Here is a 57,671-nt window from a genome sequence, read left to right as displayed (position 1 = left end):
GGAAGGTCAATTAGAAGAGGTGCTGATGGACTGGAGAATAATAGAAGCGTTTGCCGATAAAATATGGATTTTGCGGCCTTATACTATTCATCCGCCACGCGCGGTGCTGGTATTTAGTCGGTGGCTACAGGGGCGTTTTGGCATTGCAGAATAAAGGCCGCCTCTTGAGGCTCAGAGGCGGCTTGGTCACTTTTATATAAGCGCTTAAGGCAAGAATTTAATATCGGTTGGCGTGCCAATCTGCAACGTTACACCGGTCGGTGTCAAAGCCCCACTATTGGCATCGCGATGCAACTCGACAATGTTATTGGAGAAAACGTTAGCGACAAAAAGATACTGCCCGGTTTTGTCGAAAGCAAAGGCGCGCGGTTCAATACCACCGGCAGAAAAGCGATTGCTCACCGTTAATTTCCCGGTGCTGGCATCGGCTTTATATACCACGATTTCATTGGTCCTGCGGCGGTTGCCGACATAAAGGAATTTACCGTCCGGGCTAAACATAATACCCGCACCGCCTTTGTCATTTGGATCGGTGCTTTCAGTCAGGTTAGTCACCTGAATTTCAGTGAGCTTGTCGTTTTGAACCGCATAGACGTGCACCTGAGCTGACATCTCAGTGCTGGCATAGGCAAACTTGCCGTCGGCAGAGAAGGTCATGTGGCGTGGACCCTCACCCGGTTTGAAATGCAGGTCATGCGAAGGCTCGGCGGTAAACGGTTCTTTTTTGTCGGCGTGATAGCTAAAGGCGTGAATGGTGTCTGCGCCCAAATCTGCCACAAACAGCATCTTACCGTCAGGAGTGATATTCACCGAGTGCGCATGGCCGCTGTCTTGCCTGTCGGCGACAACATGGGAGCCAGTATTGAATGGAACGTGCTGAATAGCTTTACCCAGCGAACCATCGCTATTAATAGGGAAAACACTAAATCCGGCATGATTCGGTGCTACAGAATAATTGGCGGCGAGCAGATATTTACCGTCATGGGTAATCGTCGCGTGGGTAGGCTGCTGGCCGAGGCTCTCGACCTGATTGATAATATGCAGCTTGCCATCTTTATCAACTTTCAACGCAGTAACAGAACCTGCATCATCTTCATTGGTGGTGTAAGCGAATTTGTAATCGTGGCTGTAAACAATCCATGATGGGTTGGAAATTTTAAGCACATCCAAAGGCAGCAGTGTGCCGTCTTTGTTTAAACGTACACTATAAATGCCCTGACTAGGGTAAATCGGTTTCTGCACCCCTTCGCCCTTGGTTTCACCCGTCCAACTCCCTATCAGCAGCGTTTGCTCGGGAAGATTCTTCGCTAGCGGAGCCATTGGAACACTTTCTGTGGCATAAGACATATTTGCACCTAGAAATAATGAGAATGTAGCAATTTTTAACGCCTGAACCAGTAAGGTACGTTTAAATTTTCTTTTTATCATAAAAACCTCAATAAATTGGCTGGTACAACTGCTGCTCTGACAACCCTTTCATTGACAGCAGTGCGATCTTTTCTGCCTAGAGTGGCACTGACAAAAATCCAGTCTAAAACAGAGCTAACTCCTTCGTTACTCTGTATAAGCCGTTAACAAAAATTTTACAAGCAAACAACCTGATACGTTAAAGGACTGGCTTACAATTGGCCAAAATCTGCTTAAAAAATGTAAAAGTTGTTCAATGACGCAAAACCCTCAAAAGTTTCTCATAATGTGTAAGTGTGAGTTTGCATAATTCAATTTGTTATATTACGTTTAACGATGTAAAAACGGTGCAATTTCAGCCGTCGATAAACTCACCACTATTAGCGCTCAAAAAACAGGGGTTTTTATGAAAAAGTTGTTATTAACCGCAGTGTTACTGGCTACCTCTTATTCCGCATTTTCGGCTGATATGATTTCTGCTCAAGAAGCCAAACATTTCAAGCTGGTATCAGCTGGAAACATTTCGGTAAGCAGCTCAGGCGGCCAGATTAGTTCTCCAAGTGATTTACATGCTGCGCTGTCCAAGCTGGCTGATGAGAAAGGCGCTAAGTATTACACGATCATTTCGGCAAGAGAGCATGGCAACAATTTCGAAGCTGTGGCTAAAACCTATAAATAATGCCAAGTCATTACTGAGCTTTCGCGCTCTGTAACACCGTCATTAGAAACCTATTCAGCCCGTGCGTTTTCTAACGCGCGGGCTTTTTATTCATTGAAAAGTATTAACGCCACAATATGTTAATACTCGTTAACATATCCCCTCTACAATCCTTGCTGTTGATCATCAAAACGTAACAAACAGAACTTTGCCTTGTTCGCCGTACTGATAATCAGACGATATTTTGCAATGTATTCAGGGGTAGTGATGAAAGAAGTACAGAGCTTAAGAGAAAATGTTGTTAATGAGCTGGTGCATTGGATAGAGGACAATCTTGAAGGCGATTTGAGTCTGGACAATATTTCAAAGCGCGTCGGTTATTCAAAATGGCATTTGCAAAGAGTATTCAAAAAATCAACCGGGACTGCTTTGGGAGAATATTGCCGTCGCCGCCGCTTGTCTAAAACGGCATTACTATTGCGCCTGACTAAAAAAGATATCTATGAAATTGCAATGCAATACGGTTTTGACTCTCAGCAAACTTTCACTCGCGCTTTTCGGCAAAATTTTAAACTGACACCCCACGCCTATAGAAGGGCGGAATATTTTGATATGTACGGCCTGTTACCGCCCTATTATTATACTGAACAAGAAAGTAGCGACTTAAGCATCATCAATCTTGAACCTTTGGCATTGACCGGTCATCCACATTTAACCCAATGCTCTGTCGAGAATGGGGAATGTTTTTCTCACGAGTTTCGCACAAAAACAATTACCAGCAGGCTGTCATCACTGGCAGTGGCACCCTCAAGATTCTATGGCCTGGTCGATTATACGCGCTTTAACGAGGTAGATTCTCATTACAAAGTGAGCTACACGGTGGCACTTGAGCGCGACATGAACCGCTCATTTGCTCTGGAGAGTGAAAAAATCAACATTGAGGCTGGTCGCTATGCTCGTTTTACTTTCAATGGCGATGTAAGTGGGTTCAGGGACTTCGTCTCTAAAATTTATCTCAAGGATTTGCCCGAGAAAAATTTATTGCGACGTAAGGGTTTTGATATCGAAATCCATACTCCTATCTTCGATAAAATCGATGTCGAGTATTTTAGCTGTCAATATTTAGTACCCATCGAATAAACCTTAAGCAATTTAAGATCCGCACTTCATAATTAAAACTTATATTATATAGCCCCATCATATATTTGGGGCATACTTCTCACTTCAAAATCAAACCTCTTGTAATCTATAGGAATTTATTAGCCTATTTATTAAACGCTGATTAAAAGACGGTCTATAATTAATTATTCGCATAATAATAGTGAACAGTGTGGATTATTTGATTTACGTTCATTAGCAGATTAAGATTGTAATTAAATATTTCTAAAGTGAACTTATTCGAATGACCGACTCGGTTAATAAATAATCACTTTTATCTAAAAATGCCTCAATTGAATTCAAAAGTTTCCTCATCTTACATTTAAAAACATTTAAAGGCGAAAAACCTGCACGCATTTTCATTCCGCTCATAACCTTCTTCACACTTAATGCTTTCCCCCCAAACTTTGTCATGTTAAATATTTATCCGCGGTGCTACTGAATATTTCAAAAAAATAAAAACATTATGATTGGAGACAGGGAAAAATGCGTAATTTGAAGCGGCCAGTAATCTTGGGCGGAGTAATATTATCGGTGATTTCGGCGAGCGCTCATGCTGAAATAACCGTTTTGGATAAAAACACTACAAGTAACTCGCTGTTGGCTCCTCTTTCTATTCAAATTGGCGGTAGTATTCGTCCAGAATTTGAGTGGGAAAATACCGAGAACAAAACTCACGGCGCATCTAGCGGCCATGACGGCGGTACTCGTTTCCGCTTCAGCGGTGACTACGCGTTAGACAGCCATACATCCATTATTGGTATGTATGAACTGGGCGTGAACATGTATCACGTACTGGGTATTGACTCTGGTTATACCAAAGGCACTGACGAGCTGAAAAAACGTAAGTTATATTACGGTTTCAAAGACGATCGCTACGGTACTTTCACCTTCGGTAAACAGTATGGCGTTTATTACGATATCGTCGGTTCAAAAAGTGACGTGTGGGACAACGATGGTCAGGCAGCCGGCGAAGGCGTAGGTCTTGCTGGTGACTTTGACGGCGGTAACCGCCCTTACAACACCTTTAAATACAAAAATACCTGGGGCAAGTTCACGGTTGAAGCGCATTACATGCTGCCGTATACCCAGACTGCTGCAACCAGCGACCTCGACTATCGTCGCCGCGGCGGACAAGGTATCGGTGTTGATTATGCAATAACTCCGACCCTGACCTGGAGTGGCGTCTACACCAATACTCAAGCCACCGTCAAGCAAAGCCAGAATGCCAGTGAAAGCAAGTTGTATCATCAGCAAACTACCGCGACCGCTTTAACCTGGCAGCCAGGCAGCTGGTATTTGGTAGGTACAGCCAACTACTATGCCAACTATATTCCTAGCCACAAAGATAACGTGAACCAGAGTGATTTCTTCGCAGGCAGCGGCTATGGCCTGGAAGCGTTTGCGGGTTACACATTTACCTTCAACAAGCCTTGGTTCAAGTCAATCCAGCCTTACGTTGCGGCGGATACGCTTAAGCTGAAAGGCGGCGAAGACTATGAGTCCAACCACATCTACCTGGGTACCGCGTTTGACTTCAATCATCGCATTTCCCTGTATGTTGAGCGCACTATTGCGACCTCACCAGGCGAAGATGACAAGACTTACGCTTCGTTCTACTACAACTTCTAATACCTTCCTCAGTATTTAAAGTCGTTAAGAATTTTAAAAACCGGTTCAGTGATGAGCCGGTTTTTTTATTATTGAATAAATATCGCCCAGCCTCACAAAACGAGAAGATAAGCCGGCTACATGATTGCGCCTGAGTGCATATCCACTATAAGTTACATTTTATAACGATATGTTACTAAGGATTAATAATAATGTTAAATAAATTCAAGCTATCTGTCATTGCGATAACCGCCGTTTTTTCCACTCCTGTTCTGGCCGATTTCCCGCAAGGCTATCCCGCTGATTATCAAAAAATAGTGGACGGGGCAAAAAAAGAAGGCAAGGTCGTGGTGTATTCCACCACTGATACCAAAGCGGCAGGCCCGCTGATTCAAGGCTTTGAGGCGACATACCCCGGCGTCAAAGTTGAATATAACGATATGAACAGCACCGAATTGTATAACCGCTATATCAGCGAACAGGCAGCCGGAGGCACCAGTGGTGACGTAGTGTGGAGTTCATCGATGGACACAGCTTTGAAGCTGGCTACCGATTACGCCGCGGAGTATGCCTCCCCCGAGCAAGGCCAATTGCCGAAATGGGCAGTATGGAAAAATAAAGCCTACGGCACCACCTATGAGCCGGTGGTATTTATCTATAACAAACGTCTTATCCCTGCCGCAGATGTCCCTGACTCGCATGAAGCACTGGCAAAACTCATTGCCAGCCAAACCGATAAATTCAAAAAGAAAGTCACTACCTACGATATCGAGAAATCCGGTCTTGGCTTTATGCTTTCAGTACAAGACTTCAAGGCCGATCCTGATTACTTCAAACGCCTGACTGATATCGCCAAAGGTGGCCTGACGGTGCAATCCTCCACCGGCACAATGATGGAAAGGGTCTCGTCGGGTGAAAACCTGATCGGTTTTAATATCCTTGGCTCCTACGCCGAAGCACGCGCCAAAACCGATCCGACACTGGGCATTTCGTATCCGAAAGATTATACGCTGGTGCTGTCACGGGTGAGTTTTATCACCAAAGACACCGCTAACAGCAACGCCGCCAAGCTGTGGCTCGACTATGTGCTGTCTGAAAAGGGCCAAAGCATTCTGGCAAATCAGGCCGATATTCCCTCTATCCGCAATGATATTGAAGGCAAAAATGATATTGACGGCATGACTAAAATGCTCGGCAACGCCCTGAAGCCGATTCCGGTAGACGAAACGCTGCTGGAATATCTGCAGCAGAAAAAGCGTCTGGACTATATCAAACAGTGGCGCGCCGCTGCGGCCAAATAGCCGTCGTTTAACTTCAATGCAATTCAGGGGATCCCGATGATCTGACTCTGGTCATTGATTCGGGTTAGTAAGAGTAGGCAAAGATGCTGCGGCGTCAAGAGCGAAGGGTTGAGTATGACTCGTTTTTCCCGGAAGTGGCAAAGCCTGCCGCGCGGCCTGGTGGTGGTGATCACAGCGCTGGCAATCTATGTACCGCTGGCGTTTATCGTGGTACAGAGTTTCCTTTCTGCGCCTTTTTTCTCACCTTCGAAAGAGTTTAGCCTGGAGTCGTTCGGCTTTATCTTTACCGATCCAGATTTCTATAAGGCATTAAAAAGCGGATTTATTCTGGCCTTTGGATTGGTGGTTATTGCCATCCCACTGGGCGGGATCCTGGCCTTTTTAATGGTCAGAACCGACCTTCCGGGACGTCGTTTTATTGAACCGCTCATTCTGGTCCCGATTTTCGTCTCGCCGATGGTATTAGGATTCGGTTACGTGGTGGCTGCCGGACCCGTCGGCTTTTTCTCGCTGTGGGCCGAGTCGTTGTTCGGGTTTGTGCCGTGGAATATCTACTCCATGTCGAGCATCGTGGTGATCGCCGGTTTGACTCACGTGCCGCACGCTTATCTTTATATTTCCTCAGCCTTGCGCAGCGTGGGTTCTGACGTTGAAGAAGCAGCAAGGATCGCGGGCGCTTCCCCACTTCAGGTAATGACGGCAGTCAGCCTGCCAATGGTGCGCCCGTCGATACTCTACGCCTGTGTACTGCTGTTCTTTCTTGGGCTAGAGGTGTTCGGGCTGATGCTGGTATTGGGCGATCCCGAAGGCAACCTGGTGCTTGCGACCTACCTTTATCAGCTGACCAACAAACTCGGCACCCCTTCGTATCACCTGATGGCCGCAGTAGCGGTGGTGCTTATCTGTATCACTATCCCACTGGTGATGCTGCAACGCCGCCTGATGCGCACCGCCAATCGTTTCGTAACCATGAAAGGTAAAGCCTCTCAGGCCCGTGCTTTACCGTTGGGCAAGTGGCGCTGGGTGGCTGGCGCGGTGGTGGTTCTGTGGCTAACCGTGACTATTGGTGTGCCTTTAGTCGGCGTAGTGCTGCGGGCGTTTATCTCCAACTGGGGCGTAGGCGTCTCGATTTGGGACGAAATGTCGCTCAACACTTTCCGCACAATCTGGCAGCAACCGAATCTGCTCAGAGCGATTGTCAACTCGATGGCGATAGGGGTGATCGGCGGCGCGCTGGCGGTGGTGTGCTATCTGTTCATCGGCATCGCGATGCACCGCAAACCCGACAGCGCAACGCGTTTCCTTGACTATAGCGTGCTGGTTCCTCGTGCCGTGCCGGGCTTATTGGCCGGTCTGGCCTTTTTATGGGTATTTCTGTTTCTGCCAATGTGGCTCGATCGTTCGCTCAAGGATGGACTGCTTTCTGCACTGCCGATGGCCGACTGGCTGCGTGAGCACTTCATCGTTTGGCTAAGGTCACTACGCAGCACTATTTTTAGCGTTTGGCTGGCCTATACCGTGGTATGGATGGCCTACGGCCTGCGACTTATCTCTTCAACCCTGCTGCAAGTCGCTCCTGAGCTGGAAGAGGCGGCACGCAGCACCGGTGCGTCTCGCGGCCAGATTACCCGCCATGTGACTATTCCCCTCTCCCGCTACGGCCTGATCGGCTCATGGCTGTTGATGTTCCTGATTTTCGAAAGAGAATATTCCACCGGGGTATATCTGCTGTCGCCGGGAACAGAAACCATCGGCTCGATGCTGGTTTCGCTGTGGGCGGCGGGCGCGATAGATATCGTCGCTGCGCTGTCGTTTATCAACATTCTTCTGGTGGTGGTCGGTCTGGGGATTGCCCTGCGCTTTGGAGTCAAATTACATGATTGAACTAACGGTAGATAACTTGCACTTAACCTATGGCGACAACCCGGTGCTAAAAGGGGTGTCGATGAATCTCAGGCGCGGCGAGGTCGTTTCCCTGCTGGGGCCTTCCGGCAGCGGAAAAACCACCCTGCTACGAGCGGTCGCCGGGTTGGAAAAGCCCACGCAGGGTAAAATAGTGATCGGCAAGAATACCGTTTATGACGGCACCTCGCGTTCGGAAATTCCTGCCGAGGAGCGCAATCTCGGTCTGGTGTTTCAATCCTATGCTTTATGGCCGCATAAAACGGTGTTCGAAAATGTCGCCTATCCGCTTAAATTGCGTAAAACCTCTTCCTCAGAAACAAAGCAGCGAGTGCAAGACGTGCTCGACCAACTGGGGCTGGGGCATCTGGGTAATCGCCATCCGCATCAGCTTTCTGGTGGCCAGCAACAGCGCGTGGCAATTGGTCGTGCGCTGGTTTATAACCCGCCAGTTATCCTGTTGGACGAACCGTTATCCAACCTCGATGCCAAGCTTCGTGAAGAGGCGCGTGTTTTTCTGCGCGAACTGATTATCAAGCTGGGTCTGTCGGCGCTGATGGTAACTCACGATCAAAACGAGGCAATGGCCATTTCCGACCGCATCCTGCTGCTTAATAACGGAAAAATTGAGCAACAAGGCACGCCGCAGGAAATGTATGGCTCCCCTGCCACACTATTTACCGCCGAGTTTATGGGCAGCAACAATCGGCTGCATGGCAAGGTGACCGAAGTCAGAGACGGTCGGGCGCGAATTGAAGGCAAAGACTGGGTACTTTGGGGGCAGGCAGGCCAAGGTGTACAGGCCGGATCAGAAGGCACGGCGGTGATCCGCGTCGAACGCGTGAAAATAGCTGACGAACCAGAAGAAAATCAGCTCGAGCTAGCCTTGCTTACCAGCATGTATCTCGGCGATCGCTGGGAGTATCTGTTCCGCACTCAGGCTGATGATTTTGTGATCCGCGCCTATGGAAACGATGTCAGAAATGCCGCGCTTTGCCGCCTGTCGTTTCCCGCCAAGGACGTGTGGGTGTTCCCGAAAGCTTAAAAAACAAAGGCATAATAAGCATTTTGCTAGCTTAATATGCCTTAACATGTCTGTTCAGCCCTTCATCACGATAAGATAACGTTAAAGCACTTCAAGAACATTTAGGCTTAAACCCAGCGCCAGATCACATTGTCATACAATGTGACAACTTGTTGAGCTGTGTCTTCTTTCTTCTATTTCAAAGCACTGCTATAACTTTCAATAGAATTTACTCCATCCCACCTTCGTCTCAAATTCAGGGAAATGGTTATGACTTTGCGCTGCATTATTCTCGATGATTATCAAAATGTCGCCCTGACCCAGGCCGGCTGGTCGATTCTAAAGCCAGCAGTGGAAATCACCGCGCTTCATAATCCAATTTTGCAGCAAGATCGCCTGGTCGAGTTGCTGGTCGACGCAGATATTTTAGTGATTATGCGCGAACGCACGCCAATCACCGCAGCATTGCTGAGCCGCCTGCCAAAGCTAAAATTGCTGGTGACTTCGGGAATGCGTAATGCTGCGGTGGATTTGCCAGCGGCGAAGGCGCAAGGCGTGACGGTGTGCGGCACCGGCAGCGGTTCAGATGCGCCAGTTGAGCTGACTTGGGCGCTGATTCTTGGTCTGGCGCGGCATCTTACTGTCGAAAATCGCTCAATTCGCAACAGTGGCCCGTGGCAGAGCACGCTGGGAATTGGGCTAAAGGGAAAAACACTCGGTCTGATCGGGCTGGGGAAAATTGGTCAGCGCATGGCGTTGATTGCTCAGGCTTTTGGGATGAAGGTTACCGCGTGGAGCCAGAATCTCACCGCCGAGCGCGCGGCAGAATTTAACGTCGAGTTGGCTGAGTCAAAACAGGCACTTTTGAACAACAGTGATTTTGTATCGCTGCATCTGGTGCTCAGCGATCGCAGTCGCGGCATTATCTCCGCACAGGATCTGGCGGCGATGAAATCCACAGCTTTCTTGATCAATACTTCACGTTCGGGGCTGGTGGATCAGGCCGCGTTAGTCGAGGCGCTAAACCATCGGCAGATTGCGGGGGCTGGTCTGGACGTGTTTGATCACGAGCCGCTGCCGGATAATCATCCTTATCGCCATCTGCCCAACGTATTGGCGACACCGCATTTGGGCTATGTAACCGACGACAATTACGGTATTTACTTTAATGAAGCGATTGAAGATATTCAGGCGTTTATCGCCGGCCAGCCGGTGCGGGAGCTTTAATTTATTTGCAGACGCCGGTTGCCCGTAACCCATTCAGTAAATCGAGTGCGCGCGCGGGCCGGGCAGAAAAACAGAATGTTTAGGGCGGAGATAACAGTTACTCGTTCCCTCTCCCCATTCATCAAAATTTTTTGAGCTCGATACAAATTTTATTCGCTTTTCATCACACTTTTTGTGGGTAAAAATTACTGTACAAGCAGTTAATCGCTAACCCATGAGACTCTGATGAATTCTGCGCATCCTGAACGAAAACTGGCTTCCCGACTGGCCTCGGTTACCCCTTCTGTGACACTGGTTATTTCCCAGCTGGCGCGCCGTCTGGCCGCAGAAGGTCGCGATATCATCAACATGAGCTCCGGTGAGCTGGATTTTGATACCCCACAACATATTCAGGACGGCGCCGTTGTTGCAATGCAGGCCGGTCAGACCCGTTATACCGATGTCGGTGGCACCGCAGAGCTTAAAGCTGCAATTATCAAAAAGTTTAAACGTGATAATCAGCTCGACTATTCTGCCAAACAAATTATTGCCAGCACCGGTGCGAAACAGATCATCTTCAACGCCTTTTTAGCGACGTTGGACGCAGGTGATGAGGTTATCCTCAACGCGCCTTATTGGGTGTCTTATCCAGATATGATTCGCCTGACCGGTGCAGAACCCGTTGCGGTAGTTCCAGCCGCCGACGAAGGCTTTAAACTCACCCCAGCCAGTCTTGCGGCAGCGTTGACCCCAAATACTCGTTGGCTATTGCTTAACTCGCCGGGCAATCCCAGCGGCGCGCTGTATTCGGCTGAAGAATTACAGGCGTTGGCCGCCGTACTGGCAGATTTCCCGCGCGTGCTGGTGATGTCCGATGACATTTACGAACACATTGTTTATGAAGGCCAGTTTGTTTCCTTCGGGACCGCGGTTCCAGCCATGGCTGACCGCACACTGACCATCAACGGCGTGTCCAAAACCTATGCCATGACCGGCTGGCGTCTTGGCTTTGCCGGTGGCCCCGAGTGGTTAATCAGCGCACTCGCAATGCTGCAATCTCAAAGCACCTCTTGCCCGAACGCCATCGCTCAAGCGGCAGCGATTGCTGCTTTGGAAGGCCCACAGAATTTACTGGCCGAATGGTGCGATCGTCTGCGCACTCGTCGCGACAGCGCTCTGGCTATCCTCCGCGAGTCGCCGGATCTTTGGGTCGAAACCCCGCCTTCGGCCTTCTACCTGTTTGTCGGCTGTGAAAAGCTGCTCGGGAAAACCACGCCCGCAGGCAAAACGCTGGGCAGTGACCTCGACGTCGCAGAATATTTCCTTGAACAAGCCGGCGTAGCCGTAGTTCCCGGCACCGCTTTTGGCATGGCGCCGTATTTTCGCCTGGCTTACAGCATTGCTGATGAAGACGTGGATCGCGCCTGTGAATTAATGGTTAAAGCCTGTGGGGAGCTGGTTTGATCCTCGAACTTGTCGAACCCGATCTGCAACTGGCCGCTGATTTATTCGACCAATTACAGAAGATGAGCTTTGATGGCGTCGGCATAACTCGCGACACCTACGGCGCAGGCGAGCAGCGGGCGCACGATCTGCTGACGCAGACCGCCGAAGCTCTAGGATTGCAAGTCAGCCGCGATGCTGCCCTTAACCTTTATATGACCCTGCCGGGCCGTAATACTTTTGCCCCGCAGGTGATCACCGGTTCGCACCTCGATTCAGTGCCGCGCGGCGGCAACTATGACGGCGCTGCGGGTGTATTGGCGGGCATTGCGGTTTTGGCAGGATGGGTCAAGGCGGGCTATCAACCAGAAATCAGTGTCACAGTCATGGCCGTTCGCGCCGAAGAAAGTGCCTGGTTTCCGCTTTCGTATTTAGGCAGTAAAGCAGCCTTTGGCCTGTTGAATGACGATTCGCTTGAGGTAAGGCGTTTCGATAACCAGCAAACGCTGAAACAACATCTCGCCGCATTGGGCGGTGACTGCAAAGGTTTGATTTCAGGCGCGCCGCATCTCTCGGCCGCAAATGTAAACTGTTTTATCGAATTGCACATTGAACAAGGCCCGATCCTTGAAAATGCAGGACAACCGTTAGGAATCGTCAGCGGTATTTGCGGTAGCCTGCGCTATCGTCAGGCCAGCGTCAGCGGGCATTATGCTCATTCGGGCGCTACGCCGCGCCTGCATCGGCAAGACGCCGTGCTGGCGGCTGCAGAATTGGTCACCGGGCTTTATCAGGACTGGATTGAATTAGAAGCACAAGGCCACCAGCTCACCGTCACTAACGGACAGCTGGCAACCGATGCATTACAGGCTGACTTTAGCAAAGTCAGCGGTGAAGTGAAATTCTGTGTCGATTTCCGTTCGCGCAGCCTGGAAACGCTGGAACTGATCGACCAACGTCTTTCACACCGCATAACCACCATTGCCGCCTGTCACGGCGTGACTTTTACTCTCGGCGCACAAACGCGCAGCGCGCCGGGCGTGATGGATGAAGCATTGCTCTCCCTGCTGCAAAGCGCAGCCGACGAGCAAAATATTCCAGCCATGTCGCTGCAAAGCGGCGCTGGACATGATGCCGCGCTGTTCGCTGCACAGGGCGTGCCGAGCGCGATGCTGTTTGTCCGTAACGCCAACGGCAGTCACAATCCGCACGAAAGCATGGATCTAGACGATTTTGCCGCCGCCACGCGCGTACTTGGCGAAGCGCTAAAAATTCGCAGCGCCGGTGGCGGGCAATGAATGCCGGATCACTTGCCGCCGTTCTTCAAAACAACCGATTACAGCTGACTCAATCGACGAACGATACTTTCACGCACGTTGTCGATATGTTTTGCCGCTGCGGCGCGGGCTGCTTCTCCATCACCGCTGCGCAAGGCGGCGATAATTTCCAGATGCTCATGATGACCGCTAACAAAACGCTCAGGCACCTGACGAAGGTTAAACATCCGCGTTTTAAGGCGCAGACTTTCAATATATTGCATGAGCAACAGATTACCGCTGTACTGTGCCACGGCGGTATGCAGGCGGCTATCGACCTCCCAATCCTCTTGCGGACTCGGCGTTTCGTCGGCCAGCAGTTTGCGAATTCCTGCCTCGACAGCATCTAGCTCAGCCAGCGGAACACGACCGGCTGCCAGACTGGCGGCTTCCGACTCCAGCGTGCGCCGAACGTGTAACGTTTCTACCAGCTCGCGAATTGAAAACTCTTTAACCACTGGCGTACGGCCGCCGGTGCGAATAATAAACCCTTCATTTTCTAATCGGTTAAGAGCATCGCGTACCGGCGTACGTGAAATATTCAGCAGCTCGGCCAGCCGTCTTTCCTGCAGCACAGTGTTGACCGGCAGTTCCCGGTTAATCAGCATATTCAGCAGCACTTCATAGGCTTTACTGCTGAGATTCTGCTCGCGCTCACCAATCAAATCAGACGTACTTTTGATGGAGTCCATGGTGTTATTTCACATTAACAAGACTGATAAAAAAGGCAGACACGGGTGCCTGCCCTACGTTAATTCACGCCCGTTTGCGCCCTGTCACCAGAGCGCTGAACCAGACTGTGTCACGCCATGGGTGATGACACAGTTTACTGAGGTAACGTGCGTACCGGATCTTTCGGTGCCGGATCGAAGCCCACGATTGGGGTCACGAGTTTAGCATAAGTGCCATCGGCCTTCATATCCGCCAGCGCCTTGTTCACTGCCGCCACCAGATTTGGTTTTCCTTTTTTGAAGGCGAAACCTTTCTGAATAACGCTAACGTAGTCAGGTGTTTGCGTCAGTGGCAGGTGCATGTCTTTAATCAGATAGGCGTTACCAATCGAGTCATTGATGACCCCATCGATGTTACCGTTCGCCAGGTCCTGAACCGCCGCAGTCACGTCGATATAATTTTTCAACGTTGCGCCGTGATCCACCGCCAACTGGGCATAGGTTGAAGAAACTTGTGCACCAATGCGTTTACCTTTCAGATCTTTAGCCGATTTGATGTCAGATTTCAGAGGAATAATGATACGACCGCCCGATTCAATCCAACCATCCGAAAACACGATTGCTTTCTGACGCGCGGGGGTGATATCCATCGCGGCGCTGCTCATATCAAACTGATTGGCCTGCAAACCGACCAGAATCGAGTCCCACTTGGTGATAACCGGGGTGTATTCAAGATGCAGACGGCGCGCCACTTCTTTCATTACGCGGATCTCAAGGCCATCGAGCTGACCATTGGCGCTGCGCATGCTGAACGGGGGATCGGTACCTTCAGTGGCTACAGAAAGTTTGCCCGGAGTTAATAGCTCGAGCTGACCCGCGGTATCAGCTGCAGAAGCGAAGAAAGGCGTGGTCATCGCAGCGAGAACGGTGGCAATGCTTAGAAAATGCTTAATTTTCATGATGTCACTCTCAAGTAAGTTGGAGAAAATAAACCCTGTGTGTCGATAAAGCGTCTTCAAAACTCACGTTAAAAACCGCGCTTATGCCGCGCGTTCACTGGCCAGTAACGCCAACAGCTCGGCCATTACCGTCGCACCGAGCAAAGAGGTAATTTGCCCTGGTCCGTCGTACATCGGGCTGATTTCAGTTACGTCACAGCCCACCATGTTGATGCCCTTCAATGCGCGCAGCAGCTGCAAGGCTTCGCGCGAACTTGGCCCACCCGCCTCGGGAGTTTGCACACCCGGCGCGAATGCAGGATCGACGAAATCCATATCGAAGGTAATAAATGTTGGGCGACCGGCAGTGCGTTCGGCGATGCGCTGCGCCATCTCTTTTATACCCAAGTCAAACATCTGATCGGTGGTAAACACTTCGTAACCCAGGTCTATCGACTGAGTGATATCTGAGGTACGGAACAACGAGCCGCGCAGCCCGACCTGAATAGAATGCGAAGGGTCGACAATGTTTTCCTCAACCGCACGACGGAAAGGCGTGCCTGCGCTGTAACGTTTATCGGCAAAGTATTTGTCCCAGGTATCGCTGTGCGAATCGAATTGCACCAGGGCAACGGGTCCGTGAACTTTGGCCACCGCGCGCAGCTCGGCCAGAGTAATCGAGTGATCACCGCCAATACCGCACGGCACGACGCCAGCGCTTGAAAGGGCATAAACCGCCTGCTCGATACGTTCCAGACACTCTTCTTCATAGCCCGGAACGACCGCCGCATCACCGGCATCGGCACAGCGCAAAGTGTCGAATACGTTGATATCATTACGGTATGGGTTGATTGGGCGCAGCATAATCGACATCGCCCTGACCGCATTTGGCCCAAAGCGTGCGCCGGTACGAAACGGCGCACCCGAATCGGATGGCAGACCAATAATCGCCGCATCGAGCTGGCTGAGATCGGTGGCCATCGGCAGGCGCATAAAGGTTGGCACGCCGCAAAAACGTGGAGTTTCCAGTGAATCAGTGGGTAAAACGCTCATTTAAAACCTCGTAATAATCAGCTAAAGCGGGCCTGACGACGTTCGAGCCAGTCAGAAAGCTCGGTCAACAGCGTGGTCAGCACCAGATAAATCAGCGCCGCGGCGATGTAGAACTGGAACGGGCGGAACGTCGCGGAAATAATGGTCTGGGCATACAGCGTGATATCAACCACGGTGATGGTTGACAGCAGCGAAGTGTTTTTCAGCGTCGAAATCGCCTCGTTGGTCAGCGGAGGCAGCACGATACGAAACACCTGCGGCAGCACGATACGGCGCATGATCTCGCCCTTGCTCATGCCTAGCGCCGAGGCTGATTCCACCTGGCTGCGCGGAATAGCTTTCAGGCCGGAGCGGATAATTTCGGCCACATAGGCCCCGCTGTTCATGGCCAGCGCCAGCACGCCCGCCACAAACGGCGACAGGTGAATGCCAATTTGCGGGAAACCGAAATACACCACGAACACCTGAATCAGCGCCGGCGTACCGCGAATAAACCAGATGTAAAAACGGCCCATGCCGCGAAACAGTTTGACCTTCGAGGTCTTGGCGCTTACCGCCATAAAGCCGAATACCCAGCTCAGTACGATGGTGCAAATGGTGATGAGCAAAACGGTCCACGAAGCCTCGAGGAATCCCATGCCATAGGTGTTGATGTCGTCCCAAAGTTGGTTCATGGCTGGATCCCCTGCTTACCTTTATTAGTAATATGTGAAACATCTTCATGCAAAATACGGCTTAAGAACTGACGTAAACGCGGGCTTTCCGGATTGTGTAGCACCTGATTGGGCGGACCGTCTTCGGCCATCACACCCTGATCGAAAAACACCACGCGAGAAGAAACATCGCGGGCGAAAGCAATCTCATGAGTCACCAGCAGCATGGTCATGCCATCATCGGCCAGCGAAGCCATTAGCGACAGCACTTCCCCTACCAGTTCCGGGTCCAGCGCCGAAGTCACTTCATCAAACAACATCAGCTGTGGCTGCATTGCCAACGCGCGGGCAATCGCCACGCGCTGCTGCTGTCCGCCGGAAAGTTTCGCCGGATACTGAAAACGTTTTTCGTACAGCCCAACGCGGCTAAGCAGGCTTTCGGCCAGTTCAATCGCCTGTTTGCGCGGCATTTTTTTTACCCGCAGAGGTGCTTCGATAACGTTTTCCAGCACCGTCATGTGCGGCCACAGGTTATAGCTTTGGAACACCATGCCGATGCGGGCGCGCAGCAGTCGCAGCTGATCGTCCGTTGGCTGGGCGCGCGCGCCGTCGCGAAAATCAAACGCGAACTCGTCGAAATTCATAAAACCGCTTTGCGGCATTTCCATCACGTTAAGGCAGCGCAGGAAGGTACTTTTACCAGAACCACTGGCGCCGATAATCGACACCACTTCGCCTTTATGCACGTCGAGCGCAACATTTTTCAGCACGTGTAGATCGCCGTAGCTCTTGTTCAGCTCTTTAACCGTTAATAAAGGGGTAGATACTTCGCTCATTTGGCCTCCTCCGGCACGCTTTTCGCATTGTCGTATGAGACGCTCAAACCAATATCTGCCGGCTGACGAGATGCGCCATTAATCGGGGTGATGTCCTGCGGGCAGGCTGACAGCACGACATAGATATCCGCTTCGGCGCGCAGTTGTAATACGTCGCCCGCAACAGAACGCGGGGGTACGCGGTCTAGTTCACCGGCTTCGGTAATCGGCACATTCATAAAAAGATTCAACGAGGCGGGGGTAAACGGCAGTTTGATTGCCTTTTCTGCCAGCGCTTCATGGAAGTTATCGGTACAGCTGCGGTGATACTCACTACAGCCCAGCTCGCGATAAATGGCTGCATTGCACGGGCACAGCAAAGTATCGTGACGGCCGGGGGTGGTATCGCCGACCAGAGTAAACATCGCGCGGCGGTAAATACTCACTACCGGCATGCCCAACTGATAAAAAAGATTGCTGTTAATTGAACGAGTGTGCTCCATGGAGGAGTACTCAAAAGGGTCAGACTGCATCACAGCCCAAGCGTCAACAACTTGATTTCCCTGGAGATTGGTAATACTCAGCACCTGACCTTTCTGTAATGCTACAGCGGTCCCGCGCGTTGCATCCAATACAAAGTCAGACAGAGATGAGTCGTTTTTGGCGGTCATACAATTCCTCTCGCTATACAAAAAAACTGCTGCTATTTTCTTGGCATTCCTAATTGGAATTCCTTTGGTATACACAAGAAATGCAATTAAAATGCCAAGCGCACTTTATCCACTAAAAAAAGAGTGAAAAAATGAACAAATTTTGTCTGATCCCGCAGCCAATCCACCAAAGCGGCTTACAACAACTCAGGGATAACGGCATTGAGCCGCTGGTTGGCGAAGAAGCTTGTGCCAATGCGCCAGTGGATCAGGTCGTCGCGGCTATCTATCGCAGTGGTCAATTTCCGCGCACCAGAATGGTGCAGTTGCCTGCTTTGCGCGCAATCGCCGTACACGGTGTCGGCATCGACGGTATCGATTTGGAAGGTGCCAATGAATTAGGTGTTGCGGTATTTAACACGCCGGGAGCCAATAACCGGTCGGTAGCAGAGCACGCGCTGGGACTGATGTTTGCTTTAACCAAACGCCTTCCCGAATCGGATCAGGCTGTGCGTCGGGGTGAGTTTTCATTCCGTTTCAAGGGGGGGTTACGTGAACTGTCTGGCGCCACGCTCGGCATAGTCGGCTATGGCGCTATCGGCCAAATGACCGCGCAAATGACCCAGGCGATGGGCATGCGCGTGCAGGTGTTAACCCGCCGCAGCGCCGAAGAACTCGCTGATTTGGGGCTTGAAAAAGCGTCAAGTCTGGAGAGTCTGCTGACCAGCAGTGACATCGTTTCTTTACATGCGCCTTCGCTGCCTGAGACACAGCATCTGATTGGCGCAGAGCAGCTGAAAATAATGAAACCATCGGCGTACCTGATTAACACCAGCCGAGGTGCGCTGGTGGATGAAGTCGCGCTGATTGCCGCATTGCAGCAGGGGGAAATCGCCGGAGCTGGACTCGACGTATTTGCCGTTGAACCTTTGCCCGCCTCCAGCCCGCTGACCCAACTGCCAAACGTGGTGCTGACCCCGCACGCCGCCGCCTCGGCCGAGCAGGCGTTGATACGCATGGCGAGCGCGGCGGTAACCGGCGTGCTTGAGGTTTTAAACGACCGCTGCCCGCCTTCGATGATTAACCCACAAATTTGGGAGCTGCGCCGTCGTTGAGCCTACTGTCAGCCAATGACTTGCGCCATCGGTGCCAGGGTCAGGCCATTGCTTTCCAGCAGCGAGCGCAGCTGGCGCGCCATTGCAACGGCTCCCGGAGTATCACCGTGCACACAAATACTGTCGATGCGGGTCGGCAGTTTTTTACCGTCCAGAGTGAGGATCGCCCCACTCTCCAGCATCTGCATGACCCGCGTGGCGGCCTGCTGCGCGTCGTGGATCACTGCGCCCGGCAGCTTGCGTGATACCAGCGTGCCAGTTTCCGTATAGGCGCGATCGGCATAAATCTCGCGTACCATTCTTAGCCCCAGTTTTTCGGCGGCTTTTTCTGTCTCCATGCCAGGCATCACGACCATAATCAAATCTGCATCAACCAGTTGGATAGCTCGCGCCACCGCCATCGCCAGCTCAGGATCTTCCGCCGCCATATTGCCCATCGCGCCGTGAGTTTTTACATGCTGTAGCGGGAAGCCCATGCTTTCAGCCAACGCCTTTAATGCACCAATTTGATAAATAATCTGTCGTTGAATTTGTGCGGGCGTTTCCCCAAGGATCTGACGACGGCCAAACCCTTGAATATCGAGAAAACTTGGATGCGCCCCCGCCCCGACACCGTTGGCTTTGGCGGCAGTCAGCGTATTGAACATCACATCCGGATCGCCGGCGTGAAAGCCGCAGGCAATATTTGCCGAGGTCACAATGCTGAGCATCTCCTCGTCTTCGCCCATTTTCCAGTCTCCAAAACTCTCGCCCATGTCGCTGTTCAGATCGATCAACATCTTCTTTCTCCCGATGAGTAAATGATTGGCACTGTTTTTGCGTGCTGTTGTAGGTCATTGGAATAAGCACGCGCTTGCATTGGTTAATGCAAAACCACTGCCAGATGTTCACGGCGTATTGACAGCACACCAGTGGTATGCCAAAAGTATTCCGATATTTGTTTAAGTTAAAAGCATCTTTAAATTAAAAGCAATGAACTGTTTTTTTATCGTCGTTCTTCACGTTGAACTCCCTGCGCGGGAATGCGATTTTTTTTCCAGAGGAAATATCAGTGACTGAAAATTCTGCCCCGTGGCGGATCCTGCCGATTGCCGATCAGGCAGTTTACGTCGATTTCGGTGAAGTAATTGATGAAGCGATCAACAGTCGAGTGACCGCCCTGGCCGCACGCGTGCGCAAGGCAGCAGTGCCCGGCGTAACCTCGTTGGTGCCAACCTATCGCGCGCTGACCGTGGGCTATGACTCGACTCAAACCCGACAGGCTAAACTGGTTGAAACCTTGACCGAGCTGCTTTCACAGCCAGATGCCGGTGCTGAACGAGTGAAAATCTGGACCATTCCCGTCAATTATGGCGGTGATCAGGGGGTTGATCTGGCATGGTTGGCGCAGAGCCATGGATTACGCGAGCAAGAAGTGATAGATCGCCACATCGCGGCCTCGTATCGTGTTTATATGATTGGGTTTATGCCGGGTTTTGCCTACCTCGGCGGCCTCGACCCACAGCTGCATACCTCGCGCCGTGAGTCTCCCCGACTGAAAGTTCCGGCAGGCAGCATCAGCATTGGCGGTATGCAAACTGCCGTCGGATCGGTGGAAGCTCCCAGCGGCTGGCATCTGATAGGCCGCACACCGGTGCGCAGCTTTGCGCCCGAACGCGGCCAGCCTTTTTTGTTCAGCGCTGGGGATCGAGTAAAATTCACCCCGATTGGCGAAGCGGAATATCACGATTTAGCGGCCAAGGCCGACTTTTTACCCGAGTGGAGTTGGCAATGATCGACGGTTTTGAAGTGTTATCTCCCGGCCTGTTCACCACCCTGCAAGATGCCGGAAGATTTGGTTTTGAAGACTACGGAGTGCCGCCGTCGGGCGCGATGGATGAAATGAGTTTTGCCATTGCCAACGCGCTGGTGGGTAATCAGGCTGATACCGGTGCGCTGGAATTTACCCTGACGGGCGCCACATTACGCCTGACCGGCAGCGAACCTTGCATTTTTGCAGTCACCGGCGATATGGCGCTGACCATCGACGGCGTCGAGGCCGAGCCTTACCATCGGCTAACGTTATTGCCGGGCCACACTTTACGCATTGCCCGCACGCTCAGCGGCGCGCGAGGTTATCTGGCGGTCGCCGGAGGCTTCAAAGTCAAGCCAGTAATGGGCAGTGTTTCTACGCTGATGCGCGCGGGTTTGGGCGGATTTAGCGGCAGGCAGCTGCAAAAAGGCGACTGGTTGCCGCTTAATCCTTCACTGCATCGAGTGAAAAAAAGTCATTGGATGCCCACTCCACACGGCGCTCATTTTACGAACAAAGCACGCGGCGTTCCCGAGCAACGGCTGATGCCACAGCGCGAACGACGCCCGATCCGAGTGATCCTGGGACCACAGGACGATCACTTTGATCAGACCGCGATAAGCCAGTTTTTGAGTACCGCTTATCGAGTCAGCGAACAAAGCGACCGCATGGGTTACCGGTTGAATGGTAATCCAATCTCCCACACCAAGGGTTTCAACATTGTTTCCGACGGTATTTCACGCGGCAGTATTCAGATTCCTGGCAGCGGCGAGCCGATTATTGCCATGAACGATCGGCAAACTACCGGGGGCTATCCCAAAATCGCCACCGTGATCCGCGCCGATCTGGCTCGTCTCGGTCAGGCCAAACCCGGCGATATGATCCGTTTCGAGACTGTCAGCGTCGAGAAAGCGGAATCGTTATGGGCTGGCCGACAGACGCAGCTTGATAACTGGCTCAACAAAGTGCGACGAAACGCTCAGCCGGCTTAAAAGAATGGGATAAAGGTAGGCATTAATCTCTCCCCTGCCTGAGGGGAGAGCTTGGGCGGCAAAACGTGGGATTATTTAATTTCGCTGGCTTTGGTCTCGTTAGCTTTGATTTCGCCCATCGCTTTCAGCGTTTTCGACATCTCACGACGCTCTTTGGACAGGTCAGCGTTTTTGATGATGTAGTCATCGACGCGATCTTCGTAGTCGCCACGCATGTTGGCAATAATACCCTGTACGTCATCAATGCTCATTCCCTGCTTGATATAATCGCTCAGGTTATCGAGCAGTAATACACGTTTCTGGTTATCGCGGATTTTTTTTTCGTTATCGACTATTTCACGCTGAAGTTTGTTTTTACGACGGAAAATTCGTACAAACTCCAGAACATCCTGGAAACTTGGCTTAATAGTATTATCCATTTTTACACCTTCGATTAAGTTACACAGATTCATTTACTCGCTGCCCGCAATAGCGAACAGACTATCAGGATTCGGAGTGCGCGACCATAACCGGCTCTTGCTTATCCATCGCTAGCGTGATCAGATCACCTAAAGATTTAAGCTGATCGGTAACTTGCATGCTGAGCCAAACATAACCATAAATTTGCGCTTCATTGTTCTTGCCACGATTCATGGACTGCATCAACTCCTGCAACTCTTGGGCAGATTCCGCCAATTGATTGCTGATTTTCAGCTCGTCGCCAATAGAACCATTGCGCATTAAAAGGCTGAGTTTTTCCAGGCAATCCAGAATCGATCGCTGAGTATGGCGCAGTGTGCGGGCATTGAGCATGATGAAATGGCTTTCTCGCGAACTCCAGTAGGCATCGGCCAACAGTTCGAGAGTACAAAGCAGATTGCGGCACAGCGTTTGGGTCGCGTCGAAAACTTCACGCGGAATATGTGACTCTTTACTGGAAGCCGCGTGCAGTGCGCGCATTTTTATCATCTGCGACATTGCCAGTTTAAGCTTATTCTGCAATCTCGGTCGCTCGAGCATATTTGGCGACAGCCAGGCACTGTGCAGCTTGTTCAGCGACATCAGGTAATCCGACATCTGCATGCGCCAGTGAATAAATGCCCGCTGCGGGTAAATACTGGAAAACAGCAGTGCCAGTAATGAACCAATCAACACGTCGCCACTTCGCCATAGCGCAGTTTCCATATCACCCGGACCGGCACCAATGATTACCGCCAGCGTAACGCCGAGCAACAGTCCGGCGTAGGCGCGTCGACCCAAGGCCAGATAACCGCTGGCAAACACCGTTAACCCACACCAGGCCAGCATGACAGGCAAGGAATAAAGCTCAAGCCATAGCGCGATCATTCCGGCGATAGACCCGCCAATGGTGCCAATAATCCTTTCGGAAACGCGTTGCACAACGTTTCCCCAAAAAGAAATCGGCCCCATCACCACCACCAACGTGATCAACGGCCAAGTTGCCTCGGGAAGATGAGTCAAACGAACAAACATAAAGGTGAGAACAAACGCCAGCCCCATTCGCAGCCCGTGCGTAACGCGATAGTTGCTGTAAATGAGATTATCTAGCGAAGATATTTTCTTGTCTAAACGCACAACCGGTACCGCCTGATTCAACCCGGATAATAGTATTCTTATATGTTATCCGACTTACCACAGCCGATCACCTCGCTTTTATCAAATAAACCAAAGCTTTTTAGACATAAAAAATATAAAAAATCTGATTAATCAAAAGATTGTCATTGCAATGATCGATAAGTTACCATTTTGAATAAGATGCTAATAATACAAGTACAGAATGTGAAAATATTGAGAAGGCGTTCATATACCCGCTATCGCGGGTTTATGATTTTGGCCGAGTTGAATCAACTCTTAATTTGATGGTTTGCAGTCTGAATAGACATACCCTTCTTTGGCATTTCTGATGACATAACTACCGTCAATTTTTGCAAACATCATTCCATCAAGTGTCTTGGCCGTAAAAATCTGCCCACCATCTGGCGTTGTCGAGGTTTTGAGTGTCGGACTGATCTTTTGACCTTTGTCTTCTGGAGAAGCACTAAAGGTGTTGCCGTTATCGACTAAAACTGCATTTTTACTGACCTGCTCTGAATGAACATTGCCGTTACTGTCTTCAGTACTATGAGTAACAACGCAGGTGAAGGTTTGTGTCGCAGAGGCGACTACTGGCAAGGAAAGCAGCAAAATTAGCGATAGTAATGGCTTAATTGGCATAATGCCCCCGATAAAAGTGATATATCAAAGGATAACATTCGCCGAGTGTCGCGGAAAAGCCCCCTGCAACCTTTTAAAACAGTCATCTTCTAATTTAATTCATCATGGCATTTTCTATGATTCAAATAATGGTTCCCTTTCATTAGGTGACTCAATAACATAGAAAATAGCGGGGTGACAAACGCAACGTACGAGCTGTCGATCCCGTAGGGGTTACCCAGCAGGTACCAACTAATAGTCAATATCACCGACAGGATAATGCCGTAAAACGCACCTTTATGAGTTCCAAACTTGGGAGCGTAAAAAGCCAATAATATAAATATCGCCAGCGATGCGCGCAGAGATTTTCCTAAAAAAGCAATTTTAAGAATCTTATCAGCGTGAAGGGCCAGTATTAGAGGAAGCAAACCAAAAAATGCCGTTGCCAGTCGCACGCAGATTAAAGATTTTTTCTCATCATTCTCCTTATTGAAAAAGGGAATATAAAAGTCATTCAATAATAAGGTAGCGTTCGACATAATCGCAGCGGATATTCCACCAAACAGTGCACCTGCCAAGCCGATAAACACAATACTGGTCGCAAATGCTGGCATATTGGCAATTATGCTCGGGAATGCATCGATTGATTTTCCGGCTGGATAAAGAACGGCGCTGCACATCCCAATTAACGCCACCATTAATCCAAAAGGCACCATGAGAATAAATGTGTAGCTACAGGATTTTCTGGCGTCTTTATCCGATTTGGTAATTGCTATGCCTTGAATAACATACTGAGTGGCAAATATAGACCCGATACCACTAAACATCCATGCCCCGATCTGGCCCCATCCGACAGCGGTAAAATCGAACATGCCTGGAGCTAATGATTTTTTGAGCCCCTCAATCCCACCTACAAATTTTAAAGCAAACCAGAGTGTTACCATTACACCTATAAATTTTATAATCACATTAAGCGTATTTGAATAGACCACGGACCTCATTCCACCGATGATCACAAAAAAGATTGCCACCGCGCCGCAGGCTAAGATTGCCTGCCATTTTTCGATTCCCACGACTTTTGACAGGACGGCTCCACCGCTGGCATAAAGAGCGATCGCCACAATACTCAACGATATCATGGTAAGAATTGATGAGGCATAACGCATATTTCGGCCATAGTAGCCGTCAAGGACGCCTGAGATAGTTAAGTTTTTTGTTGCTCTAAATTTCTTGACTAAAAAAACACCGAGCAATAAAAATCCGAACCCCAACGCTATAAGATTCCACGCCGCTGATATTCCTATTTCAAATCCTGTTTGAGCAGTCCCTATACTCACTGAGGTCCCGATATATTCTGAGACTATCAGGGCCGCGATTAAAATCGAAGGAAATGGCTTACCACCACTGGTAAAGCTTGAACCACCAGAAGCAGATTTTTTGTTTAAATATCCAATCCCTATTACAGCTGTGAAGTAAATAGCGGTAATGAGCAGTATAACGACGGTCCTGTTATTCATTATCGAATCCTTAGTAATAACATTAAAATTTCAAGTCGTCGAATAGGTGCCACTGAATCAAAATATTTATCACCGTACTCAAAATACATAGCCAGAGCGGAGATATTCTCATTGAGGCTGTAATTAATATCTTAGCCTTATAGCGAGGATACGCATTGTGCATTTGCCTTGTTCTTAAAGTAGTTCTGAGGAAAAATCTTGTGAGGATGCCTTAAGCATTGCTATTTAATTCACAAAAAAACAACAAAACATCATTGGAAAGAAATAATGATTTTTTATGTGACTCAGTTAATGTTTTTTTTCAATCATCTGTGAGCACGTGAATTTTTTGGATTTTCATGCATACTCATTAATGAACTAAAAATAGCGTGGATTTGTTAAATCACTAAATTTTATATAGAAGGTTAAAAATAATGCTACACATCAATTCATTGTTGTCTACGCCACACGGTCTTTTTCGAAACCGCAATAGTAGCGTTTCCCTGACCTCAGGCTTGCTAATGCTCGCTTTATCTTTGTTGACTTGCAGCACTTCTCAGGCAGCGGATAACCCTATATTTCGCTCTTTGACGCCTGAGACCGCCAACCTGGATCGGTATCAATGGCATTACCGCCCGGTATTAATCTTTGCGCCTTCAAAGACAGATGCTAATTATGTTCAACAGATGGCGATATTGGAAAAGTCAAAAGTCGAGTTAGTTGAACGCGATATTATTGTACTGAGTGATACCTCTCCGGCTTCAAAGGGATATCTTCGCTCTCAACTTAATCCTGACGGATTTGTAGTTATGCTAGTAGGTAAAGATGGAGGGATTAAATTACGGCAACAAAAACCATTAAGCTCAGAGATATTGCTCTCCACCATCGACAAAATGCCAATGCGTAAAGCTAATCTGTGATACAGAAACGGTAAAATTCCGCTTCTGTATCACGTGAATATCGTAAAAGTATTAGAAGGTAAAGTTTAACTGAGCCACTGCACCTAAAGTCCGATCATTGCCTTTCATGGCAGCAAGATCCAGATGCACTCTATCAAACGGTGAAATGCCTAAACCAGCGGTGTATACATTGGTGTCGTTCGACTTCATATCGGCTCGATAACCGGCCCGCAACTGCAGCCAACTTAGCAAGGAATACTCGACACCTACCCCAGCGTACTGACTTTCATCCTCAGTTTTGAAGCGTTTGGTTGGAGTAACGTCAACATCCAGCGCAGCCGTCAGCCGTTCAGTATGAAAAGATATACCGGGCGTCACGACAGGGCTTATCTGATAAACGTCTTTGACACCGTTGACCTCTTTAGTATTAATATTACGCGATATAAGGTTCTGCGCGCTAACACCCAGCGTCCAATTGTCGCCAATATCAGTTGCCGCACCGGCATCAATGTTGAAGCCAGTGTCAGTGCTTCGATCATGATGGCTAAGGACGTCAGACTTGTTGAAGCTATAAATTGAGGAGTTGTAGTTGTATAGATAGGTTTCTTGCAGCTTAGGGGTGATACCGAAAGATACTGCGTGTCCGGCAATGCTAAACTCATGCGCAACGGCAACACCGTAATCATAAACGATCGCCGCGCGTGCCAAGGCAGTGGAGGTCAATTTATTTTGATCTCCGGGCAGAGGGATCACCGTACCGTCAGCAATGCCTTGAAGGTAATCAATATCGCTCTGAGTGATATCGGCAGTACCGTACCCCGTACCATAAGCCTTCGCCACAAATGCAAACGGCAGTGTTTCATTGGGTATGGTAACTGCAAAAGCAGCACCTGCGGTGCCAGATGCCTGATTGCCCTTAATATCACGTAATTGACCGGCTACATCACCGGCCGCCGCCTGTATTTTTGGATATTCTGCAAAACTGGTAATATTGCTGACCATCTCCTTATAGCTATCGACACTGTCGCCCAAGTCATCAACCTTATTTACCAACTTATTTTTGTCGGTCACTTGTAAACCGGCTGCTGGAAAAATAATGCTGGCCGTATCATCGGGTTTAGCTTTAGTCATTAATGCCGGGTTGGCCAATACTGCCGTACCATAAGTCGAAGATGCAACTCCGGTCCCCCCCATCGCATCATTACGCGCATCGTAATAATTACCCGCAGCCAGTGCACTAATTGGAGAAAGAAGTATGATAGGGAATACTACAGGACGGGAAAATCTCTTCATATTACTGGTTAATTTTGCCATTTTGCCTTAGACCTGTCGAAAAAGAGAGAGAAAGCTCCGGTAAGAGCGATAAGTTTTAGCCGCCGGAAAAATTGATTCAAAGGCAACAATTTATTGCTGTGAAATGAATAATATTGATTGGTCTTTTCAGGCCCGCACCGATTTGAACTCTGATAAAACTCTTTAATGACTTATTTAATTATTTCAAATAAAAGAAAATTTTTACTCCACTTTAAAAATACTAGTAAAATTTCAGTGCTGCAAATCTCATTTTTGATATTTTAGGAAATCTAATGAAATCTTTGCTGTATATCACTTTTTGCAAGCATATATTCTTGTTTGTATGAATTTATTAATAGATAACACTGCATTTCCAGTATAAAAATGTGGCGTATTGCTTGACCTACTCACTCCCCCTCTTTTTTCATGGATGTACAAGACTCAACGTCTAGACATTAATTTGTTAAGTTATTTTTATTGAACGTGCCGGCAATACGGCATGTGACAGGTCTGAGGCTGTATTCAACTCTGGGTTACCACAGGATATTTTGGTAATTCTACTAATGTGACATTAATAAATTGAAAATTTTAAATTAACATCAAACTTTTTTAACATTTTTTATACGTTCAGGAATTAAAACTATGCCCTCAAGCATAATTGCAGAAAGAGTTTAGCTAAACAGCAGAAGCTTCCTACTCATACCGGCAGATCGATAGTTTCTGTCCAGATTGAGTTGATGCTTGATTTTATGCTTCGTGGGGAAGTTAAAGGAGAGCCTAACTGACATAGCATCGATTACCCGTAAAAGGGAATCAGTGCTATGTCATAAAAGTGAAAAACTGGCAGTTCCTACAATCTGTTGTGATCAGAGTATGTTCACGGAGATCCGTTATCCATGTTGAAGCAACCCAGTAATATCCTCTTTAATCAAAGCCAGCTTTATGGATTTTAGAAACCTATGAATTTGATGCCTGAAAATTACGGCTGAAAAAGTCTATAAATGCCCTCAGTTTCGGCTGTATTGATTTATTATAGGGCCAGACCACGTTTACATCACGTGCATTTATTCTGTCAGAATATAACGATACAACCTCACCTTTTGCCAGTAAATCTCGGGTAATAAGATTAGGGAGGCAAGCCAGGCCATCGCCATTAACGCAAAGATTTTTCACTAACTCAATGGCATTAACAACCAGAGATTTATCCGGGTTATTGTCTACCAGCTTGGCATGATAGGGTTCTGGCCAACGTTCTATTTTACCTGATGATGGATATTTATATAATAAGACCATGTTATTGTTTCTTTCATCCTCGCCGACTTTATAGGCGGGTGAGTGAACAATATCCATGTAAGTGACCCCAATTTTCTTGGCAACTAATCTTGAGTCGGATACTTTGCCAAAGCGGATGACAGCATCAAAACCATCATTTATCAGGTCGATATGTTCATCGGAAAGCATCACCTCAAGGTTTATTTTTGGATATTCTTTATTAAAGTCTGAGATTATTTTGTAAAAAGCCAAACCTACATTAGGAAAACTCAATTTTAAAGTCCCGGATATATCCTTATTTCTTTTTTGATAGACTTCTTTAAGGCTTTCCATTTCGCAAAGAATATTTACACTATGTTTAAGAAATATTTCTCCTTCTTCAGTAAGAGACATACTTCTTGTATTTCTATTAAAAAGTTTAACACCATAGTGCTCTTCAAGACGAGTGATGACCTTGCCCACAGCTGAAGCAGTAAGCCCCAACGATGTAGCAGCATCGATAAAACTCATTTTTTGCGCGCATCGAGTGAAAATCATAAATTCTTGGTTAAGTCTCACAGTGGTGCCCCAAAACGAATTGCGGAATTTTTTTCCATTTAGTAAATACTAATCAAAACTACCTGCTTTGTCATCTGATATGCAAATATTGCCTTCCAAATAGAAGAGGGGTAACTCATGAAGAGTTTATTAATTGCAGCGCTTTTTTTTGCTCCATTTATAGCATCTGCCAGTCAGGTTTCGGGCAGCCAAATTAAATACTGGAGCCTATGGACCGATGCACAAGGTGTTTCACATCAATCTCAGTGTAAACTTGACAGCTTAGCTCTTCAAGAATTTAGTGTTAAAGGAAATCCTGAATGGGTTTCTACTGATGATATGAAAACAATCCGATACGTGCTTAATATTATGCCCACTCATTGGTCAGGCACATGGCATAAAAGTCCTAAGCCGCAATGGGTTATTCCTTTGACTGGCAAATGGTATATAGAGTCAATGGATAAAAATAAAGTTGTATATGGTCCGGGTGAAATATCTTTTGGCTATGACATCAAAGCGGTCGAAAAAGAAGGCAAGATAGGACACTTATCAGGGTCTGTAGGTAACGCACCTGCAAGAGTCATGGTTATTCAGGTTGATTCATTACCGAAAAATATCACTGATACTCGCTGCATGGCTGGCGGAGAATTTTTAAAATAACACAGGCATTGAATATGTATAAGGTAATCCACGATAGCTTTAACAATATTATATTCTCAGAAGCTAAAGTAGAAACACTATGGACTGGCGGCCGTTGGCTTGAAGGCCCTGTGTATATTCCATCATCGAAAATATTATTATGGTCTGATATTCCAAATAACAGAATTTTAACCTTCTCGGAAGTTGATGGTCATACCTGTGTATTTGAGAATAATATCGGTCATCAGAATGGTCACTGCCTTGATTTGTCGGGCCGAGTAATAGCCTGTGAACACAGTGGCCGCCGAATCAGCCGTTTAGGTCATGATGGCCATTGGGAATTATTGACCGACAGTTATCAGGGTAAAAGACTTAACTCACCTAATGATGTCATTGTCAAAAGTGACGGTTCAGTTTGGTTCTCTGATCCAACATATGGCATTGATACTGATTATCTGGGGAAAAGGCAAAATGCTGAACTCAACATGCATGGCGTTTATCGCTATGACCCAGAAACTCAAAGTACAGAGTTGGTTATTAAAAGTCTGTTGCAACCTAACGGCCTAGCCTTTTCGCCGGATGAAAAAACCTTGTATGTCTCTGACAGTGGCGTAACTCATGCCAAGGATCACCCGGCAACAATCACAGCATATAATGTGTCAAACAGCGGCACATCTTTAGATGATGCCCGTTTGTTTGCAACTTGTGATAACGGAGTATTTGACGGATTCAGAGTCGATAAACAAGGCAATATTTTTACATCTTGTGCTGATGGCGTAGCAGTCTATAACGTTAATGGTATTCTTATGGGAAAAATTATTATCCCAGAATGCGTATCTAACTTATGTTTTGGAGGACCTCAGCGCAACAGACTTTATATTACAGGCGCAACATCCCTTTACGCAGTTTATGTAAACACATCCCACCAATAACAATTAAGGCAATATCATGACAACCACGTTCCCATATGCTGGAAAAAGCTTTACTTTAAACCTTGCAGAATCTCTGCAGGTTATCAACTCATACTCAGAAGATGGCAAGACTGTATATATAGAATTTTTGAATGGTGATCTCAAAGGAACAAAAATGGATGTTCCTTTTAAATGGAAATCCCTCTCAGATGGAAACTTCCTAATATCTTGGCAGGAAGCAGATAAATCAACTGTAGTTCATTGCGATAATTTTGAACACAAGAATTCACATGCTTTTTATACTATGATGGATGGAAGTTTCTTTGTAATGGAAGGAAGCATTGAACCCACCAAAGATTTTTAAAACTCAATTATAGTACGGATAAATTTTCTGGTTATGAATATTGAATTTATAACCAGATTTTTTATTAATTATTCTTTTGAGTTGAAAGCACTAATATTTTTAAAATGGGTGTCTCACGCCCAGAGAATCCAACAGGCAATCCCTTTATAAGAGTCATTCAACGGAAATCTGCGTGATAAGTGACTATAAATTTACTGCTCCTGTTCCTATTCCTGGAAGATGCAAAGAATAAACTCAATGACGGGCGCAGGGAATATAATCATAAAAGATAAAATTACTTATATGGACTCTATGAGAAATCAATAATCCTCCACATATTGTGCCGACAGCGCCACCTAAATAATTACTTGAACTATTCAATGCGACAACTACAGCACCATGCTCCGGCTGCATTTTTAAAAGAAAATGTTGCCGAGGGGCTTAAGTTTGCCAATATTTAATTAGTTGGGTCTGGCAGGTTTTTTCCAGTATTATTTACCCCGCCAAGCGAGTACCTGCCAAAAGAATATAATAACTCGGTTCAAGCGTTTGTCATTTATTCTCTGTAGACTTACCAAGAGCTATTCAGCACTCCTTACCCTCCTTGTAAAAACAAAATTGGAAGGTCGTCATGCTCAAAAGTGATATCCTTATCACCTTAGCCATTGCGGTCTGAAATGTTGTACTCGCGTTAATTTTGATTATGTAGTCAAGTACCCTCAGACCGGCATGGTTTCTCTCGTTATTTATCAGACTTGCTGATGCATGCCCCAACAAGTTAAGATTTTAAAGACCTGTTTTACAAGACAATTTAAATCAGATTAAGGCCCTAACCCGCAATGCAAGACAAAAGCGTTCAGCCAACATTTTATTTTCACGATTACGAGACTTTCGGCACTCATCCGGCGCTGGACCGTCCTGCGCAGTTTGCTGGCGTGCGCACTGACGCTGATTTCAACATTATTGAAGAGCCTCTGGTCATTTACTGCCGCCCTTGCGATGACTATCTGCCTCAGCCCGAAGCCGTGATGATTACCGGCATTACCCCACAGCTCGCACTGTCCAGAGGGTTGAGCGAGGCAGAATTCGCAGCCCAAATCCACGAGGCATTCAGCGTACCGGGCACCTGCATCGTGGGTTATAACAATATTCGTTTTGATGACGAAGTCAGCCGCAATATTTTCTATCGAAACTTCTACGATCCTTATGCCTACAGCTGGCAAAACGGCAACTCTCGCTGGGATTTGCTGGACGTGATGCGCGCCTGTTACGCCCTGCGCCCGGACGGTATTAACTGGCCGGAAAATGACGAGGGTTTCCCTAGTTTCCGCCTGGAACATTTAACCAAGGCCAACGGCGTAGAGCATGAAAATGCCCACGACGCGATGTCAGACGTTTACGCCACCATTGCCATGGCCAAATTGGTGAAACAAGCCCAGCCGCGCTTGTTCGATTATCTGCTTGAACATCGTAGCAAGCATAAAATCAATGCCCTAATCGACATCCCGACCATGGCGCCCCTGGTCCACGTTTCTGGCATGTTTGGTGCCGCTCGCGGCAATACCAGCTGGGTTGCACCCATGGCCTGGCATCCTGAGAACAAGAATGCGGTTATCGTCTGTGATTTAGCCGGTGACCTGGCTCCGCTGCTGGAACTGGATTCCGATCAGATGCGCGAAAGACTTTACAGCCGCCGTGAAGATCTTCTGCCTGGCCAGTCTCCTCTGCCCATCAAGCTTTTGCACATCAACAAGTGTCCAGTTTTAGCACCAGCCAAGACATTGCTGCCTGAAAATGCGCTGCGTCTGGATATTGATCGCGAACGCTGTCTGCAAAACTTACAATTGCTACGTCAGAATTCTCAGGTGCGCGAAAAAGTGGTGGCGCTGTTTGCCGAGGCAGAGCCTTATACGCCGTCTGAAGACGTCGATGCCCAGCTTTATAACGGTTTCTTTGGCGATGCGGATCGAGCAACAATGAGAATCATCCAGCAAACCGCTCCTGAAAACCTGCCTGCTCTGGACCTGAAATTCCAGGATTCACGCCTTGAGGAGCTGCTATTTCGCTTCCGCGCCCGCAACTATCCGCTCACGCTGACTGATGCCGAGCAGCGCCGTTGGCTAACACATCGTCAGGAAGCGTTAAGTCCGGAGAAAGTTCAGGATTATGTCTTGCAGCTGGAAGCACTTTATAATTTGCATGAAGAAGATGCCGAGAAAACCGCCCTGCTGAAAGCGCTGTTCGACTATGGCAAGAAACTGGTCGGCTAAATAATTCACCCTGAATTTTGAGCATAAAAAAGGACCTTTTCAGGTCCTTTTTAGTCTTTGCATTAACTGACTGTGGATTAGATGATTTCTTCGCTCATCTGCGGCGGCGGTTGGCGGAAACGACGAGTGATAAAGGCCAGGTAAGACAGGCCGATGGCCGCCCACACCAGACCCAGCGTCATCGAGCTGGCTTCGAGGTTCAACCAAAGCGCACCCACGGTCAACGCGCCAATCACTGGCAGGATCAGATAATGAATGTGATCGCTGATAGTGCGGTTACGTTTTTCACGAATATAAAACTGTGAAATCACCGAAAGGTTAACGAAGGTAAACGCCACCAGCGCACCAAAGTTAATCAGCGCGGTGGCGGTAACCAGGTCAAAGCTGATGGCTGAAAGCGCAACCACGCCGACCAGAATCACGTTAAATGCCGGAGTACGCCATTGCGGGTGAACGAATCCAAAGATTTTTTCCGGGAATACGCCATCGCGCCCCATCACGTAAAGCAGGCGTGAAACACCCGCATGTGCCGCCATGCCTGAGGCCAAAACGGTCACACAGGAGAAGCACAGGATAACGAACTGGAACGCTTTGCCGCCCACAAACAACATGATTTCAGGCTGCGAAGCGTCCGGATCGTGGAAGCGCGAAATGTCCGGGAAATACAGCTGCAGGAAGTAAGACACCACCACGAAGATGACGCCGCCAATGAGTGCAGTCAGGAAAATAGCGCGCGGAATGACTTTATCCGCATTCGGCGTTTCTTCAGACATCGAGCTGATACCGTCAAAACCAAGGAATGAGAAGCACAGGATAGTTGCACCAGTAATCATTGGCACAGTATGGGCATTTTCAGACCAGAACGGTTTAGAGCTGACCAGAGCAGCAGTGCCCTGGGCGTGATAGACGCCGTAAATCAGCAACGCCACGATAAGCGCCATGATAGCAACCTGAATCACTACAACAAAGCTGTTGATATTGGCAACCAGCTTGATGCCACGCAGGTTAAATGCCGTCATCAGCCCCACCAGCGCAACCACCCAGATCCATGAAGGGAAGCCGGGGAAAATAGCTTCAAGATAGATTTTTGCCAGCAGGATGTTAATCATCGGCATGAACAGGTAGTCCAGCAACGATGACCAACCCACCATAAAGCCGACGTGCGGGCTAATAGCCTTTTGCGCGTAAGTATAGGCCGATCCCGCTGACGGGAAACGTTTGACCAGCTTGCCGTAGCTCACCGCAGTGAACAGGACCGCAATCAAGGCAAAAAGATACGCCGTAGCCACATGACCGTCAGTCATGCTGGTCACGATGCCAAAGGTATCGAAGATAGTCATGGGCTGCAGATAGGCGAGACCCATCATCACCACCTGAACCAAAGTCAGGGTCCGACGAAGCTTGACGCGCGGTGCAGCGGCTATTGTAGCGGTATCATTAAGCGACATGGGCGAGCCTCCCCTGACCTGCAAAGTTCTGGCGTGCTAAGGCCGAATTCAGCAAGGTACTGGGAAAACTTCGTTCGAGACGACTCATTGAGTAAAATGGGGGATTAATCTTCACGTCGAAGAAAACAGACGCAAAGGCGGCCGGCTGTGGCACGCGGCAGGAAGCAACACCGGAAGGTATTGGTACAGGTTTGAAAAATTGCCCCATCTTACTATTCCTCATAGTGGCGATCGTTATTTATTTGGGATCGCACACGAAATCTGGTTATCTATCCGGATCTGGGTCCGGCCTCTGTTGAATTAGTTTGAAAAACCATGCAAAAAAAATAACCGGCGCGTTTAGGCGTCGGTTATTTTGCATGAGCGCTATTTTGCACTAATTTAGCGCCCGATGACAAGATTTCGCGGGCTAAAGTTACAAATTTCTTTTAGTAAAACATCTCGTGACTCACTCAATGCCACTCCCGACGCCGCGTTAAGCCCTTTATCAGACTTTACTCAGGTTTACTCGGATCTTATTCAGGTCTCCCAGTGACCGTTTAAGAAATTCCTCAGGAAAAAATCAGGCATTTCTCAGCATCCAGTCGATCTCGGTTTCAGTCACTCGGCGCTCGAACTGTAATAGTTCGTCAGATTTACAGCTGTGGTAGACGTGGCTAAAACGTTCACCGAGATATTTTTTCAACTCGGTTTGTTGCTCAAACTCATAAAGCGCATCACTTTGGCGAATGGGTAACGGGATCCCTTCCTGCTCCAGACCATTACCGGTGACCGGCTCAGGCAGCGGCAGAATGTTATCAAGGCCAAACAATACCCCGGCCAACACGGTAGCGACCACCAGATAAGGGTTGGCATCAGCGCCTGCAACGCGGTATTCCACGCGATGATTCTTCGCATCGCTGCACGGAACGCGCAGCGCAACGGTACGGTTGTTGTGGCCCCATGACGCCTGAGTCGGAACATACATTCCCGGCTGGAAGCGACGGTAAGCGTTGATGTTCGGTGCCAGTATCGCCATTGATGCCGGCATCATGGCAATCATTCCCGCCAGCGCTCTTTTCATCAATGCGGAATCTTCACCCTGCTCATTGGAAAACAGATTTTTGCCGTTGTCATCAAGCATGCTGACGTGAATGTGCATGCCGCTACCGGCATAATCGTCATAAGGCTTGGCCATAAATGTGGCGTCCATCTGGTGATTTTCAGCCACCAGGCGAACCAGTCTTTTCAGCGTCAGCGCATGATCGCAGGCGCCAAGAATATTTTCTGTGTGATGCAAATTGATCTCGAATTGACCTGGCGAGGATTCCGCCACTGCGCCATCAGCCGGTAAACCCTGCAGATGAGCCAGTCGGTCAATGTCGCTGAGTACGTCAGAGAAATGGTCGAGATTGTCGAGAGAATAAACCTGATTCTGTACATTTCGCTCTTGCGTACCTGGTGTACAAGGCGGCTGAAGCGCGCCATCGGCATCACGCTGCCTATCGAGCAGATAAAACTCCAACTCTACCGCTATCACCGGGAACAGGCCCCGCTGGCGCAATGTCTGCCAGATATGGTTCAGCACATTGCGAGGTTCAACGTCAAAGGGAGTGCCATCTTCGTCAAGCATGGTCAGCAACAGTTGACCGATATTTTCAGGATCGTTGGCTGAAGGGGTCAGCGTGCCGGGAACGGGGAGGCAAATTCTGTCTGGCTCGCCTAATTCCTGCCCAAGTCCGGCCTCTTCAACCACGTTGCCTAAAATATCCATGGCGAAGACGGAGGCGGGGAAATAGCAGCCTTTTTCAATTTTACGCAGGGCTGAAAGTGGGATGCGTTTACCGCGAAAACTGCCGTTTAAATCTGTAAGAAGGACATCAACATGCTGGGTCAGTGGGTGACGTTCCAGGTAATGAGTAATTTCATCCTGGAACGCGCTACTTCGCTCTTCTTCGCCCGGGATAGCGAAGCTGTCAACTTCGATGTTATTAGTTATCAGATCAATTGCTTGCATAAAATTTCCGCCGTTATCCTTTGGATGACGTCTACCGCATTACCCTCATGGTAAGGCGCGCCAACGTTAATTTGCTCTGTTCAATTGCGTTATTCCCGTAAATTAAAGTGCCAGATAGTTGATAAAAATAAGGTGAAATCTGCTGATATAAGTGTAAATACTCTATAAATATAGACTATGCAGAAGTTTCCGAAACATTGGTTTTAAAAAACCTTCGCGCGAAATATTGGCATTGGCGCTTAAACTCACGATTAGCGCCGCAGTTTGAAAAAGCATCAACAGGCTGTTAGATTGGTAGATCTGCTTAATTAAAAAACTTTGAACATTGGCACGCGAAGTCACTTTTGTTGGACGTACGCAGAACAATGGGAGGGCTGTCATCATTTTAATCACTCAACGAGGCGGTAAAATGGACAATAAATCTTCCACTTTAGAACTTATTCAATCCCAGGATCACGAGCCTTCCGACTATCGCCCGGTCATCGGCGTAGTGATGTGCGAAAACATTATCGATGAAAATCCTGCGTTAACTGTGCACGAAAAGTATCTCGAAGCCATTTTTCACGCCAATGGCCTGCCCATTGCCCTGCCTCATGAACTGGCTTCCCGCGAAGGCGCTATCGACAGTATCCTCGCTCGCCTCGATGGCATCTTTCTCACTGGCAGCCCGAGCAATGTCGAGCCACAACAGTATGGCGAAGAAGGCGTTGAGGAACTGGCCGATCCGGGGCGGGACAAGCTCAGCATCGCGCTGATTAAAGCGACGCTTGAAAAAGGCATCCCGCTGTTTGCCGCCTGTCGGGGTATGCAGGAACTGGTTGTCGCTACGGGCGGCACGCTTTATCGCAAGGTCCACGAGCAGCCAGGTTATATGGATCACCGCGAAGATACTGCCCTGCCGCATGACAATCAGTATGATTTAGTGCATCCGGTCGAGATCCAGCCGGGTGGCCTTTTAGCGGAGTTACTGCCAGAATATCAACGCTTTGAGGTGAATTCCTTGCATGGTCAGGGGGCAAGGCGCTTAAGCTCGGTGCTGACAGTTGAAGCGGTCGCGCCGGATAATCTGGTCGAGGCGGTAAGCGTGCGCAATCACCCTTTTGCGCTCGGCGTACAGTGGCACCCAGAGTGGCACAGCCTGACGGATCCTGTCTCAAAGCAGCTGTTCGATGCGTTTATCAGCGCTTGTCGAATCCGCCATGATTTATTGCAGGAATAACGTGCTGCCTTGCGATTTTGCAGGGCAGAAAATAGAAAAAGCCGTCTGCGATTTTATCGGGACGGCTTTTTACATTACGTTTTCCGTTAGATAGTTGGCGTATTAACCAGACCATCGATCAGAATCTGCGGAGTTCCCTGCGAACAGCGCTCGATACGCCCTTTTACGCCGTAAACCCTGGCCAGGCTTTCTGCTGTAATTACCTCTTCCGGTTTACCGTCGGCAATTAGCTGACCGTCTTTCAGCATCAATACGTTATCGCCGTGACGCAGCGCGATATTGATATCATGCACCACCACAACGGTAATGATATTTCGCTTACGAGTTTCGCGGCGCACCAGGTCCATAACGTGAAACTGATAGTTAAGATCCAGCGCGCTTAAGGGTTCGTCGAGCAACAGGAGTGAAGGTTGGCGGATCAGTGACTGTGCCAATCCCACCAGCTGTTTTTGGCCACCGGAGAGTTGATCTAGATAGCGCAACGCCAAATGCTCAATTCCCAGCAGCCGCAGCAGTTCCATCACCTTGTCGGTAGTTTGTGCCTGATGGGCCTGCCCACCAGACGCGCGCTGGGCGACGATAATCGACTCCAACACGTGTAGATGCACGCCCGCAGGCAGCGACTGTGGCAAATAAACTACCTGCTCGGCACGTTTGGCGAAGGGCATTTTCATCAGGTCGTGACCGTCGAGAATAATCTCGCCCTGCGCCTTGTTCAAACCCGCCAGCGCGCGTAGCAAAGTAGATTTACCGCTGCCGTTGGGTCCAAGCAGTACGGTTATCTCTCCACGCGGCAGTTTAGGCACCTGCAAGTCGCGGATCACCGCCCGCTTGGGATATCCGGCGGTAAAATCACGAATTTGTAATCCCTGCGTGCCGCTGAGCACGTTAACCGCCTGTTTTGCCAGCGTTAGGCTCATACTGTTCCCCTATGGCGCAAAATAATGCTCAGGAAAAACGGCACGCCTACCAGAGAAGTCACGATGCCGACTGGAATTATCACGCCGGGCACCAGATTTTTAGAGGCGACCGAAGCCAAAGACAGCACCAGAGCGCCAATCAACGCGCTGGCAGGCAAATAGAAACGGTGATCTTCGCCAAACATCATGCGTGCAATGTGCGGTGCAACCAATCCGATAAAGCCGATAGGCCCGACAAACGCCACCGCCAGTGCAGACAAAATGCTAATGCGCAGCAGTGTGCCAAGACGCAGGCGACGCACGTCAATACCAAAACTTACTGCACGATCCTCACCCAAACGTAGCGCGGTGAGTTTCCAGGAACTTTTCATCGACAGTGGCAGCAGGATAACAAAAGCCGCGGCCATCACCGCGAGTTTAACCCAGCTCGCACGCGCCAGGCTGCCCATGGTCCAGAAAACCAGCCCCTGCAATGTGTCTTCGGAGGCAATAAACTGCATCAGCGAGACCAGCGCATTGAAGGTAAACACCAGTGCGATACCAAACAGCACCACGCCGGAACTGGCAACCTGCGTCCAGCGGGTGATGCCGTCCAGCATCAGCGCCGCGAGTAGCGCAAAGATAAAGGCGTTCGCCGAGATAAACCACTGATCGGGAATTCCCGGAATACCAATATTCAGCACGATAGCCAGCGCGGCACCAAACGCGGCGGCAGAAGACACGCCAAGGGTAAATGGGCTAGCCAACGGGTTATTGAGGATTGTCTGCATTTCGGCACCGGCAAGTCCCAGCGACATTCCCACTACCACCGCCATCAATGCATACGGCATGCGGATATCCCAGACGATGACGCGGGTTCCGGCATCGGCAGCCTGAGCATGGAAAATCGTTTGCCACAGTGTATCCAGCGATAAACCGGCAGGACCCATGACGAAATCAAGCACCAGAGAAGCAAAAATCGCGATGACCAGCACCAGCATCATTGAAAGGCGACGGCGCAGGATGGATTTATAACGGCCCATCACGCTGCCATCGGCACCGGCTTCACTCGGCTGACTGGCTGAATTGAAAAGGGGATCGGTTGTAGCACTCATGATTACACTTATTTCTCGCTTGGCACGGCGTGGCTAAAAAAGGCAAAGTAAGGTCTGTAACAGTAATATAAACGATAACTATTATCAATCCAGCATAACCTGAGCCGCCTCGTTTGGATTAACCAAAAAAGGTAAAAGTGACAATCAAGGAGTAACAAAGCGTGTTGTAAGAGGAAATTCTTTCCCCGCACAGTCGCGGGGAAAGCGTTAAGCACAGATTATTTCTTTTCTACTTCAGGAAATTCCATTTCTTGATACTTGATGAACTTGGTGCCTTGGGTCAGTTTGTAACCAAACCAGATAATCAGGAACAGTGGAATACCGATGTAGGTTGCCGCCACGCCGTACCAGTCGATTTTATCAGCCAGGAATGCCTGATAGTTCTGACCCAACGTGATGATCATACACAGTATGAAGGCAAAGATTGGCCCCAGCGGGAACAGGCTCGATTTATAGGGCAGCACGTCGAGGTCACGCCCTTGCGCCACATAGCCACGACGGAATCGGTAGTGGCTAATCGCAATACCCAGCCAGGCAATAAATCCGGTCATACCCGAAGTATTCAACAACCACATATATACGGACTGGTTGCCGTACATCGAACTGAAGAAGCACAGCGCCGCAATTACCGTGGTGGCATACAGCGCATTACGCGGCACACCGCCTTTCGACAGTTTGGCGAACATGCGCGGTGCTTTGCCTTCGGTAGCAAGGTTGTATAGCATGCGGGTTGAGGCATACATCCCGGAGTTACCGGCTGACAGCACCGCAGTGAGAATCACCGCATTCATTACCGCCGCCGCCGACAGCAGGCCAGCATTGCGGAATACCAGCGTAAACGGACTTACGCCGATATCTTTGACGTCGTTACGCAGCAGGCTTGGATCGGTATAAGGAATGATCAGGCTGATGACCAGAATTGCCAGCACATAGAACAGCAGAATACGCCAAAACACCTGACGCACCGCGCGTGGAATATTCTTGCCCGGATCTTCTGATTCGCCCGCCGCAACGCCGATAAGCTCGGTTCCCTGGAATGAGAATCCGGCTATCATCGCCACGCCAATCATCGAGGCAAATCCTCCGGCAAACGGCGCATCGCCGATGGTCCAGTTTTGCCAACCAGCGTGTTCGCCACCCTTCATGATGCCGAAAATCATCAATACGCCAACGACGATAAAGACAATAACGGTCAACACTTTAATCAGCGAGAACCAGTATTCTGCTTCGCCAAAACCGCGAACAGAAATGTAATTCAGCAGGAAGATAATCCCCAAGAACAGCGCGCTCCAGATCCAGCCGGGAGTGTGCGGGAACCAGTAATTCATCACCAGCTGCGAGGCAACCAGCTCAACGGCAATGGTCACCGCCCAGTTGTACCAATAGTTCCAACCCAGCGCGAAGCCAAAGCCCTCTTCAACATATTTCGCACCGTAAGTGGAGAAAGAACCGGCAACCGGCATGTAAGCGGCCAATTCGCCGAGGCTGGTCATCAGGAAGTAAACCATCAAACCAATTATTGCGTAGGAAAGCAGTGCCCCACCCGGGCCTGCCTGAGAAACGGTTGCACCAGAAGCCACAAACAGGCCGGTTCCGATAGAGCCACCAATGGCAATCATGGTTAAGTGACGCGCTTTCAGCTCTCGTCGCAGTGTAGGCGTCGCAGCCACCTGCTGATTTTTTGTATGCTTTTGAGCCATCTTTGCCCTATTTCTGCTCGTCGTGAGTAATTTTAGCCGCGGATTGTAACAAAAACCGCCGTGCTGAGTAGCAGGAACACGAGGACATAAGAATGCTTCATAATCGACTGTGGATTATTAGGAGACCCAATACCTTTCACGATGCAGCGGCGCGCAAAGACGCTTCTGCATAATGAAAAATAATGAATTTACCATCAGGAAAGTTCTTTGCAGTAGGTCAGAAAACGCGATAGCGCGTTAGAGATATGTTTTTGGCGATGGTGAATCAGGTAAAGCTTGCGCACCAGTGGCGGCAATGGAAGCCTGATTTCCACCAGCGAACCACTAAGCAGCTGCTCGGCAATCACCCGCCGTGAAAGACAGCTGATGCCAATACCGTGGCGTACCGCGTGTTTAATCGCTTCGGAATTACCCAGCTCCATGACCAGATTAAAATCGCCAAGCTGGGATAACAGCTGGTGATCAAGCACCTCGCGCGTGCCTGAGCCACGCTCGCGCAGGATCCACGGTGCTTCGGTGAGCATTGCCAAAGTAACCTGCCTGCCGACCAGGGGATTATCCGGCGCGGCAAACACGACCAGCTCGTCGTCAAGCCAAGCCTGGGTGATGAGCTCCGGCATACGACACGGACCTTCAATCAGCCCAAGATCAACGCGAAAATCGGCCACGGCATTAATCACATCGTCGGTATTACCCACATTGAGTTCGAGGGGGGTATCGGGGAAATCCAGCCGGTAACCGGCTATCATCGCGGGCAACATATAGTTACCGATGGTACTGCTGGCACCAATTTTCAGCGAGCCGCTGTCATGGCTGAACAAGCGTTCTATTTCGCTGGCCTGCTCAAGCAGAGCCAAGGCCTTAGGGTATAACAGACGTCCGTGCTCGTTAATCACCAAACGTTTACCCACGCGGTCAAACAGTTTTACTCCCAGCTGCCCTTCTATATCCGCCAAGGCTGCACTGACCGCCGATTGCGATAGAGACAAAACAACAGAGGCCTGAGTGGTTGACCCACTTTTGAGCACCTCGGAGAAAACTTCCAGTTGACGCAGTGTAATATGCATAGAGTCTCGATATCGGTTACCTGCCCTGAATGCTGGCCTATAACTTGTTGATTCATTATTAAAAAGTGCTCAGCGTCTTATCTGCGCCCCTTGGCCGAATCCGCTCCTCCCGCTTTTTGTCTCACTATTGAGTATAGCTCCATCCGCATTAGCCATCTGCGCCGGGTTATGCTTATTCTATACCAGTTTTTTCGATTGGTTATAGGATTACAATCAATTTCACATTTATAACCCTGCTGGATATGCTTATTCCCAGGCAATCTAAGCAGGATTACATCATGAGCCACGTCCTTTCAGAGCAACATCGAGCACCAAAATTACGTAACCTGAATAAACCGATCTATTCATTTGGACGTCTTTTACCGGGTTTAGTTCTCACCGGGTCAATAACTAGCCTGGTTTTGTGGTTAAGCCACTTCGAATTCCTGATTTCGCTGGGGATGAGCGCGCTAACGCTGGCGATCGTTGTCGGTATGATTATCGGCAATACTGTTTACCCGCTAGCCCGCCCGCAGTGCGCCGAGGGGGTTAATCTGGCAAAGCAGAAACTGCTGCGCCTGGGTATTGTTCTCTATGGTTTCAAGCTGACTTTCACTCAAATTGCCGACGTTGGCGCATCCGGCATCGTCATCGATTTATTGACCCTTGGCAGCACCTTTTTTCTGGCCTGCTGGCTTGGCAAACGCGTGTTTGGTCTCGACAGCGAAACCAGCATGCTGATAGGCGCGGGCAGCAGCATTTGCGGTGCCGCCGCTGTGATGGCGACTGAGCCGGTATTGAAAGCCGATGCCGAGAAAGTCACGGTTGCGGTGGCGACGGTAGTGATTTTTGGCACCATTGCCATCTTCTTTTATCCGTGGTTATGGCAGTTAAATCAGCACTATCATCTGCTGGAGATCACTGCCACGCGCTTTGGTATTTATACCGGTTCAACCTTGCATGAGGTCGCACAGGTGGTCGCCGCCGGGCATGGTGTTTCGCCCGATGCTGAGAATGCGGCGGTGATCGCCAAGATGATCCGCGTGATGATGCTGGCACCGTTTCTACTCATGCTAAGTTTTTGGAAAAGTCGGGGTCAGGCGCACGCTGGTGGCAGCGCTCAAAGCAAAAGCCTGTGGTCGAGCATCACCATTCCGTGGTTTGCGCTGTGGTTTATCGGCGTGGCGGCGTTCAACAGCTTTGGCTTATTGCCGGCAAGTTGGGTGCATAGTCTGTTAACGCTGGATACTATCCTGCTGGCAATGGCGATGGCCGCGCTGGGATTAACCACGCATTTCAGTGCGTTGCGCCTCGCTGGCATGAAACCACTGCTGCTGGCCGGGCTGCTGTTTGCCTGGCTGATTGTCGGCGGTGCAGGCATCAACCTGCTGGTACAACATCTACTGTAAGTCACTTCATCTGTCAGGTTTACGTGAACTTTTAACATTTATTGCCTGCCCACCTGCCGATAAAGAAGCTATCATTCGGAAAAACAGAATGTAATCAGCAGGGGTTAATATGAAATTTGTAGGGGCACACGTTAGTGCAGCAGGCGGGGTCGATCAGGCAGTCTTGCGCGCACATGAACTGGAAGCGACTGCATTTGCGCTATTCACCAAGAACCAACGGCAATGGCGCGCAGCTCCTCTGGCAGAAGATGTTATTGAACGCTTTAAAACGGCATGTGAAAAATACGGTTACCGCAGTAATCAAATCCTGCCCCACGACAGCTATCTGATTAACCTCGGTCACCCGGTCGAAGAGGCGCTGGAGAAATCCCGCGAGGCGTTTATCGACGAACTTCAGCGTTGTGAACAGCTTGGACTATCGCTGCTGAATTTCCATCCTGGCAGCCACCTGATGCAAATCGATGAAGATAAATGTCTGGCGAAGATTGCCGAGTCAATCAATATTGCTTTGGATAAAACCAAGGGCGTAACTGCCGTGATTGAAAATACTGCGGGTCAGGGCAGCAATCTGGGCTTTCGTTTCGAACATTTGGCGGCAATTATTGACGGCGTAGAAGATAAAAGCCGCGTCGGTGTCTGCATTGATACCTGTCACGCTTTCGCAGCAGGTTATGATTTGCGCACCGAAGCCGCCTGTGAAGAGACTTTTAAACACCTGTCTGACGTAGTGGGGTTCCAGTACCTGCGCGGCATGCATCTCAATGATGCGAAAAGTGAATTCAACAGCCGCGTTGACCGCCACAACAGCCTGGGTGAAGGTAACATCGGTAAAGCTGCATTCAGCTATATTATGCGCGACCCACGTTTCGACAACATCCCGATGATCCTTGAAACCACTAATCCAGATATCTGGATCGATGAGATCGCCTGGCTGAAATCCCAACAAAAAGCCGATCAGGATGAAGCCGCAGCCTGATAAGTTCTCGCTGTAGCAAATGAAGTAAAAAAACGAATGAAGTAAAAACGAATGAAGTAAAAAACGTCTGATGCTTCGGCTCAGACGTTTTTTTAAATTCAAAAATTTAGCTGGCAGGCAGCGGCATAATAAAACGTTTCTCCGCCTACCCCGCAAATCTTGCTTTTCCCTTTTGCCTCTATTATATCAAACCAGGTCTCAGCCCCCTTCTTTTAGCCCGCCAAATAGTCGTAGTGATCGAGCCAAGGGCAACTGCTGCAATGAAAATCCCCACCGCGGTCATCGAGTTCAAACCAAATTGCTTATAGAGCAGAAGCCCTGTAATCCCGCCGATTAAGAAGGACATGATTGTCACTGAGTGAGTAATAAACTGGCTGCGTTGCGCTTTGATCTGTTTCGATGGATCGCGTCTCATCAGTGTTGCCATCACCGAACCTAAAGATATTCCGGCATCGGTCAACGTGCCCGTAATGTGGGTCGAGCGAACTCGCCCGTTGGAAAGCTGGGTCGAGGTCGAGTTATGTATCCCCATCAGGAAGCTTAGAAACACGATGATTTCATGATTATTTTTCAATGAGAAGAATAATATTTCGAACAGCGAAGTGAGAATTAACAGTATTCCTTCCATCAGTAAAATCAGACTAAATATGGTGCGAATATTATTTTTAATTCCACTAATGGCTATCAGCCGCGAAGTGGTTGATCCAATAACAAATGCGCCAATTATTGCCGACAGTAATAAAACGTCACTTAAGTCAGTATTAGTCATTTCTGAGGATAATTGTGAGGTATTTCCTGACATGTGCGAGGGAAAGAAGCCAAAAGCTCCAAGCGCCATAGCATTAAGGATGCCTGCGCTGGTAGCCAGCACTAATGCAAGGTGGCGGTCTTCGGTGTGCGTTCTACGCCCCTTTCTTTTTATCAACATTTTCAACATGATCGCCCCTCATTTAACATCTGTTTAATAAGTATATATGACTAAACATAACAATTAGCTTATTTACTTAAAGTATTGTAAATGTTTGGGCATTTATTAAAGGTATTTAGCATGAGTAATTAAGAGGCGGTAAATTAATTAGAGTCCAATTAATTTAGTTTAGTAATTAAAAATAAAGTCCCAATGGCTATTTATAATAATAAATTCATGTCTCAGAGGCAGACTGTTTGATTCATTGAATAAAAAAAGCGCTGCGATCAGGCAGCGCTTTATATTTGCAAAAACTTCAAATTAATTAGCTGTTAGCTACCACTTTGGCGGCAACGGCTGCGTCAGAACGTTTCAGAATCGCGTAAGACACGCCAGTCAGAACCGTACCCGCAATAATCGCTACCAGATATAGCAGCACCGGAGTAATAGCGCCTGGGATAAGCAATACAAACAGACCACCGTGTGGTGCCATCAATTTTGCGCCAAAAGCCATGGAAAGTGCGCCGGTCAAGGCTCCGCCTGCGATACAGCAAGGGATCACACGCATTGGATCACGCGCCGCGAAAGGTATTGCTCCCTCGGAGATAAAGCACAGGCCCAGCACCAGCGCCGCTTTTCCACCTTCTCGTTCACCTTGTTCAAACTTGTGACGCGCCAGCAGCGTAGCGAGACCCATTGCCAGCGGAGGAACCATTCCCGCCGCCATGATTGCCGCCATTGGGGCATACACGGAAGAGCTCAGTAATGCGACACCAAACGCGTAGGCCGCCTTGTTAACCGGGCCACCCATATCAGTACACATCATCGCGCCGACGATTGCGCCCAGCAGCACCGCGTTGGCTGTACCCAGTGACTGCAACCAGGCAGTCAGGCCCAGCATGATTTTAGCGACCGGCGTACCGACCACATAAATCATCACCAAGCCGGTTATCAGACTGGCAATCAGCGGAATAATCAGTATCGGCTTAAGAGCTTCCATACTCTGCGGCAGGCGCAGCTTGTTGCTGATAAATTTCGCCACATAACCAGCCAGGAAACCGGCAATAATACCGCCGATGAAACCGGCACCGGTACTGACAGCCAGCATACCGCCGATCAAACCTGGGGTCAGACCCGGACGGTCGGCAATTGAGAAGGCGATAAAACCTGCCAACACCGGAACCATCAAAGCAAAGGCTGAAGCCCCGCCAATCTGCATCAATGCCGCTGCCAGCGTGCCTTTCACTTCAAAGGCTTTTATACCGAAGATAAACGACAGCGCGATACACAAACCGCCGGCGACAACCATTGGCAGCATGTATGACACGCCAGTCAGCAGGTGACGATAAGGACCGCTGCCGGTCTCTTTTTTCTTGCCAGAAGACGCCTGCCCCTGCTTTTTAGGCTCGAACAGTTCGGCTTCAACCAGCGCTTTATCCAACTCTTGTTTAGTCTTTTTCAGTGCCAGACCGGTGGAAGTGCGATACATCTGCTTGCCCGCAAACTTCTCGAGATCCACCTCGATGTCGGCGGCCACGATGACTAAATCGGCAGCAGCGACTTCTTCAGCAGTGATGGCGTTACCGGCACCCACTGAGCCACGGGTTTCAACCTTGACCCACCAGCCACGCTTTTTGGCTTCGGTTTCAATGGCTTCGGCCGCCATAAAGGTATGGGCCACGCCGGTTGGGCAGGCGGTGATTGCTACGATGCGTTTCGGGCCTGCGGCTACGGGGGCGGCAGCCGAGGCGGTAGTTTTCACAGTCTGCGCCCTTGCCTGATAAGGCTTGGCGTCGATTGCCGCCTGCTGCACAAAGGCGTCCGGCGCACGAACTGCGTCAGCCAGAGACCCTAAATAAACGTTTTTGCCGTTCAGCTCGGCGTCAGCTGGCACTGTATCGCCAACGGCCAACACAATTTCAGCCTCGGCAGCGCGGGTCACGACCTGATGCCCTGCTTTTACCGCGGCAGCCGCAAGCATATCTCTTGCAATCTGCGCGCTCGCCTGTCCAATCGATTTATCTACTATCAGCAGCGTCTTCATACTTGCTCTCCTGCTGTCAATTAAAGGGTTTCAGATCAACACGTGCCATCATCGCCGCCAACTGCGGGCGATCTTTGACACCAACATTGCTTTGGCTCACGGCAAGCGCGGCGACGGCAGTAGCCAGACGCAGCGTGTGCTCGCTTGATTCACGCATCAGCAAACCGTAAATCAGCCCGCCGACCATCGAGTCACCGGCGCCTACGGTACTGACCACTTCACAGGCCGGTGGCTTGGCAATCCACGCGCCAGAAGCGTTTACCCACAGCGCGCCTTCAGCGCCAAGAGAAATCACAACGTGTGCAATGCCCTGATCGCGTAAAGCGTGGGCGGCCTCGACGACGTCGCTTAAATCGTTAAACTTACGTCCAGCCCAGATTTCCAGCTCACGGCGATTAGGCTTAACCAGCCAAGGTGCAGCTTTCAGTCCTGCTACCAGCGCTTCGCGGCTGCTGTCGAAAATAATGCACGGACACTGACTGCGCAGGCGGGTCATCCAGTCGGTAAATGCCTGAGGATCAACCCCCGCCGGCAAGCTACCGCAAACTGCAACCATGTCGAACTGCCCAAGCCAGCTCAGGGAATCATTAACAAAACGTTCCCAGTCCTGCGGGGTCACTTCGAAGCCGGAGAAGTTAAAATCACTGACCTCACCGTCTTTTTCAGTCAGCTTAACGTTGATACGGGTACGGCCTTCGACCACCTGAAAACGGTTGGCGATGCCCAGACTGCTGAACAGGTGCTGAAAGCCATCCTGATTCTCTTTACCCAGAAATCCGCCCACGGTGACATCTATACCCAGGTCTTTAAGCACCTTGGCAACGTTAATGCCTTTACCGGCGGCGTGCAGACCGGCTGTCTGAACCAGATTGACTTCACCGCGTTCAATTTCAGGGCAATATCCCACTAAATCGTAAGCAGGATTTAAAGTAATAGTGGCTACTCGACGACTCATGCGCCCTCTCCCAGACCTTCGGCAATGGCTTCACCGATAGATTTCAGTGCGACTTCGGCATCTTCACCGCTGGCAGTGAAGCGCAGGTGATGACCTTTTTTCACACCCAGTGCCACGACTTTCATCAGGCTGCGACCGTTGGCAGGTTTACCGCTGCCGTCCAGATTGGTCACTGTAATTTCGCTGTTGAATTTCTTGATGCAGTTAACCAGCGCGGTGCCCGGTCGAGCGTGCAGACCGTGCTCATTGCGGATCACATATTCGGCGGTCAGCACTTCGCTTTGCTCTTCGACTTCGCTGGTCAGCAGCGCCAGCACACCTACCGCATCGGCCGTCTGCAAACGTTCAGCCTTGCCCGCTCTCAGTAGGGAGCCAAGGTAACCCAACAGCTCGACAGGTTTGTCATCGGCGACAGCAATAGTAAGCAACAACGCGACTTTCTCACCCTCATGTTCGAAAGCAGTCTGAGGACGGCTAACAGTTGCAGCACTGCTCAGGTTGCCGTTAACCGCATCGCTCAGCCACACTCCCTGACCCAGACTTAGCGGTTTACTGCTGATGACTTCGCTGACGAACGCAGTATCAACCGCGCCAATCTGCTGTAAACGCCCGGCGTTCAGGGCTTGCAGAGTGATCAGAGTATCGGCGGCAACGTCGACGGAAATCAGCTGAGTGTCGAAACGAAATTCAGCGGCGGTTTTTTCGCCCATCAACAGGCTGCGCAACTCTTCAGTTGAATCCGTTTTAGCCAGCTGTTCCGCCACGCTGTCATCGCTGAGAACGTGGGTAAGTTGGCGAAGCAAGGTAAGGTGTTCATCGGAGCGGGCGGCGATACCAATCACCACGAAGGCTTTTTGCCCTTCACCCCATTCGATCCCCTGTGGAAACTGGAACACCTGAACACCGGTATTCAGCACCAGATCACGCGTGTCGGTTGTGCCGTGCGGGATGGCAATGCCATTACCCAAATAGGTTGAGGTTTGCAGCTCTCGGGCCAGCATTCCTTCTACATAACCTTCGCTGACGCGACCCGCTGCGGTCAACGCGGCGGCGACTTGACGGATTGCGTCCTGCTTATCGCCTGCGGCTGCGCCCAGGTGGATGTCTTGCTGTGACAACTCGAACATAGTTCTCCTCTCCTGCCGAACTTGAATCGTTTCAGCTTTACTGAGAAAAAAGGAGCGCCGCAGGATTATTAAGAATAATCGAACAACGCTGAAACGTTTCACTGAGTCTCATTCTGCGCCGCTTATTTTGCAAGCGTTGCGTGTTTTGGCGTTGCATTTTTATGATGCTACGCACATTTTTCCTTTTTTAGTTTCGAGACTTTCAACCAAGCCGAAAAAAGCTGAAGTATAGCTGACAGTGTTTGTTACCGTGGCTGAAGTTGGCTGGCGTAAATTTCGCCATATCGCGTTTTGAACATCTCGTGCTGAAAGTGAAAAACGCCCTGCTTAATTACGATCAAAACCCGTGTTTGTTATTTAAAACAAGCGTATTATTCGCGCGAATTTCCTCTCCGCTACAATATTATTCGGGTATACACCTAAAAAATGACCGTTTTTACCACCACAGCGCGCCGCCTGCGTTTGCCTGACATGACGTCAAGCGCGTTCCTGATCATTGCTTTTTTGACCGGTATCGCCGGTGCGCTGCAGACCCCGACGCTGAGCCTTTTTTTGACTTCCGAAGTCAAAGTCTCGCCCTTTATGGTCGGACTCTTTTTTACCGGCAGCGCGGTGATGGGGATTCTGGTCAGCCAGTTTTTGGGGAGTTGGTCAGATAAAAAAGGCGACCGCAAAACGCTGATTCTTTTTTGCTGCATTCTTGGAGCGCTGGCGTGTGTGCTTTTCGCCTTTAACCGCAGCTATTTCATCCTGCTGTTGGTCGGCGTGCTGCTTTCCAGCTTCGGCTCGACCGCTAACCCGCAAATGTTTGCTCTGGCGCGTGAACATGCCGACAAAACCGGCCGCGAGGCGGTGATGTTCAGCTCAATTTTGCGAGCGCAGGTGTCACTGGCATGGGTCGTCGGCCCGCCGCTGGCTTTCGCGCTGGCGCTGGGCTTTGGTTTCACCTTTATGTATTGCGCGGCGGCAGCGGCCTTTTTGTTGTGCGGACTAATGGTGCGCGGCTTCCTGCCTTCAATGCCTAAAGCGGTGTTGACGGGCACCGTTCCTCTGCAAGCACCGCGCGTTAATCGTCGCGACACGTTAATGCTCTTTATCGCCTGCTCGCTGATGTGGGCGGCAAACAGTATCTATCTGATTAACATGCCGCTTTATGTCGTTAAAGAGCTGCATTTACCGTCGAAGCTGGCCGGAATGCTAATGGGCAGCGCCGCATGCCTGGAAATCCCGACGATGCTGATTGCCGGATATCTTGCCAAACAGCTGGGCAAGCGTTTTCTGATGCGTTTTGCGGTCATTAGCGGCGTGTTTTTCTATTCAAGTCTACTGTTCTTCACTGGCACCGCAGAGCTCATTGCCATTCAGGTGCTGAATGCATTGTTTATTGGCATTCTCGCCGGGATTGGCATGCTGTATTTTCAGGACTTGATGCCGGGTCAGGCCGGTGCGGCGACTACGTTGTTTACCAATTCAACGCGAGCGGGCTGGATTCTGGCGGGTTCAATAGCGGGATTAGTGGCGCAGTTCGCCAGCTATTACGCGGTATTTTACGCGGCGCTGGCGATGGTGGTGATTTCGGTAGGCTGTATCTGGCGGATAAAAGAAGCTTAAAACTGAGCTTATGGCGCCGCGCGGAAAATCAGGGCGCGGTATCGGCTTCAAGGGTAATTAAATAGGTCAATGCCTGATCGCGATGGGTAAAACACATCTCGCGGCTGGCCTGCAGGCTGGCACAGACTTTTGGCCGCAGCGGCGAGGTAAAAATCTTGCACATAAAGTTGTCTGCCAGTTGAACGCAGCGGGTATTGGCAGGTTTACCGTTAGGCATACCCGGGATCGGGCTGGAAATCGAAGGCGCGATACAGCAAGCACCACAGTCTGTACGACAGTCCATCGGTAGCTCTCCTCTGGGCTGCGATTGAAGGGCGGATGGGAACCAGACCCATTAGCCGCAGACAATAGCAGCACGGTGAAAATCTCACCAGACAAATCGCCAAAATCCCGCTACAACGGCCATTTCGTCACTCTTTTTGAGCTAGCTACTTGCCTGAAATCACGCGCGCGAGTAACGTGTCGCCCATTATCCAAACTTTTTGCAAACAGGTTATTTTTATGGCACGTGCTAATGAAATTAAACGCGGCTTCGTTGTAAATTACGACGGTAAATTGCTGCTGGTTAAAGATATCGACGTCCAGAGTCCTAGCGCGCGTGGCGCAAGTACGCTGTACAAAATGCGGTTCTCCGACGTGCGTACCGGCATGAAAGTTGAAGAGCGTTTCAAGGGTGACGACATCATTGATACCGTGACTTTGACCCGCCGTAAAGTGAACTTCTCCTACGTTGACGGCGACGAGTACATCTTTATGGATGACGAAGACTTCACGCCTTATACCTTCAATAAATCGCAGATCGAAGAAGAGCTGCTGTTTATCCCTGAAGGCGGTCTGGCCGGGATGCAGGTTCTGTTGCTGGAGACTCAGTTGCTGGCGCTGGAAATGCCACAAACTGTTGATCTGGAAATCATCGAAACCGCGCCTGGCATCAAAGGCGCGTCTGCCAGCGCTCGTAACAAGCCTGCAACGTTGAGCACTGGCCTGGTGATTCAGGTTCCAGAATACTTGAGCAGCGGCGACAAAATTCAGATTCATATCGCGGAACATCGCTATATGGGCCGCGCATAAGCGTTTAACCCTTATGTTTTTCAGAGCGCTGCGGCGCTCTTTTTTTTGCCTGCAATTAATCAGTCAGCTTGTTTGCAGCATAGTTATGATCTGTCTCACAAATGCGCCTTAATATTTGGACTTACCAATTCTCATTGCTGTTATATCACTTTACACTGAATGCTTGATTAAACGGCTGATTAAGACGAAAAATCGACCTTAATCCTTTGCCTTGGCTATTTTGGCCTGACCAATTTAACCTAAGCCCGAATGTGACGGAGTCAAAATGAACAAGATTTCCACTAGCCCGCTGCCCGCGAATGTCCAACATCCTAAATACGACCGTAAAGCGCTGAAAACCCGCATCGTGCATATCGGTTTTGGAGCCTTCCATCGTGCCCATCAGGCGCTAATGACCGACAGAGTGTTGAATCAACAGGGCGGCGACTGGGGAATCTGCGAGATTTCACTGTTTGGTAGAGATAATTTAATTAAAGCGCTGCGTGAGCAGGATCATTTGTTCTCGGTACTTGAGAAAGGCGCGGAGGGAAATCAGCCGATTATTATCGGTGCTGTGAATGAGTCTATGCATGGGCGCATTGAAGGAATCGGGGCTATTGTAGAAAAGCTGGCCGAGCCGCAGGTTGCGATTGTCTCTCTGACCATCACTGAAAAAGGCTACTGCATTGAGCCGGTTAGCGGAAAACTTGATGTTAATCATCCAGATATCATCAAAGATCTGCTCGGTGGACAGCTCCCTGCGACTGCGCCGGGTCTGCTGGTCGAAGCACTGCGCCTGCGTCACCAGCGCGGTCTGCCGGGTTTTAGCATCCTTTCCTGTGACAATATTCCTGAAAACGGTCATGTAGTAAAAAACGCCATTCTCGGGCTGGCGCAGGCAAAAGATCCGGCGTTAGCCAGCTGGATCCATGAAGCGGTGACCTTCCCCAGCACCATGGTTGATCGCATTGTCCCTGCCTTGACGGAAGAGTTTGAAGCCGAAATTACCGAGTCGCTGGGCGGCATTAGCGATCCCTGCGGGATTGCCGCCGAGCCGTTTATTCAATGGGTGATCGAAGATAATTTTGTGGCAGGTCGCCCGGCCTGGGAAATTGCAGGCGCGCAGCTGGTCGATGACGTTCTGCCGTTTGAGCAAATGAAACTGCGCATGCTCAACGGCAGTCACTCCTTCCTGGCCTATCTCGGCTATCTGGCGGGTTATCAATACATTAACAGCTGTATGGAGGATGAAAATTATCGCCGTGCGGCACGACAATTAATGTTGAATGAACAGGCTCCAACCTTAAACGTCAAGGCTATTAATCTGACTACTTACGCTGACAGCCTGATCGAGCGTTACAGTAATCCTGCGCTGAAACACCGTACCTGGCAGATAGCGATGGACGGCACGCAAAAGTTACCGCAGCGCATGCTCGATTCGTTGCGCTGGAATCTAGCCAACGGCGGCGAGTATACCTGTCTGGCTCTGGGTGTCGCGGGCTGGATGCGTTATGTCGGCGGCGTAGACGATGCAGGTCAAGCGATTGAAATCAAAGACCCAATGGCGGCAAAACTGAGTGAAATCGTAGCATCCAGCGAGGACGGCGAGGCCCGAGTTCATGCGCTGCTGGGACTCACTTCGGTGTTTGGCGAACAATTACCCAATAATAAAGACGCCGTAGCGGCGATTGTCAGCGCCTACATCAATCTGCAACAGCATGGCGCGAAGGCTACCGTAGCTAAGCTGTTGAGATAAAACACTTACCGCCCCGCTAGTCATTTAGGCTGGCGGGTATTGATCTAAACAAATAACCATCGAACGCGGGGTCTTCGGCATCTGATATTTCCAGCAGTTTGCTTTTTACATTTTCGAGATGTTGCCACATGGCCTGCTTGGCGGCCTTCGGCTCGCGGCGCAGCACTGCCTGCAAGATTTGCTGATGATCATTAAGCCACAGCTGGCTGTAATTCTCACCGCCAATGTGCTGATGCAAACCCTGCCACATCCGGCTATTTTTTCGTACCTGCCAAAGTTCATAAACCATATTCGCCAGTACACTATTTTGCGACGCCTGCGCCAATAAAGTGTGGAACAGCTCATCGGCACTTTCATCGATAATACCCTGCGCGACAAAACTCTTTTCCAGCTCGATAGCATCGCGCATCTTCAGGATATCGGCTTTAGTGGCCTGGACGGCGGCAAAGGCGGCAACCTCACTTTCTAGCAACTGTCGTGCCTGAAGCAGCTCAAAGGGGCCGTAACCACTGTCGCCATAGGGGGCCAAGATGGCACTATTTTGTTCCAAAACATAAACACCAGAACCTTTACGCACCTCTACCACTTTCTCCAGCTCTAGCATGATCAGTGCTTCTCGCACTACGCTGCGGCTAACAGAAAAACGTTCTGCGATATCACGTTCTGGAGGCAGGCGATCGCCGGGTTGATGCTGGCCGGAAACAATCGCCTGGCGCAATTGATTGCCGATTTCCTGATAAAGCCGCATGTTTAGCCTCCTTCGCCTGCAAATAATGAAAACAGTATACCATGCAGCCAGTTAGCGTTGCAGAGAGGTTAAATGTCGACCGCTGCACATTTTGAACATTGATTCGTCGGCATAAAAGAGCTTTCCTGAGGCGCAAAAGTCTCAATGGGCTAGATTTTCTGTTCATAGAGGGGCATCTTATTGCGGATATTTTGATTAACAACTTTGCTGTTTGCCTGGCATCAGGCCGAGAGTGAAGGGTCACAAGGACAATGACATGACGCAAACCAACCTTATCACCGGATTCCTTGGCAGTGGCAAAACTACCACTATCCGCCACCTGCTGGCCCAAAAGCCGGAAAACGAAAAATGGGCGGTGCTGGTCAACGAATTTGGCGAAATCGGCATTGATGGCGCTCTGCTGGCAGACAGCGGCGCGGTGCTAAAAGAGATCCCCGGTGGCTGCATGTGCTGTGTCAACGGACTGCCGATGCAGGTTGGCCTGAATATGTTGCTACAAAAAGCCAAACCGGATCGCCTACTGATCGAACCCACTGGTCTGGGCCATCCTAAACAGATCCTGTCGCTGCTGACCTCCGAGGTTTACCACTCCTGGCTGACATTGAATGCCAGTCTCTGCCTGCTGGATGCCCGCCTGCTCAGTGATGAGCGCACCTTCAATAATGAAAATTTTCGCGATCAGCTCGCCGCGGCGGATATTGTTATCGCCAACAAAGTCGATACCTACACTGAAAATGATAACCAGAAGCTGGCCGAGTGGACAGCCACTCAAAACCCGGCCTTGCGGATTGAACGGGTATCGCAGGGGCAAATTGATGCCAGCCTGCTCGATGAACTGCGTTTAAACCAGCGCGAATTACCAGACGGCAAACATCACCACGCCCACGCCTCGAAACAAGGTTTGGCCGCATTGAGCCTGCAGGGCCAGCAGCGCTGGCGACGGGCGCTTAACGAAGCCGGTGAATATTCAAGCTGTGGCTGGATTTTCGATACCGAGACAGTCTTCGACACTGCGGGAATTCTTGATTGGGCCAGACAAGCACCGGTAGATCGCGTGAAAGCCGTGGTACGTATTAAGGAAGGCACGCTGCGGGTCAATCGTCAGGGAAATGATCTGCACATTGAGACGTTAGGAGCCGCGCCTTTAGATAGCAGAATCGAGCTAATATCACGCAACAAGTGCGACTGGAATACTCTACAGTCCCTTTTGTTGAAGATCCGTTTAAGTTAGCAGGCTTACCGTATTTGGCAGTAAAAAAAACTGCACTCCAATAAATACGGGTTTAAATCTATGTTTCGCCGCAATCTTCCTGCGATCCTTGTGCTTAATGTGCTGGGGATCGCCCTTTTCCTATCTTACTACTTGCCTGCCAACCACGGATTTTGGTCGCCTATCGACAAGTCGGTATTCTTCTTCTTTAATACGCGTCTAGCGACCAATGAAACCTTCCTGCATCTGGTCGCCGTCACTAACAACCGCGCCTTTGACGTATGCTCACTCTTGGCAATGGGCCTGCTTTATCTTTCCTATTATGTGAAAAGAGACAGTGCTGGCCGCCGCAAGATGATTATTGTCGGCATTGTGATGCTGCTGACCGCCGTGGTGTTGAATCAGCTTGGCCACCAGCTACCCGTGGTGCATAAAAGCCCTTCTTTGAGTTTCCCCCACGTTAACCGCGTGAGTGAACTGACCGGCATTCCGACTAAAGATTCTTCCGGCGACAGTTTCCCGGGCGATCACGGCATGATGCTGATGGTATTCACCGTATTTATGCTTCGCTATCTGGGCGCTCGCGCCTTCGCCATTGCCCTGCTGATAACGGTGGTATTTTCAATGCCGCGTTTGATGATCGGTGCGCACTGGTTTACCGATATTATGGTCGGTTCGCTGTCGGTGGTATTAGTCGGTGGAAGCTGGTGGTTAATGACCCCGGCCAGCGATTTATTAGTGAATTGGTTAGATAAAAAATTGCCAAAGAAAAAGGCAAATTAATTCCTTTTTAGGAAAAACCTTATTTTCTTAAACATAGTTTTTAATTATGGCTCGAGACAAATTGTCATGTTTTCGGGCCATTTTATTTGTTGCCAATGTAAATAGGCGAAAACA

General features: G+C 49.5%; 52 protein-coding genes (1 of these 52 cut by a window edge). 26 read left to right on the top strand and 26 right to left on the bottom strand.

Features of this window, described 5'->3' with window-relative positions; translation table 11 throughout:
• Positions 1–154 carry the end of a LysR substrate-binding domain-containing protein gene (locus AB3G37_RS07795; protein ID WP_369790233.1) on the top strand. It extends 773 nt beyond the left edge of the window, so the window shows 154 of its 927 coding nt (coding positions 774–927); its start codon lies off the left edge, out of view; it ends in the stop codon at positions 152–154.
• A gap of 50 nt (positions 155–204) precedes the next feature.
• On the opposite strand, the gene AB3G37_RS07790 is transcribed toward AB3G37_RS07795, so the two are convergent.
• Positions 205–1,347, bottom strand: a complete 1,143-nt coding sequence (locus tag AB3G37_RS07790; protein WP_369790232.1) for a lactonase family protein — start codon at positions 1,345–1,347, stop codon at positions 205–207.
• A 466-nt stretch (positions 1,348–1,813) separates the two neighbouring features.
• Between AB3G37_RS07790 and AB3G37_RS07785 the strand changes: the two genes are divergently transcribed.
• The 9 genes from AB3G37_RS07785 (at position 1,814) to AB3G37_RS07745 (ending at position 13,008) form a co-directional block, all read left to right on the top strand.
• Positions 1,814–2,086 carry a DUF1471 domain-containing protein gene (locus AB3G37_RS07785; RefSeq protein WP_369790231.1) on the top strand — a complete coding sequence of 91 codons (273 nt, stop codon included), beginning with the start codon at positions 1,814–1,816 and terminating at the stop codon, positions 2,084–2,086.
• A 246-nt stretch (positions 2,087–2,332) separates the two neighbouring features.
• Entirely contained in the window at positions 2,333–3,205 is an 873-nt protein-coding gene (locus tag AB3G37_RS07780; protein ID WP_009637301.1) for a helix-turn-helix domain-containing protein, read from the top strand.
• A 504-nt stretch (positions 3,206–3,709) separates the two neighbouring features.
• Entirely contained in the window at positions 3,710–4,855 is a 1,146-nt protein-coding gene (locus AB3G37_RS07775) for a porin (protein WP_369790230.1), read from the top strand.
• A 191-nt stretch (positions 4,856–5,046) separates the two neighbouring features.
• Positions 5,047–6,135, top strand: coding sequence for an ABC transporter substrate-binding protein (locus AB3G37_RS07770; RefSeq protein ID WP_009637303.1), 1,089 nt, complete (start codon positions 5,047–5,049; stop codon positions 6,133–6,135).
• A 114-nt stretch (positions 6,136–6,249) separates the two neighbouring features.
• Complete coding sequence (locus tag AB3G37_RS07765) at positions 6,250–8,019, top strand: iron ABC transporter permease (protein WP_009637304.1); 1,770 nt, start codon at positions 6,250–6,252, stop codon at positions 8,017–8,019.
• Complete coding sequence (locus AB3G37_RS07760) at positions 8,012–9,082, top strand: ABC transporter ATP-binding protein (RefSeq protein ID WP_369790229.1); 1,071 nt, start codon at positions 8,012–8,014, stop codon at positions 9,080–9,082. The genes AB3G37_RS07765 and AB3G37_RS07760 overlap by 8 nt, the downstream gene beginning before the upstream one ends.
• 249 nt (positions 9,083–9,331) lie before the next feature.
• Positions 9,332–10,288: a D-2-hydroxyacid dehydrogenase family protein gene (locus AB3G37_RS07755; protein WP_369790228.1), complete on the top strand. Its 957-nt coding sequence runs from the start codon at positions 9,332–9,334 to the stop codon at positions 10,286–10,288.
• Between the two features lie 225 nt (positions 10,289–10,513).
• A complete protein-coding gene (locus AB3G37_RS07750) occupies positions 10,514–11,731 on the top strand; it encodes a pyridoxal phosphate-dependent aminotransferase (RefSeq protein ID WP_369790227.1) in 1,218 nt (405 codons plus the stop codon).
• Complete coding sequence (locus AB3G37_RS07745) at positions 11,728–13,008, top strand: Zn-dependent hydrolase (protein WP_369790226.1); 1,281 nt, start codon at positions 11,728–11,730, stop codon at positions 13,006–13,008. The genes AB3G37_RS07750 and AB3G37_RS07745 overlap by 4 nt, the downstream gene beginning before the upstream one ends.
• 38 nt (positions 13,009–13,046) lie before the next feature.
• On the opposite strand, the gene AB3G37_RS07740 is transcribed toward AB3G37_RS07745, so the two are convergent.
• The 6 genes from AB3G37_RS07740 to AB3G37_RS07715 form a co-directional block, all read right to left on the bottom strand.
• Entirely contained in the window at positions 13,047–13,718 is a 672-nt protein-coding gene (locus AB3G37_RS07740) for a GntR family transcriptional regulator (protein ID WP_369790225.1), read from the bottom strand.
• A gap of 134 nt (positions 13,719–13,852) precedes the next feature.
• Positions 13,853–14,656 (bottom strand): transporter substrate-binding domain-containing protein, encoded by an 804-nt coding sequence (locus tag AB3G37_RS07735; protein WP_009637310.1) that lies wholly within the window; start codon positions 14,654–14,656, stop codon positions 13,853–13,855.
• An 81-nt stretch (positions 14,657–14,737) separates the two neighbouring features.
• On the bottom strand, positions 14,738–15,688 hold the full coding sequence (gene speB, locus AB3G37_RS07730) for an agmatinase (RefSeq protein WP_009637311.1): 951 nt from the start codon (positions 15,686–15,688) through the stop codon (positions 14,738–14,740).
• Positions 15,689–15,705: 17 nt separating this feature from the next.
• Positions 15,706–16,362, bottom strand: a complete 657-nt coding sequence (locus AB3G37_RS07725) for an amino acid ABC transporter permease (protein WP_009637312.1) — start codon at positions 16,360–16,362, stop codon at positions 15,706–15,708.
• Complete coding sequence (locus AB3G37_RS07720; protein WP_369790224.1) at positions 16,359–17,177, bottom strand: amino acid ABC transporter ATP-binding protein; 819 nt, start codon at positions 17,175–17,177, stop codon at positions 16,359–16,361. The genes AB3G37_RS07725 and AB3G37_RS07720 overlap by 4 nt, the downstream gene beginning before the upstream one ends.
• The gene (locus AB3G37_RS07715) at positions 17,174–17,827 is read right to left on the bottom strand and encodes a DUF1989 domain-containing protein (RefSeq protein WP_009637314.1); all 654 of its coding nucleotides are present in this window, start codon (positions 17,825–17,827) and stop codon (positions 17,174–17,176) included. The genes AB3G37_RS07720 and AB3G37_RS07715 overlap by 4 nt, the downstream gene beginning before the upstream one ends.
• 131 nt (positions 17,828–17,958) lie before the next feature.
• Between AB3G37_RS07715 and AB3G37_RS07710 the strand changes: the two genes are divergently transcribed.
• Entirely contained in the window at positions 17,959–18,921 is a 963-nt protein-coding gene (locus tag AB3G37_RS07710; protein WP_369790223.1) for a hydroxyacid dehydrogenase, read from the top strand.
• Positions 18,922–18,929: 8 nt separating this feature from the next.
• Here AB3G37_RS07710 and AB3G37_RS07705 read toward each other — a convergent pair whose 3' ends face one another.
• Positions 18,930–19,700 (bottom strand): LamB/YcsF family protein, encoded by a 771-nt coding sequence (locus tag AB3G37_RS07705; protein ID WP_369790222.1) that lies wholly within the window; start codon positions 19,698–19,700, stop codon positions 18,930–18,932.
• 272 nt (positions 19,701–19,972) lie between these two features.
• On the opposite strand from AB3G37_RS07705, the gene pxpB reads away from it, so the two are divergent.
• The gene (gene pxpB / locus AB3G37_RS07700) at positions 19,973–20,695 is read left to right on the top strand and encodes a 5-oxoprolinase subunit PxpB (protein WP_369790221.1); all 723 of its coding nucleotides are present in this window, start codon (positions 19,973–19,975) and stop codon (positions 20,693–20,695) included.
• Entirely contained in the window at positions 20,692–21,705 is a 1,014-nt protein-coding gene (locus AB3G37_RS07695) for a biotin-dependent carboxyltransferase family protein (protein ID WP_369790220.1), read from the top strand. The genes pxpB and AB3G37_RS07695 overlap by 4 nt, the downstream gene beginning before the upstream one ends.
• 71 nt (positions 21,706–21,776) lie before the next feature.
• Here AB3G37_RS07695 and tmaR read toward each other — a convergent pair whose 3' ends face one another.
• From tmaR to AB3G37_RS07675, 4 genes are all read right to left on the bottom strand, one after another.
• Complete coding sequence (gene tmaR, locus AB3G37_RS07690; RefSeq protein ID WP_009637319.1) at positions 21,777–22,124, bottom strand: PTS system regulator TmaR; 348 nt, start codon at positions 22,122–22,124, stop codon at positions 21,777–21,779.
• 64 nt (positions 22,125–22,188) lie between these two features.
• Complete coding sequence (locus tag AB3G37_RS07685; RefSeq protein ID WP_037378510.1) at positions 22,189–23,280, bottom strand: FUSC family protein; 1,092 nt, start codon at positions 23,278–23,280, stop codon at positions 22,189–22,191.
• A 276-nt stretch (positions 23,281–23,556) separates the two neighbouring features.
• Entirely contained in the window at positions 23,557–23,919 is a 363-nt protein-coding gene (locus tag AB3G37_RS07680) for a hypothetical protein (RefSeq protein WP_009637321.1), read from the bottom strand.
• Positions 23,920–24,008: 89 nt separating this feature from the next.
• The gene (locus AB3G37_RS07675; RefSeq protein WP_009637322.1) at positions 24,009–25,415 is read right to left on the bottom strand and encodes a sodium:solute symporter family protein; all 1,407 of its coding nucleotides are present in this window, start codon (positions 25,413–25,415) and stop codon (positions 24,009–24,011) included.
• Positions 25,416–25,828: 413 nt separating this feature from the next.
• On the opposite strand from AB3G37_RS07675, the gene AB3G37_RS07670 reads away from it, so the two are divergent.
• Positions 25,829–26,314, top strand: coding sequence for a DUF4174 domain-containing protein (locus AB3G37_RS07670; RefSeq protein WP_369790219.1), 486 nt, complete (start codon positions 25,829–25,831; stop codon positions 26,312–26,314).
• A gap of 51 nt (positions 26,315–26,365) precedes the next feature.
• Here AB3G37_RS07670 and AB3G37_RS07665 read toward each other — a convergent pair whose 3' ends face one another.
• Together AB3G37_RS07665 and AB3G37_RS07660 are read right to left on the bottom strand one after the other, a co-directional pair.
• Complete coding sequence (locus AB3G37_RS07665; RefSeq protein ID WP_369790218.1) at positions 26,366–27,607, bottom strand: conjugal transfer protein TraF; 1,242 nt, start codon at positions 27,605–27,607, stop codon at positions 26,366–26,368.
• Positions 27,608–28,543: 936 nt separating this feature from the next.
• Positions 28,544–29,368, bottom strand: coding sequence for a LysR family transcriptional regulator (locus AB3G37_RS07660; RefSeq protein WP_369790217.1), 825 nt, complete (start codon positions 29,366–29,368; stop codon positions 28,544–28,546).
• Between the two features lie 165 nt (positions 29,369–29,533).
• Between AB3G37_RS07660 and AB3G37_RS07655 the strand changes: the two genes are divergently transcribed.
• The 4 genes from AB3G37_RS07655 to sbcB all read left to right on the top strand — a co-directional run bounded on the left by AB3G37_RS07655 (position 29,534) and on the right by sbcB (position 33,558).
• Positions 29,534–30,055, top strand: coding sequence for a hypothetical protein (locus AB3G37_RS07655; RefSeq protein ID WP_369790216.1), 522 nt, complete (start codon positions 29,534–29,536; stop codon positions 30,053–30,055).
• 14 nt (positions 30,056–30,069) lie between these two features.
• On the top strand, positions 30,070–30,966 hold the full coding sequence (locus tag AB3G37_RS07650; RefSeq protein ID WP_369790215.1) for an SMP-30/gluconolactonase/LRE family protein: 897 nt from the start codon (positions 30,070–30,072) through the stop codon (positions 30,964–30,966).
• A 16-nt stretch (positions 30,967–30,982) separates the two neighbouring features.
• A complete protein-coding gene (locus tag AB3G37_RS07645; RefSeq protein ID WP_369790214.1) occupies positions 30,983–31,309 on the top strand; it encodes a hypothetical protein in 327 nt (108 codons plus the stop codon).
• Between the two features lie 818 nt (positions 31,310–32,127).
• Positions 32,128–33,558, top strand: coding sequence for an exodeoxyribonuclease I (gene sbcB, locus AB3G37_RS07640; protein ID WP_369790213.1), 1,431 nt, complete (start codon positions 32,128–32,130; stop codon positions 33,556–33,558).
• Positions 33,559–33,635: 77 nt separating this feature from the next.
• Here sbcB and AB3G37_RS07635 read toward each other — a convergent pair whose 3' ends face one another.
• Both AB3G37_RS07635 and AB3G37_RS07630 read right to left on the bottom strand, forming a co-directional pair.
• Positions 33,636–35,006 (bottom strand): APC family permease, encoded by a 1,371-nt coding sequence (locus AB3G37_RS07635; RefSeq protein ID WP_009638539.1) that lies wholly within the window; start codon positions 35,004–35,006, stop codon positions 33,636–33,638.
• A gap of 562 nt (positions 35,007–35,568) precedes the next feature.
• Positions 35,569–36,987 carry a glutamine synthetase family protein gene (locus tag AB3G37_RS07630; protein WP_369790913.1) on the bottom strand — a complete coding sequence of 473 codons (1,419 nt, stop codon included), beginning with the start codon at positions 36,985–36,987 and terminating at the stop codon, positions 35,569–35,571.
• Positions 36,988–37,411: 424 nt separating this feature from the next.
• On the opposite strand from AB3G37_RS07630, the gene puuD reads away from it, so the two are divergent.
• Positions 37,412–38,221, top strand: coding sequence for a gamma-glutamyl-gamma-aminobutyrate hydrolase (gene puuD / locus AB3G37_RS07625; protein ID WP_369790212.1), 810 nt, complete (start codon positions 37,412–37,414; stop codon positions 38,219–38,221).
• A gap of 86 nt (positions 38,222–38,307) precedes the next feature.
• Here the strand turns inward: puuD and AB3G37_RS07620 are convergent, their stop codons facing one another.
• The 4 genes from AB3G37_RS07620 to yieE form a co-directional block, all read right to left on the bottom strand.
• The gene (locus AB3G37_RS07620) at positions 38,308–39,141 is read right to left on the bottom strand and encodes an ABC transporter ATP-binding protein (RefSeq protein ID WP_369790211.1); all 834 of its coding nucleotides are present in this window, start codon (positions 39,139–39,141) and stop codon (positions 38,308–38,310) included.
• The gene (locus tag AB3G37_RS07615; RefSeq protein ID WP_009638545.1) at positions 39,138–40,235 is read right to left on the bottom strand and encodes an iron ABC transporter permease; all 1,098 of its coding nucleotides are present in this window, start codon (positions 40,233–40,235) and stop codon (positions 39,138–39,140) included. The genes AB3G37_RS07620 and AB3G37_RS07615 overlap by 4 nt, the downstream gene beginning before the upstream one ends.
• A gap of 218 nt (positions 40,236–40,453) precedes the next feature.
• Positions 40,454–41,935 carry an amino acid permease gene (locus AB3G37_RS07610; protein ID WP_369790210.1) on the bottom strand — a complete coding sequence of 494 codons (1,482 nt, stop codon included), beginning with the start codon at positions 41,933–41,935 and terminating at the stop codon, positions 40,454–40,456.
• A 194-nt stretch (positions 41,936–42,129) separates the two neighbouring features.
• Entirely contained in the window at positions 42,130–43,002 is an 873-nt protein-coding gene (yieE, locus tag AB3G37_RS07605) for a DNA-binding transcriptional regulator YeiE (RefSeq protein ID WP_009638547.1), read from the bottom strand.
• Between the two features lie 278 nt (positions 43,003–43,280).
• Between yieE and AB3G37_RS07600 the strand changes: the two genes are divergently transcribed.
• Both AB3G37_RS07600 and nfo read left to right on the top strand, forming a co-directional pair.
• Positions 43,281–44,390, top strand: coding sequence for a YeiH family protein (locus tag AB3G37_RS07600; RefSeq protein ID WP_369790209.1), 1,110 nt, complete (start codon positions 43,281–43,283; stop codon positions 44,388–44,390).
• 109 nt (positions 44,391–44,499) lie between these two features.
• Positions 44,500–45,366 (top strand): deoxyribonuclease IV, encoded by an 867-nt coding sequence (gene nfo / locus AB3G37_RS07595; protein WP_369790208.1) that lies wholly within the window; start codon positions 44,500–44,502, stop codon positions 45,364–45,366.
• A gap of 181 nt (positions 45,367–45,547) precedes the next feature.
• Here nfo and AB3G37_RS07590 read toward each other — a convergent pair whose 3' ends face one another.
• The 4 genes from AB3G37_RS07590 to fruB form a co-directional block, all read right to left on the bottom strand.
• Positions 45,548–46,303: a YoaK family protein gene (locus AB3G37_RS07590; protein WP_009638550.1), complete on the bottom strand. Its 756-nt coding sequence runs from the start codon at positions 46,301–46,303 to the stop codon at positions 45,548–45,550.
• Between the two features lie 295 nt (positions 46,304–46,598).
• Positions 46,599–48,317 carry a PTS fructose transporter subunit IIBC gene (gene fruA / locus AB3G37_RS07585; RefSeq protein WP_369790207.1) on the bottom strand — a complete coding sequence of 573 codons (1,719 nt, stop codon included), beginning with the start codon at positions 48,315–48,317 and terminating at the stop codon, positions 46,599–46,601.
• Between the two features lie 16 nt (positions 48,318–48,333).
• Positions 48,334–49,272, bottom strand: coding sequence for a 1-phosphofructokinase (gene fruK / locus AB3G37_RS07580; RefSeq protein WP_009638552.1), 939 nt, complete (start codon positions 49,270–49,272; stop codon positions 48,334–48,336).
• Positions 49,269–50,399, bottom strand: a complete 1,131-nt coding sequence (fruB, locus tag AB3G37_RS07575; protein ID WP_369790206.1) for a fused PTS fructose transporter subunit IIA/HPr protein — start codon at positions 50,397–50,399, stop codon at positions 49,269–49,271. Before fruB ends, fruK begins: the two co-directional genes overlap by 4 nt.
• Positions 50,400–50,825: 426 nt before the next feature.
• Here fruB and AB3G37_RS07570 point away from each other — a divergent pair, with 426 nt between their 5' ends.
• Positions 50,826–52,010, top strand: a complete 1,185-nt coding sequence (locus AB3G37_RS07570; RefSeq protein WP_009638554.1) for a sugar efflux transporter — start codon at positions 50,826–50,828, stop codon at positions 52,008–52,010.
• Positions 52,011–52,038: 28 nt separating this feature from the next.
• Here AB3G37_RS07570 and AB3G37_RS07565 read toward each other — a convergent pair whose 3' ends face one another.
• Positions 52,039–52,293, bottom strand: a complete 255-nt coding sequence (locus AB3G37_RS07565) for a YkgJ family cysteine cluster protein (protein ID WP_009638555.1) — start codon at positions 52,291–52,293, stop codon at positions 52,039–52,041.
• 218 nt (positions 52,294–52,511) lie between these two features.
• Here AB3G37_RS07565 and yeiP point away from each other — a divergent pair, with 218 nt between their 5' ends.
• On the top strand, positions 52,512–53,081 hold the full coding sequence (gene yeiP / locus AB3G37_RS07560; protein WP_009638556.1) for an elongation factor P-like protein YeiP: 570 nt from the start codon (positions 52,512–52,514) through the stop codon (positions 53,079–53,081).
• A gap of 265 nt (positions 53,082–53,346) precedes the next feature.
• A complete protein-coding gene (locus AB3G37_RS07555) occupies positions 53,347–54,816 on the top strand; it encodes a mannitol dehydrogenase family protein (protein WP_369790205.1) in 1,470 nt (489 codons plus the stop codon).
• A gap of 16 nt (positions 54,817–54,832) precedes the next feature.
• Here the strand turns inward: AB3G37_RS07555 and AB3G37_RS07550 are convergent, their stop codons facing one another.
• Complete coding sequence (locus tag AB3G37_RS07550) at positions 54,833–55,564, bottom strand: GntR family transcriptional regulator (protein WP_369790204.1); 732 nt, start codon at positions 55,562–55,564, stop codon at positions 54,833–54,835.
• A 256-nt stretch (positions 55,565–55,820) separates the two neighbouring features.
• Here AB3G37_RS07550 and AB3G37_RS07545 point away from each other — a divergent pair, with 256 nt between their 5' ends.
• On the top strand, positions 55,821–56,795 hold the full coding sequence (locus AB3G37_RS07545; protein ID WP_369790203.1) for a GTP-binding protein: 975 nt from the start codon (positions 55,821–55,823) through the stop codon (positions 56,793–56,795).
• Between the two features lie 60 nt (positions 56,796–56,855).
• Positions 56,856–57,557 carry a phosphatase PAP2 family protein gene (locus AB3G37_RS07540; protein ID WP_009638560.1) on the top strand — a complete coding sequence of 234 codons (702 nt, stop codon included), beginning with the start codon at positions 56,856–56,858 and terminating at the stop codon, positions 57,555–57,557.
• The last annotated feature ends 114 nt before the right edge of the window (positions 57,558–57,671 follow it).

Source organism: Rouxiella sp. WC2420 (assembly GCF_041200025.1).
GTDB lineage: Bacteria > Pseudomonadota > Gammaproteobacteria > Enterobacterales > Enterobacteriaceae > Rouxiella.
Note: the sequence above shows the minus strand (reverse complement) of the source record. Positions and strands in the feature narration are given on the sequence as shown.

Excerpts from the sequence above, each read along its gene's own strand:
- tmaR (WP_009637319.1), bottom strand. The coding sequence starts at position 22,124 with ATGGATAATACTATTAAGCCAAGTTTCCAGGATGTTCTGGAGTTTGTA.
- AB3G37_RS07635 (WP_009638539.1), bottom strand. The coding sequence starts at position 35,006 with ATGTCGCTTAATGATACCGCTACAATAGCCGCTGCACCGCGCGTCAAG.
- fruB (WP_369790206.1), bottom strand. The coding sequence starts at position 50,399 with ATGTTCGAGTTGTCACAGCAAGACATCCACCTGGGCGCAGCCGCAGGC.
- AB3G37_RS07710 (WP_369790223.1), top strand. The coding sequence starts at position 17,959 with ATGAACAAATTTTGTCTGATCCCGCAGCCAATCCACCAAAGCGGCTTA.
- AB3G37_RS07750 (WP_369790227.1), top strand. The coding sequence starts at position 10,514 with ATGAATTCTGCGCATCCTGAACGAAAACTGGCTTCCCGACTGGCCTCG.
- AB3G37_RS07570 (WP_009638554.1), top strand. The coding sequence starts at position 50,826 with ATGACCGTTTTTACCACCACAGCGCGCCGCCTGCGTTTGCCTGACATG.
- sbcB (WP_369790213.1), top strand. The coding sequence starts at position 32,128 with ATGCAAGACAAAAGCGTTCAGCCAACATTTTATTTTCACGATTACGAG.
- AB3G37_RS07735 (WP_009637310.1), bottom strand. The coding sequence starts at position 14,656 with ATGAAAATTAAGCATTTTCTAAGCATTGCCACCGTTCTCGCTGCGATG.
- AB3G37_RS07760 (WP_369790229.1), top strand. The coding sequence starts at position 8,012 with ATGATTGAACTAACGGTAGATAACTTGCACTTAACCTATGGCGACAAC.
- AB3G37_RS07615 (WP_009638545.1), bottom strand. The coding sequence starts at position 40,235 with ATGAGTGCTACAACCGATCCCCTTTTCAATTCAGCCAGTCAGCCGAGT.
- AB3G37_RS07670 (WP_369790219.1), top strand. The coding sequence starts at position 25,829 with ATGCTACACATCAATTCATTGTTGTCTACGCCACACGGTCTTTTTCGA.
- AB3G37_RS07765 (WP_009637304.1), top strand. The coding sequence starts at position 6,250 with ATGACTCGTTTTTCCCGGAAGTGGCAAAGCCTGCCGCGCGGCCTGGTG.
- AB3G37_RS07675 (WP_009637322.1), bottom strand. The coding sequence starts at position 25,415 with ATGAATAACAGGACCGTCGTTATACTGCTCATTACCGCTATTTACTTC.
- AB3G37_RS07715 (WP_009637314.1), bottom strand. The coding sequence starts at position 17,827 with ATGACCGCCAAAAACGACTCATCTCTGTCTGACTTTGTATTGGATGCA.
- AB3G37_RS07550 (WP_369790204.1), bottom strand. The coding sequence starts at position 55,564 with ATGCGGCTTTATCAGGAAATCGGCAATCAATTGCGCCAGGCGATTGTT.
- AB3G37_RS07545 (WP_369790203.1), top strand. The coding sequence starts at position 55,821 with ATGACGCAAACCAACCTTATCACCGGATTCCTTGGCAGTGGCAAAACT.
- AB3G37_RS07620 (WP_369790211.1), bottom strand. The coding sequence starts at position 39,141 with ATGAGCCTAACGCTGGCAAAACAGGCGGTTAACGTGCTCAGCGGCACG.
- AB3G37_RS07785 (WP_369790231.1), top strand. The coding sequence starts at position 1,814 with ATGAAAAAGTTGTTATTAACCGCAGTGTTACTGGCTACCTCTTATTCC.
- AB3G37_RS07540 (WP_009638560.1), top strand. The coding sequence starts at position 56,856 with ATGTTTCGCCGCAATCTTCCTGCGATCCTTGTGCTTAATGTGCTGGGG.
- AB3G37_RS07655 (WP_369790216.1), top strand. The coding sequence starts at position 29,534 with ATGAAGAGTTTATTAATTGCAGCGCTTTTTTTTGCTCCATTTATAGCA.
- AB3G37_RS07780 (WP_009637301.1), top strand. The coding sequence starts at position 2,333 with ATGAAAGAAGTACAGAGCTTAAGAGAAAATGTTGTTAATGAGCTGGTG.
- yieE (WP_009638547.1), bottom strand. The coding sequence starts at position 43,002 with ATGCATATTACACTGCGTCAACTGGAAGTTTTCTCCGAGGTGCTCAAA.
- puuD (WP_369790212.1), top strand. The coding sequence starts at position 37,412 with ATGGACAATAAATCTTCCACTTTAGAACTTATTCAATCCCAGGATCAC.
- AB3G37_RS07645 (WP_369790214.1), top strand. The coding sequence starts at position 30,983 with ATGACAACCACGTTCCCATATGCTGGAAAAAGCTTTACTTTAAACCTT.
- fruK (WP_009638552.1), bottom strand. The coding sequence starts at position 49,272 with ATGAGTCGTCGAGTAGCCACTATTACTTTAAATCCTGCTTACGATTTA.
- AB3G37_RS07755 (WP_369790228.1), top strand. The coding sequence starts at position 9,332 with ATGACTTTGCGCTGCATTATTCTCGATGATTATCAAAATGTCGCCCTG.
- AB3G37_RS07695 (WP_369790220.1), top strand. The coding sequence starts at position 20,692 with ATGATCGACGGTTTTGAAGTGTTATCTCCCGGCCTGTTCACCACCCTG.
- AB3G37_RS07600 (WP_369790209.1), top strand. The coding sequence starts at position 43,281 with ATGAGCCACGTCCTTTCAGAGCAACATCGAGCACCAAAATTACGTAAC.
- AB3G37_RS07555 (WP_369790205.1), top strand. The coding sequence starts at position 53,347 with ATGAACAAGATTTCCACTAGCCCGCTGCCCGCGAATGTCCAACATCCT.
- AB3G37_RS07775 (WP_369790230.1), top strand. The coding sequence starts at position 3,710 with ATGCGTAATTTGAAGCGGCCAGTAATCTTGGGCGGAGTAATATTATCG.
- AB3G37_RS07590 (WP_009638550.1), bottom strand. The coding sequence starts at position 46,303 with ATGTTGAAAATGTTGATAAAAAGAAAGGGGCGTAGAACGCACACCGAA.
- AB3G37_RS07610 (WP_369790210.1), bottom strand. The coding sequence starts at position 41,935 with ATGGCTCAAAAGCATACAAAAAATCAGCAGGTGGCTGCGACGCCTACA.
- AB3G37_RS07650 (WP_369790215.1), top strand. The coding sequence starts at position 30,070 with ATGTATAAGGTAATCCACGATAGCTTTAACAATATTATATTCTCAGAA.
- AB3G37_RS07665 (WP_369790218.1), bottom strand. The coding sequence starts at position 27,607 with ATGGCAAAATTAACCAGTAATATGAAGAGATTTTCCCGTCCTGTAGTA.
- AB3G37_RS07740 (WP_369790225.1), bottom strand. The coding sequence starts at position 13,718 with ATGGACTCCATCAAAAGTACGTCTGATTTGATTGGTGAGCGCGAGCAG.
- AB3G37_RS07770 (WP_009637303.1), top strand. The coding sequence starts at position 5,047 with ATGTTAAATAAATTCAAGCTATCTGTCATTGCGATAACCGCCGTTTTT.
- yeiP (WP_009638556.1), top strand. The coding sequence starts at position 52,512 with ATGGCACGTGCTAATGAAATTAAACGCGGCTTCGTTGTAAATTACGAC.
- fruA (WP_369790207.1), bottom strand. The coding sequence starts at position 48,317 with ATGAAGACGCTGCTGATAGTAGATAAATCGATTGGACAGGCGAGCGCG.
- nfo (WP_369790208.1), top strand. The coding sequence starts at position 44,500 with ATGAAATTTGTAGGGGCACACGTTAGTGCAGCAGGCGGGGTCGATCAG.
- AB3G37_RS07680 (WP_009637321.1), bottom strand. The coding sequence starts at position 23,919 with ATGCCAATTAAGCCATTACTATCGCTAATTTTGCTGCTTTCCTTGCCA.
- AB3G37_RS07705 (WP_369790222.1), bottom strand. The coding sequence starts at position 19,700 with ATGTTGATCGATCTGAACAGCGACATGGGCGAGAGTTTTGGAGACTGG.
- AB3G37_RS07565 (WP_009638555.1), bottom strand. The coding sequence starts at position 52,293 with ATGGACTGTCGTACAGACTGTGGTGCTTGCTGTATCGCGCCTTCGATT.
- AB3G37_RS07725 (WP_009637312.1), bottom strand. The coding sequence starts at position 16,362 with ATGAACCAACTTTGGGACGACATCAACACCTATGGCATGGGATTCCTC.
- AB3G37_RS07660 (WP_369790217.1), bottom strand. The coding sequence starts at position 29,368 with ATGAGTTTTATCGATGCTGCTACATCGTTGGGGCTTACTGCTTCAGCT.
- AB3G37_RS07720 (WP_369790224.1), bottom strand. The coding sequence starts at position 17,177 with ATGAGCGAAGTATCTACCCCTTTATTAACGGTTAAAGAGCTGAACAAG.
- speB (WP_009637311.1), bottom strand. The coding sequence starts at position 15,688 with ATGAGCGTTTTACCCACTGATTCACTGGAAACTCCACGTTTTTGCGGC.
- AB3G37_RS07790 (WP_369790232.1), bottom strand. The coding sequence starts at position 1,347 with ATGTCTTATGCCACAGAAAGTGTTCCAATGGCTCCGCTAGCGAAGAAT.